Source organism: Streptomyces sp. NPDC001137 (assembly GCF_040298885.1).
Taxonomy (GTDB): Bacteria; Actinomycetota; Actinomycetes; order Streptomycetales; family Streptomycetaceae; genus Streptomyces.
This window is the reverse complement of the sequence record NZ_JBEPBA010000009.1, coordinates 1-55,290: the sequence shown is the minus strand read 5'-3', so window position 1 is coordinate 55,290 and position 55,290 is coordinate 1. Positions and strand designations below refer to the sequence as shown.

Sequence of the window (55,290 nt, the reverse complement as noted above, 5' to 3'; positions counted from 1 at the left end):
GGGTGTACGCGCTGGCCAGGGGATCGGTGCAGGACCGCCCGGTCGCGGTCGGCGGCAGCCAGGACGGGACGGTGCGGGTGTGGGACCTGGCCACCGGCCGCCCGCTCGGCGAACCCCTCACCGGCCATACCGACGGGGTGTGGGCAGTGGCGACCACGGTGGTGGACGGTCGCCCGGTCGCCGTCACCGGCGGCAACGAGGACGGAGAAGTGCGGGTGTGGGACCTGTCACCCGGCCGCCCGGGCGGTGAGCCCCCCACCGGACACACCGACGGGGTGTGGGCAGTGGCGACCGCGGTGGTGGACGGTCGCCCGGTCGCGATCAGCGGCAGCCGGGACGGGACGGTGCGGGTGTGGGACCTGGCCACCGGCCGACCCGCCGCCGAAGGCGTCATCGCCCACTCGCACCCGGCGGTGTCGGTGACCACCGCCGTGCTGGACGGCCGTCCGGTCATCGTCACCAGCAGCTGGGAGGGGGAGGTGCGGGTGTGGGACCTGTCGACGGGCCGACCCGTCGGGGAGCCCCTCGTCGGCCACACCGGCCCGGTGTGGTCGCTCGCGACCGGGGCCGTCGAGGGAACTCCGGTGATCGCCGCCGGCGGTTGGGACGGGACGGTGTGGGTGTGGGACCTGCCCACCGGCCGCCCGATCGGCGAACCCCTCACCGGCCACTACGGCCTGGTGAGTTCGGTGGCCACCGCGGTGGTGGAAGGCCGCGCGGTCGCGGTCACCGGCAGTTGGGACACCACGGTGCGGATCTGGGACCTGACCACCGGCCGCCCGATCGGCGAACCCCTCACCGGCCACTACGGCCTGGTGAAGGCAATGGGCGTGATGGTGGCGACCGCGGTGGTGGAAGGTCGCCCGCTCGCGGTCACCGGCAGTTGGGACACCACGGTGCGGATGTGGGACCTGTCCACCGGCGGCCCGATCGGCGAACCCCTCACCGGACACACCGACGAGGTGCGAGCGGTGGCGACGGGAGTGGTGGACGGCCGTCCGATCGCCGTCAGCGGCAGCCAGGACGGGATGGTGCACCTATGGGACCTGCCCTCCGGCCGGCCCGCCGGGCAGTTGGTGTTCCCCGGGCCGGTCCGTGCGGTGGAGGTCTCCCCGGACGGCCGACTGGTGGTGGGCTTCGGCTGGGAGGTCGCGGTCCTGGCCCCACCCCGCCCCTGAGGACGGTCCGGCAACGGCACGGGACTTGCCCGAGCTGCCGGACACGGCGGTCTGACGTTCCCCTTGCTGGCCACCACCGCTTGTTCGCGGCCACCAGCGCGGAGCTGGAGCAAGCGGCCGACGAGAACCGGGGTCGATCATCCCAGCCGCAGCCGCAGCGGAGCCCGCGCCATGGGCCGTCAGTGAGGCAGGTGAGGCGGGGCAGTGCCCGATACCTCGGGCTCCAGAAGACCCATCCGGAGCACGTCTTCTCCGCTGTTGCTTGGCTGGAAATCGCCCCCTGGTGACCGGAGTCAACCCCTGGTAGTTGAGAATTATTCAGTTACCAATGGTAATCCCTTGCGTTTACGCGACTCTTACCCGTAGACCTGGCTCCACGAATTGCCAGGGCTCTGGGGGGAGTTGGCAGATGCAGGGCACGATTGACGGGTTCCGCTATGGTGCGGTGACCCCGGTGGCGGCCTATCTGATGGCCTGCCTGGGAGGGGCGCTGGGACTGCGCTGCATCGTCCGCTCCCTGCTGAACGCGGAGTCCTGGAAGCCCGGTTGGCTGGCGCTCGGCGCCGCTTCGATCGGCTGCGGGATCTGGACGATGCACTTCATCGCCATGCTCGGATTCCAGGTCAAGGAGACGGGGATCCGTTACGACACCGGGCTCACTCTGCTCAGCCTGGCCGTGTCGATCGTCGTGGTCGGCATCGGCGTGTTCATCGTCGGCTACCGGGGCGCCGGCAAGGTCACGTTGGGTGTGGCGGGCATGGTCACCGGTATCGGCGTCGCCACGATGCACTACCTCGGCATGGCGGCGATGGAGGTCAACGGGGACATGCGGTACGACCCGCTCACGGTCGCCCTGTCCGTCGTCATCGCGATCGTCGCCGCGACCGCCGCACTGTGGGCGGCTGTCACCGTCCGCGGCTTCATGACGAGTCTCGGGGCCAGTCTGGTCATGGGGATTGCGGTGTCCGGCATGCACTACACGGCCATGGCCGCCGTCAGCGTCCATGTGCACGGCGACGGCGATCGGGCCTGGACGGGCGATTCACCCACCTCCTTACTGCTGCCCATGCTCCTGGGCCCGACCGTCTTCCTGCTGCTGGCCGGTGTGGTGGTCATGTTCGACCCGCTTCTGGTCCTCGGCGACGGCGAGTGGAACAAGTCGGCCCCAGCTCGACGAACCTCCGTGGCCGACCGGGCGGCAGAGCCCGCGCCGCAGCACAGCATCGCCCCGTTCGGCGGACGAGTGGCTCCCGCGCGGCCCCGGCAGGATCAGTACGGGGCAGTAACGCCGCCCGCGCCGCAGTGGGCACCGCCGCCCAGCCACGAGTGGTGAACTGCGGCTGGATGCCGCGGGCGTAGGGGACGGCGGTCCCAAGCCGGGTGCGCCGCGCGGCGCCCGCGGCGGCGGCTCGATGCGCACCGCACACCGAGTTCGGAAGACAAGTCGCCGAACACGTCGGCCCCTTGGCGGCTTCGGCGATCCGACTGCCGTAGCACCGCAGCGAGTTGCCGCGCGGCACCGCCCCCTCCGTGCGGGTCCCGACGGCCCCAGGCACGCCCCGGCCCGGCGCGCCGACTGCCCGCACCCTCTTCCCGTCCACCACCTGGTCGTTGTTACGGTTCACCGGTGTCTGACTCTTCACGCGATACCGCCCAGGGCGCCGGCTGGGGCACCACACAACGCGGCGACTACAAGCGGCTGATGCCGCAGCACGTCGAGAAGCTCTCGTGGCTCAATCCCAGGACGCTGTGGGCCGCCCGCAACGGCGTACTGGCCTCCTGGTTCGGGGACCCCACGGGCCGTACCCGCAGCAGATGGGTGGCACAGCGCGAGGCGGCCGGCGCGCCCGCCGACAAGGTGATCCGGCGCACCGAGGCGGACCGGTTCTCCTTCATGGTCATCGGCGACACCGGTGAGGGCGACGATCCCCAGTACGCGGTCCTACCAGGGTTTCTGAAGGTCGGTCAGGGCACGGACTTCGCCGTCATCGCCAGCGACGTCATCTACCCGGTGGGCAGCGCGGACGACTATGCCACGAAATTCTTCCGCCCCTACCAGGACTACCAGGCGCCGATCTACGCGATACCCGGCAACCACGACTGGTACGAGGACCTCGGCGCTTTCATGCGCGTCTTCTGCGCGGACGCCCCGCCCCTCGCCCCCGAGCCGGCCCCGCGCCCCCTGAGCCGGGCCTGGATGCGCTCGCTCCTGTGGCACCGGCCGCGCGTCGGCGACGGTCAACGCCTGGACGAGGCACGTCAGTTGCGCTCCGCGCAGGCCCAAGAGGCTGTCCAGCCGGGGCCGTACTGGGCCATCGATGCCGGCCCCGTGCGGATCATTGGCATCGACACCGGCCTGCTCGGCACGATCGACGCCGAGCAGGGCGCCTGGCTGCGCGAGGTCTCCAAGGGCCCCCGCCCCAAGATCCTCATCACCGGATCGCCCCTGTACGTCGACGGTGAGCACCACCCCTGCGCCATCGAGGGCGGCAACGGCACCGTCGACGACATCGTCCGCGATCCCGAGCACCACTATGTGGCGGCGATCGGCGGCGACATCCACAACTACCAGCGCTACCCGGTCCAGGTGGACGGCCGCACCATCCAGTACGTCGTCTCGGGAGGCGGCGGTGCGTTCATGCACGCCACGCACACCATCCCCCGCGTCGGCATCGCGGACGTCACCGAGAAGGACTTCCGCTGTTATCCGCTGCGCGGCGATTCCCTCGCCTTCTACAGCAGGCTCTACGGGCGGCGGCTGCACCTGCGCCGCTTCTTCACCCTCACCGAGGACGAGGCGATGGCCGTGATCGCCGAGCGGCTCGGCATCCCGCCGACCCGCACCCCGGGCGGAGCGGTACGCGTCACCCGCCGTATCCGCATCGTGGCCAGTCTGCTCGGTGCCGGCGGCCGCCCCGACCGCACGTCACGCTTCCGTCTGCCGGTGCGCAAGATCTACACGCAGTTGTTCTCGCCGGGTTCGGCGACGTACAGCCCGCCGTTCTTCAAGCAGTTCCTGCGCCTGGACGTCACCCCGGAGGCGATCCACCTGCGCTGCTACGCGGCCACCGGCAACCGTGCGCAGGAGATCGAACCGCCCGTCGAGGACGAGGTCACCATTCCTCTGGCCTGAGATGACCTGATCTTGACCCGAGTACGGGGAACAGTTCCCGCGCCCGCCTGGTTGGCACCGCCGTAATACTTGATACATCAAACAACCATGGAGGAGCCCGTGCCGCCGACCTCTCGCCCCCTGCGCAAGCTGGGTTTCCTGACCATCGGCCTGTTCGGCGAGGCGGATCCGCGCCGCGGCCACGAGTCCACGCTGGAGATCATCGAGCTGGGCGAGCGGCTCGGCTTCGACAGCGCGTGGCTGCGCCACCGGCACCTCCAGTACGGCATCTCGTCCCCGGTCGCCGTCATGGCGGCCGCCTCGCAGCGCACCAGCCGTATCGAGCTCGGCACGGCGGTCATCCCGCTCGGCTGGGAGAACCCGTTGCGGCTGGCCGAGGACCTGGCGACGGTCGACATCCTGTCCGGGGGCCGCATCAACCCGGGCGTCAGCGTCGGCCCGCCGATGCACTACGACCAGGTCAAGGAGGCGCTGTACCCGGACACGGCGGAGGCCGAGGACTTCTCCTACGAGCGGGTGCGGCGGCTGCTGGACTTCGTGCGCGGCAAGAGCGCCACGGACTTCAGCGGGGTCGAAGGGTTCGAGGTGTTCAGCGATCGGGTGCAGCCGCACTCCCCCGGCCTGGGCAGGCGGCTGTGGTACGGCGGCGGCAGCCTGAGTTCGGCGCGTTGGGCCGGGGAGCACGGCATGAACTTCCTGACCAGCAGTGTCGTAAAGGCCGAGGGAGCGGATGAGGGGTCGGACCTCGACTTCGCGGAGATCCAGCTGTCCCACATCCGCGCCTTCCGCGCCCATCACCCCGACGGCGACGAGGCCCGCGTCTCACAGGGCCTGGTCGTCATCCCCACCGACTCCGCCTCGCCCGAACAGCGCGCGAAGTACGAGGAGTTCGTCGTCAAGCGCACTCCTCGCACGACCTCGCCGCAGGGCCCGGCCCGACTGCTGTTCGCGCCGGACATCGTCGGCAGCTCCGAGGAGATCGCCGAACGCCTCCACGCCCATGCCGCGTTCCGCGAGGTGGACGAGGTGGCGTTCGCGCTGCCGTTCACCTTCGAGCACGAGGACTATGTGCAGATCCTCACCGACATGGCCACGAGGCTCGGGCCGGCGCTCGGCTGGCAGCCCGCCGCTTGAGCGCCTGCGTCACCAGCGGCCGGGTTCGGTCCCGACGAGCGGCTGCGAGGGCCGGCCGTCCACGCCGACCGGGACGTCGCCCGTGAGCATCACCCGGTGCATGATCCGGGGGAAGCCGAGGTGGGCGTTGTCGCTGGGAGCGAGGTGGATGGTGGCCCGGTTGTCCCAGAAGGCCACACTGCCCGGCTCCCAGCGGAAGCGCACCGTGTACTCGGGCCGCACCGCCTGCTCCAGCAGCATGTCCAGCAGCGCCCGGCTCTCCGGACGCGAGACGTCGGTGATCTGCTCGAGGTAGTAGCCGTTGACGAACAGCACCCGCTCCCCCGTCTCCGGGTGCACCCGCACCAGGGGGTGCACGGAGGCGACCTGATGGTCCAGCAGGTACCGCAGGTAGGCGTCGTCGCCGGGCCTCGGCTGGTAGCCGACGCCGAGCCGGTGCTCGGCCCGCAGCCCGTCCACGAACTCCCGCACCGGGCCGGACAGTCCGGCGTACGCGGCCGCCAGGTTCGACCACGTCGTGTCGCCTCCGTACGGCGGGACGGTCTCGGCGCGCAGGATCGTCGCGGCCGGCGGGTCGATGCGGGCACCGTGGTCGCAGTGCCAGCCACGCAGCAGGGTGTGCCGGCGGCGCTGCAGCCACTCCTCGTGCTCCATGCCGAACCTTCCGCCCAGCTCCAGCCGGTCGGCGGTGGTCTCCACCTCGGGAAAGTCCGGCGGCGAGGCGCTACCCCGCTTGCGCAGCACGACGGGTTCGCCGAACCTGCGCGCGAACCGCACGTGCCCGGCGTGGTCCAGCCGCTGCCCGCGGAAGAACACCACCTTCCAGCGCAGCACGGCCGCCCGGATCGCGGCGACCACGGCATCGTCCAGGTCACCGGCCAGATCGACGTCCGTGATCTCGGCCCCGATGTGCCCGGCCACCGGCTGCACCTCGATGCCCGCGGCCCGTCCGACGTCCGTCACCGTGTCCCGCTCATTCGCCATGCGCACTCCGCCGATCACCCTGACCGGCTCCGCTCGGCCGATCGCCGTATCCGATCTTCGCAGGGAATGCGCCGGACGTCCTGCGCCCTGCTCCCGCTCCTGAGCGCGCCCATGGGCGCTACCGAGACGCCACCCGCCCGCCCGTCGAGGCCGGCCCGCCCTCGACTGCCGGACGACGAGTGAAGCCTCCTGTCGATCAAGCCCATGAGGTACCTACGTGCTTCAGCGCCGTCCGCTGATGGACAGGGCCGCCGGGCGTGTACCAGCCCGCCTTCCCTGGCGGCGGCCCCCTGCGCCCTCTCCGCGGCGCGCACCGGGATCGCTGCCGAAACGCGGCCCGGCACGCCGCCCTGAGGCCGCTCCGACCTCAACTGCCGGGCGTGCGCCCCCCTTGTGGATCAGGCCCGTCCTGCACGTGCCGGCTTCGGCGTCGTCCGGCGGTGGACTGGGCCGCCGGGCGTGTACCAGCCCGCCTTCTTGCGTACCGCCGGCGAGGGGTCCTCGGTGTGGGCGCGTACCAGGGCGGCGAGGGCTTGCGGGGTGGTGTGCACCCACAGCCCGACGAGTTCGGTGGCCATGGCTCTGACGTGGGGGTCCGGGTCGTGGTGGAGGAGCTGGATCGCGCGGGGCTGGAGTACGGCGGGGTCGGGGCGGCAGGCGTCCGCGTCCGGCTTGCAGCGGTCGCAGGACAGGGCGTGGAGCGCCGCTACCCGCACCCGGGCGTCCGGGTCGTCGAGCATGGCGGTCAGGTCGTCCGTCGCCTCGGGCACCAGCAGTTGGTCCAGCAGCCTGCAGCATTCCTCCCGCACCCGCGGAAGCGGATGTCTCAGCCCTCGGCGGATGTCGGGCACGGCTTCCGCCCCGCGCCGCAGGAGTTCCCGAAAGGCGCCCGGCCGCCGCGGCTCACTGCCCAGTGCGTCGACGAGGGCGCCGGTGACGGTTTCGGCTGTCGGCATGTCGTCCACCTTCCTCCCTCGTCGAGTCTGCGCGTCCGGCCGCGGTGGCTCCAAAGGGTTTTCCGCGGGGCGGGAGGCCGCACTCACATACTGAACTCCCGTATGACGGTGTTCCGGAACACCGCCTTCCCGTCGATCGTGAACAGCGCCAGGCCGGTGTCGACCAGGTACGGGAACACCTCGCTGGAGTGCACGTACCGGCCGTCGTCGAGGTACATCTCCACGGACGTGCGGTCCACGAGGATGCGCAGCTTCACCGTGCCCGCGGAATGGCTGAACGGGGTGTGGCTCTCCTGCCACTTGCCGGAGGCGTCCGGGTTGACGGTGTTGCGGCGGTTGAGGAAGCCGTAGTCGTTGTAGATGCCGGCGTCGATGTGACGGCCGCCGTCGGGTGAGCGGCGCAACTGGAGTCCGGCGCCCGTGAGTCGGTCCCAGGTGATCTCGGTGGTGAGCTCGTAGGAGATGCCCTGGTAGTCGAGCACCTTGGTGCCGTCGACGGTCACGTCGCCCAGGTTCACCGTGCGGGAGACATACGCGTCGAGGGCGGCGACGGGCCGGGAGGCCAGGTAGTAGGTGCCGGCGGAGTCCCGCTTCAGGGTGAGCTCGCGGACGATCGAGTCGGTGCCGTTGAAGCCGTCGCAGTCGATGGTGGGTGTGGTGCCCGCGTAGTCCCAGTTGTTCAGCCAGCCGAGCGCGTAGCGTACGCCGGGGTCCTGGGTGCCGTTGGTGTTCCGCTTCTCGAAGGTGACGGCGCCGTACCAGTCCCAGCCGTGGTCGAGCCATTGCGGATCGGCGGCGTCGGCGGTGAAGGCGCTGCCGTCGAAGGCGCCCGTCCAGTACGCGTACGTGTTGGGCAGCCCCGAGCCCTTGCCGTTGGCGCTGACGCCCAGCACCCACTTCACCGTGCCGTCCTCGGCGGTGATGCGGAACAGGTCGGGACATTCCAGCGTGCCGATCCCGTCCCTGACGAATCCTCCGGCGTACGTCCAGGACTTGAGGTCGGCGGAGTGGTAGAAGCCCACCTTGGTGCCCTCGGCGAGGGCCATCACCCAGCGGTCGCGGTCCTTGTCGCGGATCACCTTGGGATCGCGGAAGTCGGCGACACCGGGGTTGGGCAGGACCGGGTCGGTGCCGTGGTGGGTGAAGGTGCGGCCACCGTCGGTGGAGTAGTACAGGAACTGCTCCTGGTGGTCGGTTCCGCCGCCGGGCGACATGGTGGCGATGACGATCACCGCGCCGGCGCCGAAGCCTGCCGTGTTGTCCGTGTCGACCACCGCCGAGCCCGACCAGACGTCGCCGTTGGGGGTGGTGTCCTTCGGCACGGCGACCCCGCGGTCGGTGAAGGAGACCAGGTCGGTGCTGGTGGCCAGGCGCCAGGCCGTGCCGACGGGGCCAGTGGGGTAGTCGGCGTTGTAGAGGTAGTAGTAGTGGTACTCGCCGTCGATCCAGACCGGGCGCTGGGGGTCGTTCTTCCAGGCGTCGGGGACCGTGAAGTGGTAGGCGGCGCGGTAGCTCGCGCAACCGGCTCTGGTCGTCTTGGGTTTGGCGGTGGCCCGTGCTGCGGGAAGCAGCGCGGCGGCTCCTCCGGCGGTGGTGCCGGTCAGCAGGGCCCTGCGGGACATCCCACGCATCATTCTGCGTTCCTCTCGTCGTCGAGTGGAGAACGGCGGCTCGTGTGGTGCAGGACTGTGCGGCCTAACTCGTTAAAGGTCAAGGGGTGCACGACTCTTGACAGGCCCGTTGCGGGCTTCCCATCATCTGGGCATCGACCCTGATCTAACACGAGTTAGGCATGTTGGATGACCGACTCGCACGTCACCCGCCGCAGCCTGCTGCGGTACGGGGCCTACGGAGCGGGGGCCGCCGCCCTGGCCGGCACCGCCGCGAGCTGGGACCGGCTCACCGGAGCCGACATCCCCGGCCGCGACGACGGCTCCCTCGTCGTCGCCACCCTCGGGCCCGCCTACGGCCCGGAGGCCATCCGCACCCTCACCGAGGGCTTCCGGAAAGTGCACCCCGACATCAAGCTGCGGATCAACGCCGTACAGGCCGTCGACTGGTCCGACTTCTTCGCGAAGATCCTCACCCAGATCGCGGCGGGCACCGCACCCGACCTCGTCTACGTCGCCACGGAGGGCGTGCAGCTGTTCGCGCAGCGCCTCGGGGTCCCGCTGGACCGCTGGGTGCAGCGGGACGCGGCCGAACTCAAGGAGTACTTCGCCGACGTCCACCCCTCGCTGGTGGAGTCGATGATGTACGAGGGGCACCTCTACCAGCTGCCCGTCGAGTTCAACGCGGCCGACATGTATCTGAACCGGCAGGTGCTCGAGCGGGCGGGCGCGGACTTCCCGGCGCCCGACTGGACCCGCGAGGACTTCACCGCCTTGCTGCGGGCCATGAAGAAGTCGAGCGGCTCGCAGTTCACGCCGTACTTCTGGACCAACCGGCTGTGGGGCGGCGTGGTGCCCTGGCTCTTCGCGGGCGGCACCAATCTGCTCACGGAGTCCAAGGCGCCGGGCGGCGCCTGGCTGTGGGACTCCTTCTATCCGGCCGCCCAGCGGCAGGGCCGCGGCGGCGGTTTCCGCTGGACGCGCCCGCAGGCCACCGCCGGACGCGTGGAGGAGGCGTACGACTACCTCGCCTCCCTCATCCAGGAGGGCCTGTGCACCCGCCCCGAGGGCGGCAACGGCCAGAACCTCGTCGGCGTGTTCTCCACCGGCCGGGTGGGTGTCACCCCGGCGGGCGGCTTCTGGGCCGGCGGACTGCACCTCGCCGGGATGCAGGCGGACGCCTTCGACGTGCAGTACTTCCCGCGCTGGCGCACCCAGCGCCACCAGTTCGGCGCGGCGGGCTATGCGCTGCTGCGGACCTCCAAGAAGCAGGACGAGGCCTGGGAGTTCATCAAGTACGCCGCCCGCCGGGACACCCTGATGCGGCTGTTCGACACCAACCAGACCACCCCTGCGCGCCGCTCGATGCTGACCGCCGCCCGCTACCGGGAGACCGGGCCGAAGCACTGGCAGGTCTTCTACGACACCCTCGACAAGTTCCCCGACACCGGGCCGATCCCCGCCCCGCCGCAGGTCGCCGAGGTGACCGAGGTGCTGCTCAAGCACACCGGCACCGCCCTTGCCTCCCCGCGCTCGGTGCGCCCCGCACTGCGCCGCATGCAGGGCGACCTGGAGAAGGCCATGGAGCGTGACACATGACGAACACCCAGGTTCCCGCCGTACGGCCGCGGGCCGCCACACCGGCCGTCGACGTGGCGCGCACCTCGCCCCTGCGCACCCGCGGCACCCGGCTGCTCGCCGCCCTCTTCCTCGCACCCACGATCGTCGGCATCGTCGTGTTCACGGTCGTACCGATCCTCGGCTCGGTGGTGCTGAGCCTGTTCCACTGGAACGTGATCGACTCGCCCAGCTTCGCGGGGGCGGCCAACTACCGTGAGGTCTTCACCGATTCCACCGTGCGGGTCTCCTTCTTCAACACGCTCGTGTTCATGGTCTTCGCGGTCGCCGCGCAGCTGCTGATCGCCCTCGCGCTGGCGCTGACCCTGAACGGGCGGATGCCGGTGTGGCTGCGTTCGGTGTTCCGCTCGGCGTTCTTCTTTCCGCTGGTGCTGTCCGCCGCGTCGATCTCCGTGGTGATGAAGTACCTGTTCAACCAGGACTTCGGGGTGGTGAACTGGCTGATCGGGCTGGTCGGGATCTCGCCGGTGCCCTGGCTGACCTCGGAGCACGCGGCGCTCGCGACCGTGATCATCGTCTATGTGTGGCAGCAGTTCGGCTTCTCGTTCCTGCTGTTCATCGGCGGTCTGAACAACATCCCCAAGGAGGTCCACGAGGCCGCCTCCCTGGACGGTGCGACCGGCCTGCGCAAGCACCTGCATGTGACGCTGCCGCTGCTGTCGCCGACGCTGCTGGTGGCGACCGTGGTCGGTGTCATCAACGCGCTGCAGGTCTTCGAGCAGCCGTATGTGCTGACCAACGGCGGGCCCGGCGACTCCACCCGCACCGTCGTGATGGTCATCTACGAGACCGCGTTCGAGCAGCTGCGCTTCGGCGAGGCGTCCGCGGTGGGCGTGCTGCTGTTCGTGCTGATCATGGCGGTGACCGCCCTGCAGTTCCGGCTCAGCCGGCGTTTCGTCCACTACCAGTGAGCCGGGTGACCTCCATGAGCCAAGCAAGCCTGTCCCTGAGCCGCGCCCGGTACTCCCTCGGGCCATGGGCACGGATCGCCGCCCTGGCGGTGTGCGCGCTGCTGACCCTCGGCCCGGTCATCTGGACCGTCTCCACCTCGCTGCGCACCCCGGCCCAGTCCTTCGACCTGCCTCCGAAGATCATCCCTACGCATCCGACGGGAGAGGCCTACCGAGGAGTGTTCGGCCAGATCGACGTGTGGCTGCTCGCCCTGAACTCGACGCTGGTGACCGCGCTGATCGCGGTCGGCCAGATGATCACGGCGGGGCTTGCCGGGTATGCGTTCGCACGCCTCGAATTCCGTTTCAAGAAGCCCCTGTTCGGGCTGGTCCTTGCGACGATGATGGTGCCGCTCCAGGTCACCATCGTGCCGGTGTTCCTGGTGCTGAAGTCGATGGGCCTGACCGACACCCTGCTCGGTCTGATCATTCCGGCCTTCCCGACCGCGTTCGGCACCTTCCTGATGCGCCAGTACTTCCTGGGCATGCCCAAGGACCTGGGCGAGGCGGCCATGCTGGACGGTGCCGGGCCCTGGCGGATCTTCCGCTCGGTGTATGCGCCGCTGGCCGCGCCCGGCCTCGCCATCGTCGGTGTGCTGGCCTTCAACTACCACTGGAACGAGTTCTTCCGGCCGCTGATCCTGGAGACCTCCGGGCAGAACTACACGCTGCCGCTGGGCCTGGTCTCCCTCCAGGGCAACCTGGGCACCGGCTCCATCTCGGTGGTCCTCGCCGGTGTCGTCCTCTCCATGCTCCCCGCCGTCGCCGTGTTCGTCGTCGGCCAGCGCCCTCTGCGTGAGGGCATCACGTCCGCAGGAGTCAATCGTTGAGCAACGACGCCCCGCGCTTCAGGGTCCGTCCGCCCGCCGGCTGGATCAACGACCCCAACGGGCCGTTCCGCCGACGGGACCGCTACCACCTCTTCTACCAGCACAACCCCGACGCACCCGTGCACACGAACGTCCACTGGGGTCATGCCTCCAGCGCCGACCTCGCGCACTGGGAGCACCATCCGGTCGCGCTCGCCCCGACACCCGGCGGCCCGGACGAGGCGGGCTGCTGGTCCGGCTGCGTGGTCGACGACGACGGTGTGCCGACCGCCGTGTACACCGGCGTCGACCGCCACCACACCGGCCTGGGCACCATCTGTCTGGCCCGGGCGGTCGTCCCGGACGACGAGACGCTGACCGACTGGAAACCGCTGCCGACACCCGTGGTGACCGGCCCGCCCGCCGGTCTGGACGTGGTGATGTTCCGTGATCCGTTCGTGTTCCGCCACGGCGGGCGGAGATGGGCGCTGGTTGGTGCGGGGCATGCGGACGGGACCCCGTCGGTGCTGCTGTACGACTGCGACGACCTGCTCCACTGGCGTTTCGCCGGGGTGCTCCTCGACGGCAACGACCCCGTCGCCGCGGACGTCTTCGGGGACAAGGCGGTCGGCTGGGAGTGCCCCCAGCTGTACGCGACGGCGAGCGGCGAGTGGGTGCTCGTGCTGTCGCTGTGGGACGGCGACCCTTGTTCCACCGGCTATCTGACGGGTCGTCTGCACCCGTACGGCGAGGAGGAGTTGCGGTTCGAGGCGCGGACCGGCGGACGGCTCGACCACGGGCGGGACTTCTACGCGCCTGCCGTGCTCCAGGAGCCGGACCGGGCCCTGATGTGGGGCTGGTCCTGGGAGTCCCGCGCGCACGGCGAGGTCGAGCGCGCCGGCTGGGCAGGGGTGCTCACCGCGCCGCGCGTCGTGGACGTCCATCCGGACGGCGCGCTGCGGGTCGTACCGGCGCCGGAGCTCCAACTCCTGCGCGCGGCCGAGCCGTTCGTCACCGCGCCCGCCCGGGTGGCCCTCCCTCAGTCGTACGACCTGACCGTCACCGCAGGCGGGCGGACCACCGTGGGTCTGCTGAGGTCGGCCGCGGGCGCGCGGCTCACGGTCCGGCTGGATCCGGACGAGGGCACCGTGACGCTGGATCGCAGCGACTGGCCGCGGACCCGGCCCGACGGGTCGGCACCGATCGTGGTGCGGGCGCCCGCCCGGCAGGTGCGGATGCTTGTCGACGGTTCACTGTTCGAGCTGTTCGTCGACGACCGGCTCACCGTCACCGAGCGGGTCTATCCGCGCCCCGGCGATGTGCGCGAGCTGGTCGTGGCGGGCAACGCGGAAGCCGTCACCGGATGGGAACTGGTCCCACCTACGCCCAAGTGACCACCGAGCGGGTCCACCCACGCCCCGGCAATGGGCGGACCCGGTCGTAGCGAGAAAAGCGGAAGCCATCACCGGATCGAAGCCGGCCCGAGCCCGAATGATCACCGGACGGGTCCCTCCTCGCCCCCGCGACGGGCCCGTCCCCATCGCAGCAGGGAACGCCGTCACCAGGTGGGAGCCGGCCCCACCGACGCCCACGTGACCACCGGACGGGCCCGCGCCCCCCGTGATGGGTCCAACCCCGTCACAGCAGGGAACGCCGTTACCGGATGAGCACCGGTCCCGCCTACGCCCACATGATTACCGCACAGCCCCGCGCCCCCCGTGATGGGCCCAACCCCGTCACAGCAGGGAGCCCCGTCACCGGATGGGCACCGGTCCACCGACGCCCGAGTGACCACCGGGCAGGTCTCTCCGCGCCCCGGCAATAGGCGGACCTGGTCGTGGCGGGGAAAGCGGAGGCCGCCACCGGGCGGGAGCAGGTCCGGCGCCCGAGCGACCGCCGGACGGGCCCGCCCGCGCCCCCGCGACGGGCCCGACCCCGTCACAGCAGGGACCGCCGTCACCAGGTGGGAGCCGGTCCCACCGACGCTCGAGTGATCACCGGGCAGGCCAGGCGCCGCACGCCGGCGGGGGGTGTCCTTCCGGTGTCGATGGCGTCCAGCAGCAGCCTGGCGGCCGCCTCGCCCATGGCCCGGTGGGGCAGCGCGACCGTGGTCAGGGGCGGGGTGAGGAAGGCGGCCATGTGCTCCTGGTCGTCGTAGCCGATCACCGAGAGGTCGCCGGGGACGGCGATGCCGAGGCGGGTCGCGGCGTGCAGGACGCCCGCCGCGACCCGGTCGTTGTAGCAGAAGACGCCGGTCGGGCGCCGGTCGGCCGGAGCGCCGTCGAGGATGCGCAGCGCGCCCTGGTATCCGCCGGAGATCTCGCCGCCGCTGCGCACGACCCACTCCTTGGGCACGGTGATCCCCTCGGCGCGCAGGGTGTCCCGGAAGCCGCGCAGCCGCTCGACCGACGCGATGTCGTCCGTGCCGCCGATCATGGCGACCTTGCGGTGGCCTTCCTCCAGCAGCAGCCGGGCCGCCGTGCGGCCCCCGGCGCGCTCGGCGGGGATGACGGCGGGCAGGGAGTCGTCCTCGGGCAGGCAGTTGGCGAGGACGGAGTGGGTGCGGTGCAGGCCCTCGGGGACGCGGACCCGGCGCAGCGACATGGCGGCGTAGATGATGCCGTCGACGCGGCGGTCGAGGAGTTCGGCGACGGCCGCGTCCTCCTTGTCCCGGTCGCCGCCGGAGTCGACGGTCAGGACGAGGTGTTCGCTGTCCCAGGCGGTCTCCATGGCGCCGCGCAGCAGCCGGCCCGCGAAGGGCGAGGAGGCGATCTCATCGGTGACCAGGCCGATCACGGCGGTCCGGCGGCGCCTCAGGCCGCGGGCGACGGGATCGGGCCGGTAGCCGAGCTGGGCGGCGGCCTGCCGGATGCGCTCCTGGGTGGCGGGTGAGAGGTTGCCTTCGGCACGGCCGTTGAACACGAAGGAGACGGCGGTGTGCGACACGCCGGCGAGCCGGGCGACGTCGCGTGACGTGGGCCGTCCGGTTCCCTCCGGGCCCTTGTCCTCGGTGCTGCCCATCCCGTGCGCTGCCTTCATCCCCCACCCGTCCGGTTGATCACAGCTCACCCTATCCGTGACGCTGGAGGTACGGCACAGTCGAGGGAAAGGTCCCACGGTGATCACCGTCCCCACGCACACGCTCAACGACGGCACGACTCTCCCCGCTCTCGGCCTGGGCACCTGGCCGATGTCCGACGCGGAGGCCGAACGGGCCGTCTCCGAGGCCCTCGGCCTGGGCTACCGCCTGGTCGACTCCGCCACCAACTACGGCAACGAGACCGGAGTCGGGCGGGGTGTCGCCCGCAGTGACGTCCCCCGGGAGGAGGTCGTGGTGACGACGAAGCTGCCGGGCCGGCACCACGGCTACGAGGAGACCCTGGCCTCCTTCGAGGAGTCCCGCAGCCGGCTGGGCATGGAGTACGTCGACCTGTACCTGATCCACTGGCCGCTCCCCCGGGTCGGAAAGTACGTCGACTCGTGGCGGGCCATGATCAAGCTGCGGGAGGAGGGCCTGGTCCGCTCCATCGGCGTCTCCAACTTCACCGTCGAGCACATCGAACGGCTGGAGAAGGAGACCGGGGTACTGCCGTCCGTCAACCAGATCGAACTGCACCCCTTCTTCCCGCAGGACGAGCTGCGCGCCTTCCACACGGCCAAGGGCATCCGCACCGAGAGCTGGACACCCCTCGGCCGCGGCGAGGGCCTGCTCGACGACCCCGTCATCGCCGGCATCGCGGAATCCTTCGGGGTGACACCCGCCCAGGTGGTCCTGCGCTGGCACACCCAGCTGGGCGCGGTGCCCATCCCGAAGTCCTCGAACCCCGAGCGGCAGCGGGCGAACCTCGACGTCTTCGGCTTCGAACTGGACCCCGCCCAGCTGGACGCGATCGCCGACCGGGCTCACCGGCGTCTCGGCGGGGATCCTGAGGTGCACGAGGAGTTCTGAGCCGTCCGCCGGGTACCCGGGGCCCACGAGGCAGGACGCATGAAAGGAGCCGGAGGTGGGTGAGCGGGACCGGCTGCGGGAGTATCGCGGCAAGCGTGACTTCGGGCGGACCAAGGAGCCGCAGGGGCGGTCTGCCGCCCCGGGTGCCGAGCCGCGGTTCGTGGTGCAGATCCATGACGCCAGCACCATGCACTTCGACTTCCGGCTGCAGGTCGGCGACGTACTGAAGTCGTGGTCGATCCCGAAGGGCCCCTCCGGCGATCCGCAGGACAAACGGCTCGCAGTGCCCACGGAGGACCATCCGCTGGAGTACGAGGAGTTCGAGGGCGTGATCCCGCGGGGCGAGTACGGCGGCGGCACCGTGATCGTGTGGGACCACGGCAGCTACGAGCCCCTCAGCCACGACAGCAAGGGGCGGCCCGTCGACTTCGGGGAGTCGCTCGAGCGCGGACATGCCCGCTTCCGCCTCAAGGGGTCGAAGCTGCACGGCGAGTACGCCCTCACCCGCTTCCGCGGCGGCAAGGACGGGGACACCGAGGAAGCCTGGCTGCTGGTGAAGGCGGGCGGCGGGGCCCACGGGCACGGGACGCCTGATCCGCGCCGGGCCCGCTCGGTCAGCAGTGGCCGGACGCTCGCCCAGGTCGCGGCGGCCGCCGAGGAGCAGTGAGCGAGGGTGTCCGGCCTGCTGGACTCGCTCCCGGACAAGGAACCGGAGCTGCTGCGCACGGGGCGGCCGGGCGCGGAGCTGGCCGCCCGGCCGATGCTCGCCACGCTCAGTGACCGGCGGGACTTCGACAGCGGCTGGATCTTCGAACGGAAGCTGGACGGCGTACGGCTGCTGGCGGTGCGGGACGGCGGTCGGGTCACGCTGCTGTCCCGCACGGGGCGCCGCCTCAACGACACGTACCCGGAGATCGTCGAGGCGCTGGCCGCCCAGTCCTGCACGGACTTCACCGTGGACGGGGAGGTCGTCGCCTTCACCCGGGGCCGCACCGACTTCGCCCGGCTCCAGCAGCGCATGGGCCTGACACGCCGGGCGGACATCGAGGCGAGCGGTGTCGCGGTGACGTACTACGTGTTCGACCTGCTGGGACTTGAGGGCGCGGACCTCACCCGGCTGCCGCTCAGGACCCGCAAGTCCCTGTTGCGCCGCGCCCTGACCTACCGCGCTCCCCTGCGGCTGACCTCCCACCGCAACGAGGGCGGCGCCGACCTGCTGGCCGCCTCCTGCGCCCGCGGCTGGGAAGGCCTGATCGCCAAGCGGGCCGACGGCGACTACCAGCCGCGCCGCTCCACCGACTGGCTGAAGCTCAAGTGCTCCCAGGGGCAGGAATTCGTCGTCGGCGGGTTCACCGAACCCGCGGGCAGCCGGGTCGGCCTGGGGGCCTTGCTCCTCGGCTACCAGGAACACGGGAAACTGCGGTACGCGGGCAAGGTCGGCACCGGCTTCGACCGCGCCACGCTGCTCTCGCTGCGGGAGCAACTGGACGAACTGCGCGCCGCCGACCCGCCGTTCGAGGGCCGGGTGCGTGAGGCGGGCGCCCGGTGGGTGCGGCCGGCACTGGTCGCGCAGATCGACTTCACCGAGTGGACGCGGGACGGGATGCTGCGGCATCCGCGGTTCCTCGGTCTGCGGGACGACAAGAAACCCGAGGACGTCGTGCGGGAGCGGCCGGGCACCTGAGAGAGCGCCCATGTGAGAGGGAGAGATGGCCAACTCAAGGAGTTCCGGGCCGGATTGTCTCGTTCCGGCCCCAACAAGCGGCCCGGGCCTTTATGTTCACGGCGGTACTCGATCTTCGCCTCGTCCCGGAAGGCCTTTCCGCATGCGCAACGCGCTCCGTACCACCGTCGTCGGCGCGGTCGTCGCCGGCACCGTCCTGACCTGCGGCACCGCCGGCGCCACTCCACCCGGACCGGGAGTGACCGCCAAGCTGATCAGCTCCACCACCGTCGGGAACACCGACTACGTCATACGGGAGATCACCGTCCCGCCCGGTCAGGGCACCGGCTGGCACTACCACGACGGCACGGTCTACGGCTTCGTCCGGCAGGGCACGCTGACCCACTACCACTCGGACTGCGCCGAGGACGGCGTGTACAGGACCGGGACCACCGTCCGCGAGCCGGGCGGTCCGGCCGACGTCCACTTCGGGCGCAACGAGGGCGACACCCCCCTCATCCTCGAGGTGCTGTACATCCTCCCGCACGGCGCGCCCTACTCGGAGGACGTGCCGAACCCGGGCTGCCCCTTCCAGTGATCAGACCGGGGGCAGCGTCTGTTCGGCCCAGATGGTCTTGCCCCGGCCCGTCTGGCGGCTGCCCCAGCGCTGGGTGAGCTGGGCGACCAGCAGCAGTCCGCGGCCGCCCTCGTCGAAGGCGTGCGCCCGGCGCAGATGCGGTGAGGTGGAACTGCCGTCGGAGACCTCGCAGATGAGGTTGCGGTCGCGGATCAGCCGCAGCTGGACGGGGGGCGCGCCGTACCGGATCGCGTTGGTGACCAGTTCGCTGACGACGAGTTCGGTGACGAAGGCGGCCTCGTCCAGGCCCCAGGCGGTCAGCTGCTCGGTGGCCGCCTGGCGGGCCGCGGCCACGCGTTCCGGATCGGGGGTGATGTCCCAGGTGGCGACCCGGTCCTCGCCCAGCGCCCGGGTGCGGGCCAGCAGCAGCGCCACGTCGTCACTGGGCTCCTCCGGCAGCACGGCCTTGAGGACCGTGTCGCACAGCGTGTCGAGGGTGTCGGCGCGGGCGGTCAGTGCGCGGCACAGTTCGGCCTGGGCGTGGTCGACGTCGCGGTCGCGGTCCTCGATCAGGCCGTCCGTGTACAGGGCGACGACGGAGCCCTCGGGCAGTTCCAGCTCCGTGGACTCGAAGGGCAGACCGCCGACGCCGAGCGGGGGTCCGGCCGTCATGGGGACGAGGCTCGCGGTGCCGTCGGGCAGCAGCAGCGCGGGCGGTGGATGGCCGGCCGCGGCGAGGTGGAGGCGGCGCGAGACAGGGTCGTAGACCGCGTAGAGGCAGGTGGCGCCGAGCTCCGCGACCTCGTCGCCGGTGTCGTCCGACGCCAGGTGCGTGACCAGGTCGTCCAGATGGGTGAGGAGTTCGTCGGGCGGCAGGTCCACGTCCGCGAGGGTGCGTACGGCGGTGCAGAGGCGGCCCATGGTGGCCGAGGATGCGATGCCGTGTCCCACCACGTCGCCGACGACCAGGGCGACACGGCTGCCGGAGAGCGGGATCACGTCGAACCAGTCACCGCCGATGCCGACCAGGGAGTCGGAAGGCAGATAACGGTGGGCCACCTCGACCGCCGCCTGTCCGGGCAGTCCTTTCGGCAGCAGGCTGTGCTGCAGGGCCAGTGCGGTGGTGCGTTCGCGGCAGAAGCGGCGGGCGTTGTCGATGCAGACGGCGGCGCGGCTGGCGAGTTCCTCGGCGAGTACGGCGTCGTCGCCGCCGTAGTTGTCCGGATTGGCGATGCGGACGGCGACCGCGACGCCCAGGGTGGTGCCGCGGGCGCGCAGCGGTACCGCGAGCATCGAGTGCACCCCTCTGCGGTGGGGGCTGCCCCCGGGGGCTCGCGCGTTGCGCTCGGCGACCCAGCGCATGAAATCCTGTTCGCCCGCGTGGCTGAGGACCGCTCGTCCCGCTCTCAGTGCCTTCGCGGGCGGCGAGAACGACGGGTAGAAGTCGGTGTCGCCGATACGCACGGCCGCCTCGGGTGTGCCCTCGGTGACCGAGCCGTGGGCGACGCGGCGCAGCACGACGTCCATCTCGCGCGGTGCGGGGTGCTCCTCCGCGCCGAGGACCCAGTCGAGCAGGTCGACGCTGGCGAAGTCGGCGTAGCGGGGCACCAGCAGTTCGATGAGCTCCTCGGCGGTGCGCACCACGTCCAGTGTCGTGCCGATGGAGGCCGCCGCCTCGTTCAGCAGCGCGAGCCGCTCCCGGGCCCAGTACTGCTCGGTGCTGTCGAAGGCGGCGATGCCGGTTCCGATGACATTGCCGTCGGCGTCCCGGACCGGCCACATCTCGGTGGTCCAGGCGTGCTCCCGGTTCGAGGACGGCGCGTGCGCGTAGCTCTCGTATCGGACCGGTCTGCCCGTCTCGATGACCTGCTCCAGATGCCGCAGAAATCCCCGGTTGTACCCGACGTCCTGAACGGTGTCCATGAAGTACCGGCCGAGCAGGGTCTCGGCGGGCACCCCCATCACCTGGCAGGAAGCGTCGTTGAGCCGCAGATAGCGCTGGTCGGCGTCGAACACGGACAACGACATGGAGGCCTGCTGGAAGGCCTGCCCCGCAAGCGTCGGCTCCGGCCTGGCAGGCTGCTCGGCGGTGACCACGTATCGGTCGGGTGAGTCGTCCCCGCCGGACAGGGCGCATGCGCGGAGGGCGAGAGGCACCGAGGAGCCGTCACGGTGCCGGAGGACGACGGTGCCGGTCATGGCATCCAAGGCGCCGGGCGACGGGTCCTCGGCGAGCAGATCCCGCACCGGCCGGCCCACGGCCTCCTCGGCCGGGTATCCGGTCAGCCTCCGGGCACCTTCGCTCCACCCGGTCACGATGCCCCGGGCATCGACGGTCGCCGCAGCGGGGGCGTGCTCCATAAGGTTCAGGATGGTTCTTTTGTCTCACCGCTTCAACCGAAACGGAGGGCCGGGCGGACCCTCCGTTTCACGGCGGTCACTTCGTCCGGTCGCGCAGGGCGGCGAGGGCCCGGTCGGCGTGGGTGTTCATCCGCAGCTCGCTGCGGACGATCTCCAGGACGGTGCGGTCCTCCGCTATGACGAAGGTGACCCGCTTGGTGGGGGCCAGGGTGAAGCCGCGCTTGACGCCGAACCGCTCGCGGATCGTGCCGTCCGCGTCGGACAGCAGCGGCATGCCGAGGTTGTGGCGGCCGGTGAACTCCTGCTGCTTCTCGACGGAGTCCCCGCTGATGCCCACGGGCCGGGCACCGGCGGCCGCGAACTCGGCGGCCAGGTCACGGAAGTGGCAGGCCTCCGCGGTGCAGCCCGCGGTGAGGGCGGCGGGGTAGAAGAACAGCACGACCGGTCCGTCGGCGAGCAGCTCGGACAGGGTGCGGGTGGTGCCGGTCTCGTCCGGCAGCTCGAAGTCGTCGATCTTGTCGCCGACGTTCACACGCTCGCTCACCTAGCGGCCCTCCCCGCTCTTCGCGACGCTGCGGGCCCACAGGACGAGGGGCACCTGCAGCGGCAGCCGTCCGATGGCCGCGGCCTTCTGCGGGGTGGGGCGGTGCCGCCAGTCGACGGCCATCTTCACGTTGGCGGGGAACACGCCGACGAAGAACGCGGCGGCGGCGAGGGCCGCGGGCTTGCGGGTGCGGGGCAGTGCGATGCCCGCCGCAAGGGCCAGTTCGGCGGCGCCGCTGGCGTACGTCCATGTCCTGGGCCTGCCCGGCAGGGCCTCGGGGATGGTCTCGTCGAACTTGCTCGGCGAGGCGAAGTGGGCGACACCCGCGGTGGCCAGCAGGCCGGCGAGCAGCAGGGGCGAGCGTTCGGACCGTGGCACGGTTCCTCCTCTGATGACCTGCTGCCGGATGTTACCCGAGGGTAGAAGGGGTGGTTCCGGCGGCCTGGTCCGGGCCCCGCGCGCGGCGGTTGTGGGTTCCCGGGGTGTAGCCGAACGAGCGGTGGAAGACGTCGATGAAGGCGCTGGCGGAGGACCAGCCGCAGTGGTGGGCGACGGTCGTGACGGGGTCGCCGTCGGTCAGCATGCGCAGCGCGTGGTAGAGGCGGGACTGGGTGCGCCACTGCGGGAAGGTCATGCCGAACTCACGGCGGAAGAGACGGCTGAGGGTGCGTTCGCCGGCAGGCCGCGGCGCGGTCCTCCGTACGAGCGCGGCCACCGGCAGCGACGACTGGGCTTCGTCCCTGCGGCTGTCCGGTGCGATCGTGTGCCGCTCGATCGTCTTCGTCGGGCTGAGTGCCTTCGTCTCGCTCTACGTCCGTCAACGGACGGGCGGCGGGGCGGCGGCCGGAACGGCGGCGCTGTTCGTGCTGTACGGGGGCGGGGCGCTCGGCACCGTGGCCGGGGGACGGCTCGCCGACCGGTTCGGGCGGGTCGCGGTGGTGCGCCGGTCATACGCGCTGACCGTCCTGGCCGTCGCGGGCCTGATCCTGGCACCCGGCCCGGTGATCTACCTGTTCGTGGCGCTCACCTCGGCCGGCCTGTACGTCCCCTTCGCGCTGCACATCACGCTCGGCCAGGACTTCCTGCCCCGACGGCCGGGCACGGCGAGCGGGGTCACCCTGGGGCTGACGGTGAGCGTCGGCGGGCTTGCCGCCCCTGTTCTGGGGGCGCTGGCCGACGCCACCTCACTGCGGGCCGCCCTGGTCCCGCTGATCGTGCTGCCCGCCCTGGGCCGGCTTCTGCTGTGCGGTCTGCGGGAGCCCGCTGCGGCGGTGGAACCGGTGACCGTACGGCGGCGCCCCCGCGCGGCCTCGGCGTGAGGTCGCCGTCGGATCAGGCGGTACCCGCCGGCGCGGTCGTCCGTTCCGCCTCCATCTCGACGCCGGCGGCGAGGAAGTCGTCGACCATGCGGTGGAAGAGGGTGGCCAGCTGCCGCAGTTCCTCCGGCTCCCAGTGGGACAGGGCCAGCTGCATGCCCCGCGAACCGGCGTCACGGATACGGTCGATGGCCTGCTGCCCGGCCTCGGTCAGCTCGATGCGCTGGGCGCGTCGGTCATCGGGGTCCGGGACGCGGGTGACATAGCCGGACTTCTGGAGCTGCTGCACGGTGCGGGTGACATGGGACGCCTCCACTCCCAGCCGGGCGGCCAGCTCCCCTGGGCGCAGCGGCTCCGAATCGGCGACCTGCCGCAGCAGCGCCACGGCCGCCCGGTCCAGCGGCACGCCGGCCAGGGCCATCAGCCGGTCGTGCTGGCGGGCGCGCGTGCTCAGGTAGGTGATGCGGGTGAGCGCCCGCTCGATCTCGATCACTTCGTCCGAGGCGGGGGTGTCGGGGATCTCGGGGAGCGGTGGTGTGGGCATGCGATCCACTTTACCATTTGTTGCGTAACTCAAGTAATCCACTGCGGGCGTTTGCCCTGCGTATGGCGGCCGCATGGCGCGGCTGCACTACGTCCCCGGGCCGTCGGGGCACTGGGTTCCCGTCCCCCGGACGTCGAGCCCCGGCCCGGTGACGGTCACCGGCTGCGGGTCGGCCCCCGGCGCGATGACGCGTTGTGCCGCGACGGCCGTGCAGATGAGCTGTGCCGCGGCGAGTTCGCCCGAGTCCCCGGGACCGGCGGACAGCCGGATGGTCACGTGGCCGTCGCGGGAGGTCACCGTCACCCGGGACATCAGGGACGCGTCGGGCGGCAGCACCGTGTACAGGCCTTTGGCCTGTTCCGCCCGGGTCGGCCCCTTCAACAGGACCCGTACGGCCTGCTCGACATCCACCGGCCCGGCAAGGCTGCGGTCCACGCCGCGCAGGGTGCGGCCGGCCACGAAGTAGACCTGCAGCGTCGGCGCGACCCCGCTCGCGGGTCCGCCCGCCTCCACCACGCCGGTCGTGGGAATGCCGCAGGAGGTGAGCGCCCCCAGCATCGGGAGCCACAGCAGGAAGGCGGTTCGGCGGCCGGCTCTCATGGCCTGCTCCCTCGTGCCGATGCATCGCCTTCGGCCCGCCCCTGCGACAACTGCTCGTTGTGCAGCGGGAGTTCGACGGTGAAGACGGCGCCGCCCTGCGGCCGGTTCGCGGCGCTCACACTGCCGCCGTGCACGCGGACGTTCTCGGCGGTGATCGCCAGGCCCAGGCCGCTGCCCTCGGTGCGGGTGCGGGCGGCGTCCGACTTGTAGAAGCGCTCGAAGACATGAGGCAGCACGGCGTCGGGGATGCCGGGTCCGCTGTCCAGTACCTCGATGACCGCCCGTCGCTCCGCCGCAAGCCGTCCTGCCCCGGTCAGCCGCAACAGCACGGGGCGGGCGCCGTGCCGCAGGGCATTGCCGACCAGGTTCGCCACGACGACGTCGAGGCGGCGTGGGTCGACGCGCCCCCGCAGCGCGTCGGGCGGCGGCAACTCGGTGTCCACCAGGTCGGTCCAGCCGCGGGCGGCGAGGGTGCGGCGCAGCGACTCGGCCAGGTCGATCTCGTCCAGGTGCAGCACTGCCGCGCCGGCGTCGAAGCGGGAGATCTCCATCAGATCGTCCACCAGACGGGCCAACTTCACGGTCTCCTCACTGATCAGCCGGACCGCGGTGGCGGTGTCCGGGTCGAGGCGGGCGGCGTCCTCGTCGAGGACGTCGGTGACCGCAGACATGGCGGCCAGCGGGGTCCGCAGCTCGTGCGAGACGTCCGCGGCGAACCGGCGGGCCCGGGCCTCCATGCCGCGCAGTTCGGCGACGGACGCCTCCAGGGCGGCGGCCGTCTCGTTGAATGTGTGTGACAGATCGGCGAGTTCGTCGGAGCCGTCGACGGCGAGCCGGGTGTCCAGCCGCCCCTCGGCGATGCTGCGGGTGGCGCCGCGCAGCGCCCGCACCGGCCTGAGCACCCCGCGCGCGGCGAGCAGGGCCAGCAGCACGGCCAGTGCCAGGGCGGGCACGGTGGCCCGTTCGATGGCGGTGACCAGGGCGTCGACGTACGCCTGTTCCTTGGTCTGCGCCACGATCAGGAAGACCTGGAGGCCCGAGTCGCCCACGCCTCCGGCGAAGGTGACCGACATGCCGACGACGAGTGCGGTGTGGTCGCCGCTCTTCACCCGCTGGAAGACGGTGGCCAGTCGGGTGTCCACCGCCTTGCGCAGGGCCGGTGTGAGTTCCTCGAACCGGTCGCCCGGGAAGGAGGTAGCGCTCAGATCGCGGTAGGTGGCCATGACGCGCCAGGTCCCTGAGGGGTCGGTGGCGGCCATGGCGGCCGCGAACCGCCGCAGTTCGGCCTTGTCCGGCGGTGCGACGACCTCGGGGGCGAGCCGGTTCGCCTGGGCGCGCAGCTGCGCGATCACCGTGTCCTGGCTCTGCTGGAGCAGGCCCGTGCGCGCCTCGCGGAAGCTCAGGGCGCCGGTGGTCGCCGCGGTGAGCGCGGCCACGAGCGCGAACGCGACGACCAAACGGGTGCGCAGACCACGCAGTTGGGGCAGCCTGAAGCGCTCCGCCAACGCGCGTCGGGCCTTCGGCGTGCGGGTCACAGGGAGGCGAACCGGTAGCCGAAGCCGCGCACCGTCTCGATGTAGCGGGGTTCGCCCATCTTGGCGCGCAGCCGCTTCACGCAGGCGTCCACCAAGCGCGCGTCGGCGTGGTAGCTGTGTTCCCAGACCGCTTCCAGGAGTTGCTGCCGGCTGAACACCTGGCCGGGTGAGGCGGACAGGGTCATCAGGAGCCGCAGTTCGGAGGCGGCGAGCGCCACCGGCGCGCCCCTCAGGGTGACCGAGAAGCCGGCCCGGTCTACGGTCAGGTCCCCGTAGCGGTCGAGTTTGGGTATGCCGCCGTCGCCGGGGGTGCCGGCCGCCCGGCGCAGCACGGCACGGATCCGCGCCTCCAGCACCCGGGCCTGCACGGGCTTGACGACGTAGTCGTCGGCTCCGGCCTCCAGCCCTACGACGATGTCCTCGTCGTCGCCCCGCGCGGTGGCCATGATGATCGGCAGCGTCTGGTCGAGGGCGCGCAGCGCACGGCACACGTCAAGGCCCGGCATTCCGGGCAGCATCAGGTCCAGCACCACGACATCGGGCCGGAAGGACCGCACCAGCTCCACCCCCTCCTCCCCCGTCACGGCCGTGGCGACCTCGTGCCCCTGACGGCGCAGGGCAAGGGCGACGCCCTCCCGCACGGCACGGTCGTCTTCGATCAGCAGAACTCGCGGCATGGGCTCAGTATCGGCACCTCCACCGACCGCCCGGGCTTCTGTTACCGGATGATCATATGTGCCCGCAGCCGACAGGGCGTTACCTTTTCGTTATCGCTCGCGCCAGGTCCGATCACATATCGATCACAACCTGAACGACCATGACCGCGCACAAAGCAACTCGCTCGCCCCGTCGCCGTCGTCGCAAAGGCGTCTCGCACGCCGCCGCTCGACGGTCGAGGACGAAGGTGTGGGGAGGCCTGGCCGCGCTGACCGTCCTGAGCGTCACCGGTTTCGCGGCCGTGGGCCGGACGTCCGCGGACGCCCACAACGACCGGCCCCGACCCACCGCACATGCGAAGCCCTCGCACTCACCGCGCCCCGTCACGACGCCGCCCAGCCCGTCCCACAGCGCTTCCACCCCGCCCGCCCCGAAGATCCCGGCCACCGGACCGGACACGTTCACCACCGCGGCGGGCACAAGCGCCAAGGCCGGGACCGGCAAGGCGCTGCGCTACCGGGTCGAGGTCGAGAAGAACCTCGACCTGTCCACCGCCTCCGTCGCCAAGGAGGTGGAGCGCATACTCGCCGACCCGCGCGGCTGGACCGCCGACGGCCACTCGGCGTTCCAGCGGGTCTCCGGCGGCACCACCACCGACTTCGTCGTACGGGTCGCAACGCCCGGGACCGTGGACAGGACGTGCGCCGAGGGAGGCCTGGACACCGAAGGCCGGTACAACTGCAGCGTCAACCACAAGGTGATGGTCAACCTCGAACGCTGGCTGCTCGCCACGCCCGTCTACGCCAAGGACGTGACCGCCTACCACGCGCTGATCATCAACCACGAGGTCGGCCACTTCCTCGGACACGGCCACGTCACCTGTCCCGGTGCGGGGCAGCCGGCCCCGGCGATGATGCAGCAGATCAAGGGCATGCACGGCTGTGTGCCCAATGTCTGGCCGTACGACGAGCGGGGACGCTACCTCACCGGCCCCGCCGCCCCGTGAAGGTCACACCCCCGACACGGTCGAGTCGAGCCGCACGGCCTCGCCCCAGGCCACTCCGGCCGCGATCGCCTGCCGCCACGGCCTGAGGGCCTTGGGCGGCATGCCCACCGCAAGCGCACCGCTCACCCGCTCGCCGGTGCGGTACGCGGCCACGAACCTGCCCTCGGCCAAGCCCCCGTCGACCACGGCGACTTCGTCGCGCCCGCGCGGACAGCCGTAAGCCTGGATCTTCATGTCGTACTGGTCGGACCAGAAGTACGGCACCGGGGCGAACGGCTTACGGGCGGCGGGGCGCAGTAGATTGAGGGCGGCGGCCATGGCTCACTGCCGTCCCACAACCGCACTTTCGTGAGCGGCGCCTGTTCCTACAGGTCCTTGAGGGCGGGTGGCGGGTCGAAGGGGGCAGTGGCTCACCCTCCCGGAACGGTTTGGTGACGTAGTCCTTCTCCCCCAGGCCGAGTTCGGGCTCAAGCCGGTCCAGGGAGTCGTACACGGTCAGGAACAGGACCGCCGGCCGGCGGGCGGCGCTCACGGCCGAGGCCCGCGAGGTCGGGCAGCGCGGCATCGAGGACCACGAGATCGAAGCGCTGCCCATGGCTCGCGCCAGCGCCTCCGCCCCGGTGGCGGCCAGGCTGATCCGGTAGCCCGCCAACTCCATGGTGGTCGACAGCAGTTCGACCAGGTCCGGTTCACCCGCGACGACCAGGACATGCCGTCCGGCGCCGCGGGCAAGCGCCGACCTCTCGCCGATGGCGCCGTGGGGGGACTAGGGAGGCATGTCACTCACCCTATCCCCTTTCCATTGCTTGACTCAAGTAATCTACCCGTCCGCAGGGCGCTTTGCGCGGCCTCCCCGCGAGGGCGCTCACCCGCAAGGGCCTGCGCGATCCGCACGCGCCAGATGCGCTCGTCCGCGAGTTCGTGCGCGTCTGACCTCGCACGCTTCCTCCGACAGGGGCGCCCGTGTCGCAGGACACGGACGGTCCTCGCCCGTCGTTCCCGGCGGGGATCACCCACCATGGCTTCCAGGACCCGACCGGAGAGACGCGATGAGCATCCCTTGGCAGCGACACATGGACGAGCATGCGCGCACCGTCGAGATCCGCGTGTCCGGCACGCACCGGCCGAGCGGTGGGCACGTCATCGCCCCTGGCAGGACCCTCCTGCGGGGCCCTGTTCCAGCAGCGGACCCGCCCCCGCACTGCGCTCATGGTGACCGCTCTCGGGGCGGCCGACGCCGGCACGCTGGGCCGTCCGCTCGGGCCGTTGCCGTCGGCACCGGTGATGGTCGCCCGCGTGCAAGTGGCGCCGGCCAACCTCGCCGAGCATGCCAGTCCGTCGGCGGCGCCCTCCGGGCCTGGACGGCGGCTTCGAGATCACCACCCCGGCCCTGCCCCCCGCCGCTCCCTGACGCCCAGAAACCCGTGACGCATGGAACGGGCACCATGAGACGACAAGAACGGACGCCATGACCATCCGCGTGCTGCTCGCCGACGACCAGGCCCTCCTGCGGGCCACGTTCCGGATCCTGATCGACTCCTGTGACGACATGGCGGTGGTCGCCGAGGCCACCGACGGCGCCGAGGCCGTCGCCCTCGCGCGCGTGCACCGCCCCGACCTCGTCCTGATGGACATCCGCATGCCCGGCACCGACGGCCTGGCCGCCACGTCCGCGATCTGCTCCGACCCCGAGCTGTCGGACACGCGCGTGCTGATCCTCACCACCTTCGAGATCGACGAGTACGTCGCCGAGGCGCTGCGGGCCGGCGCGAGCGGCTTCCTCGGCAAGGACGTGACCGCGGACGCGCTGCTCGACGGCATCCGGACCGTGGCCGCGGGCGACTCGCTGCTCTCCCCGCTCGCCACGCGCGCACTGATCACGCGTTTCCTGTCCGCCCCCGCAGGGGATGCGCGGCCGGCGGCGTCCGAGGACCTCGGCGCGCTCACCGCCCGCGAGCGGGAGGTGACGGCCTGGGTGGCGGAGGGCCACTCCAACGAGGAGATCGGCGAGAAACTCTTCGTCAGCCCGCTGACCGTACGCACCCATGTGCACCGCGCGATGACGAAGCTGGGCGCCCGCGACCGGGCCCAACTCGTCGTCATCGCCTACCAGTCGGGGCTCGTGCCGACATCGCCGGCTGCGGAGCGATGAGAACCGCGGGCCACGGCCTCAGCCTGCGGAGAGTTTGTCCAGCCACTGTTCCAGCAGAGCCGACTCCGCCGGTGTGAACACCGGGGACTGCGCGGCCCGCAGGCGGGCCGCGAGCGTCGCGGCAGCGACCGGGACGGCGTCCTGCTCTCCGGGCTCACCCGGGCCGGCCGGGCGGGTCAGAGAGTCGAGCACACTGTCACGCAGCCGTTCGGCGAACTGCGCGTCCGGATACTGCTCGGGCCTGGTCAGCATCGACAGGGCCGCGCCCACATTGGCGGACATGATCATCTGGGTGGCGAGCGCGGGCGGGACGGTGAGCCGGCCGGCGGCGGCGCAGCGTTCGAGGATCCCGTGCAGCAGGGCGTGCGCCTCCTGGGCCGCCGCGGGCGGGGCCGTCAGCTCGGGCGAGTACATCAGTCGGTAGTGGTTGGGGTGCTCCAGCGCGAAGCTCATGTGGTTGTCCCAGCCGCTCCTGAGGTCGGCGACCGGGTCGTCGCTGGGCCGCGCCGCCCGCTTGGAGGCGAGGTATTCCTCGAAGCCCCGGTCGACGACGGCGGCCAGCAGCCCGGCCTTGTCGCCGAACAGCCGGTACAGCATCGGAGCCCCCACCCCGGCCGCCTCGCACACCGCACGCGTGGAGACATCGGCGACCGGCGCTTTGGCCAGCAGGTCCGTGGCCGCTTCCAGGATTTTTTCCCTCGCATCCATGCGTCCACGGTACGGCATGCGTAGCACCGATACGAAATTGGGAATATCGTCGCTACGATCCTGTGTTATCGTCGATACGAAATCTTCGTAGCAGCGATACTCAGCGAAAAGGTGCAGCCATGACCACTCACTCCCCCACTGCCCGGCGTGTCGCGATCGTGACGGGCGGATCGCGCGGCATCGGCCGGCAGGTCGCCGAGCGGCTCGCCGCCGACGGGTTCGCGGTCGTCGTCGGATACGCGGGCAACAAGGACGCGGCCGACGACGTCGTACAGACCATCGAGGCCGCAGGCGGCTCGGCATACGCCGCCCGCGCGGACGTCGGTGACGAGGCGGCGGTCGCCGCCCTCTTCGACCTGGCGGAGGCCACATACGGCGGCATCGACACGGTCGTGCACGCGGCCGGACGGATGCCCCTGTCCCCCATCGCCGAACTCGACCTCGCTGAGCTCGACGCCCTTTACCACACCAACATCCGCGGCACGTTCGTCGTCGACCAGCAGGCCGCCCGCCGCCTGCGCCCCGGCGGAGCCCTCATCAACTTCTCCACCTCGGTGGTCGGCCTCGCCTTCCCCGGCTACGGCGCCTATGCCGCGAGCAAGGGGGCGGTCGAGGCGCTGACGCTGATACTCGCCCGGGAAATGCGCGGCCGTGACGTGACCGTGAACGCGGTGGCGCCCGGCCCGACCGCCACCGATCTCTTCCTCGATGGCAAGGACGAGGAGACGATCGCCCGTCTGGCCGCGCAGCCTCCGCTGGAACGCCTGGGGACGCCGCAGGACATCGCGGGCGTCGTGTCCTTCCTGGCCGGCCCCGAGGGCCGCTGGATCAACGGACAGGTGGTGCGGGCCAACGGCGGCATCATCTGATGCCCGCGCCGTCCTTCGAGAAGCCAAGAGTTCGAGAGTTCGAAAGGAACAGTCGTGACTGACAGCAAGGTCGTTCTCGTCACCGGCGCCTCCAGCGGTTTCGGCGCCCTCACCGTCCGCGCCCTGGCCGAGCGCGGACACACCGTCTACGCCGGCATGCGCGCCCTCGACAGCCGCAACGCTCAAGCCGCCGCCGACCTGGCCGCCCACGCGACCGCGCACGAAGTCGACCTGTACGCCGTGGAACTGGACGTGACACGGCAGGACAGCGCGGACGCGGCCGTCGCCCGCGTCGTCGACGAACAGGGCCGCCTCGACGTCCTGGTCCACAACGCCGGGCACATGGTGCTCGGCCCGGCCGAGGCCTTCACCCCCGAGCAGCTGGCGGACGTCTACGACACCAACGTGCTCGGCACCCAGCGCGTCAACCGGGCGGCCCTGCCCCGGCTGCGCGCGCAGGGGCAGGGACACCTCGTGTGGATTGGCTCCTCCAGCACCCGCGGCGGCTGCCCGCCCTTCCTCGCCCCGTACTTCGCGGCGAAGGCCGCCATGGACGCGCTCGCGGTGAGCTACGCCGCCGAGCTCATCCGGTTCGGGATCGACACCTCGATCGTCGTGCCGGGGGCCTTCACCTCGGGCACGAACCACTTCGCCCACGCCGGCTCACCGGCCGACGCCGACCGGGCCGCCGCCTACGACGTCCGCTACAAGGCGCTGATGGACGACGTGAACGTGCGGCTGGCCGGGCTGATACCGCCGGACGCGGACGTCGCCGAGGTGGCCGAGGCAGTCGTGCGGACCGTCGAACTGCCGCCCGGCAGGCGGCCGTTGCGGGTTCACGTGGATCCGAGCCGCGACGGCAGCGAGGTCGTCTCCGCCGTGGCCGACCGCGTCCGCGCCGAGTTCTTCCGCCGGGTGGGCCTCGACGACCTGCTGACGCCGGCGAGCAGCCTGTAGGCAGCGCCCATCACAGCCGCCCGCAGGCAGCGCCGTTCAGGGGAACCCGGCCGTCGGGGCGAATGGCGGCGGAGCACACCGTCGACAACTCACCCCGTGACGCTCCCCCTGATCCCGCCCATGCTCGCTACGCCCGGCTCGCTGCCGCCCGCCGCGCAGGACTCCCGCTGGGCCTACGAGACCAAGCAGGACGGCCAGCGCGTGGTGGCCTACCTCGAAGGGGACGGCGGCATCCTGCTGCGGGCGCGGTCCGGGGAGGACATCACCGGCGCGTATCCGGAGCTGCGGCCGCTGGGCGAGGCGCTCGGTGCGACGCCTGCCGTGCTCGACGGGGAGGTGCTGGCACTGGACGAACAGGGCCGCGCCGACTTCCAGTTGCTGCAACCCCGCATGCAGCTGGCGCACGCACCCGGCAAAGCGGCACGACAGGCGGCGAAGGCACCCGTGCACCTCGTCCTGTTCGACGTGATGCATCTGGACGGACGGGACCTCACCGCACTCCCCTATGCCCGACGCCGCGAGCGGTTGGAGCGGCTCGCTCTCCGCGGCCCGTTCTGGTCCACCCCGGCCGCCCTCGTCGGGCACGGCGAACAAGCCTTGCAGGCCACGCGTGAACACGGCCTGGAGGGCCTGGTCTGCAAGCGGCTGGACTCGCCGTACGAGCCCGGCGTGCGCTCCCGGTCCTGGATCAAGATCCGCAACATGCGCAGCGAGGACGTCGTGGTGGGCGGCTGGCTGCCCGGCAAGGGAAGGCTGTCGGGCCTGCCCGGAGCCGTCCTGGTGGGGCAGCGGGCCGCGGGGCGGCTGCGGTACGTCGGGAGTGTGGGCACCGGGTGGAGCGAGGCCGAGCGGTCGCAGCTCGCCGCGCTGCTGCGGGCCGCCGCGACCGACGTGTGCCCCTTCGACCCCGTGCCGTCGGTAGCGGGGGCCCGCTGGGTGGTGCCCCGGCTGGTCGGCGAGGTCCGCTACAGCACCCGCACCCGGGCGGGACTGCTGCGCCAACCGTCCTGGCTACGACTGAGACCCGACCTGGCGCCCGAGGACGCGGCGGCCGACATCCCCGACGACGCCGGCTGAACCCATCCACCTTGCACACGGGTCCGGGGTGAATCGACGGTAGATACGCCGTCACGCGGGATGCCCGGGGCTGATGTCCCGGGCGTCGTCGAGCCGGAGCAGGGGTCCTTCCGCGCGGCTGCCCCAGTCCTCGGGGGTGAGGACGAAGCCGACGTGGTCACCGCCGTCGACGCGCTGTTCCACGCTGCCGACGAACCAGGCGGCGGCCTCCTCCAGGAGGACCGCGCCGCCGTGTCCGCGCGTCCACGGCACGTGCGCGAACTTGTCGGTCCGATCACCCGTCCGGCCGCCGAACAGGGCTGCCAGCTCGTGCTGTTCACGGGTGAGCAGATGAACGGCCAGGCAGTCCGCGGCACGGGCCACGGCGTAGGTGTGATTGGCCCTGGAGATCCACACCACGAACCGCACCGGCCGGATGGAGCACTGGGAGGAGAAGGAGACCAGACAGCCCGACCGCTGCGCGCCCGCCGCGGCGGTGACGACACACATGTCGGGACTCAGGCGGCCCATGAACGCGTCGAGGTCCGTCATGTGTCCTCACTCCTCGCCTTCGGCAGCGCACCGCAAACCCGGTTCGGGATCACCGCGGCCCGACCGTCACAGCGGTGTGCCGGGGTCCTCGGGCCGGATGCGGCCACGCCAGCCGCCGGTGGCGCCGCCCTCGCGCTCCACGTAGTCCTTGAAGCGGTTCAGGTCACCCTTCACCCGCCGGTCGATCAGTCCCAGTGCGTCCGCGCTCTGCTCCGCGACCCCGCTGGGTTCGACCTCCATCACGAGCTCCACGCGGGTGTGCGTGTCGTCCAGTCGCTCGAACCGGACCGATCCCCTCTGCTGCGTGTCGCCGCCGACGGACCGCCAGGTGATCCGGTCGTCCGGCAGCTGGTCCACGATCTCGGTGTCGAACTCGCGTCGCACCCCGCCGATGCTGGTGGTCCAGTGGTTGTGCCGGTCGTCGAGCTGCCTGACCTCCTCGACGCCCTCCATGAACTTCGGGAACTCCTCGAACTGGGTCCACTGGTTGTACGCCATGTGCAGCGGAACCTGCACGTCCACTGCCTTCTTGACCGTGCCCATCGTTGCCTCCTTGCCTGCTCCTTGCCGGGGCCGGCCGCGCCGGGCGACCGGTCTCCTGCGCGTGTGCGTGGCACCGGGTACCCCGCAAAGGCGTCGGTCAGCCCATGCGGGGAACCCGGTGGGTCATGGCTGAGCACCCAGAACCCGAGGATGTCGTGCTGTCGACGCACGAACGGCTTGCCCTGCGGAACATCGAAGCGGAACTGAGCTGCGACCGGCGCCTCGCCCGAAGCATGCGCGGCCACGCGGGCCACCGGCTCCGGCTCGCCCGAAAGATACGCGGCCACCCCGCCTCCCGGCTCTGGCTCCCACTCTCGGTGGCCCTGCTGGCCTGCGCCTCCCTGTTCCTCGTCGTCATGGGGATCCGCACCGCGGACCCGGCCGTCATCTGCTGCTTCGCCGCCCTGTGGCCCTTCACCGTGTTGCAGGCCTTCCGGCTGCTGCGCCGTGCGACCAGGGGCGGAGGCCGCATCACCTCGTGGCGGTGATCCCCGCGCGTGTGTCCGGGGCAGCGCTGGGGGAACTCGGCGCTCATGACCGCTGAGACGGAAATCCACGGATCTTACTGGCTCGAGACGGCGCCCCCGGGTGAACCCGCTCCCCCGCCGTCCGGCGACATCGCCGTCGACGTCGCCGTGGTCGGCGGTGGCATCGCAGGCCTGAGTACGGCGTGGGAACTGGTCCAGCAGGGACGCGAGGTGGCCGTACTGGAGGCGGACCGCCTCGCCGCCGGGGTCACCGGCCACACGACCGCCAAACTGACCGCACTGCACACGCTCACCTACGACCACCTGCGCCGCACCCGCGGTCCCACGGGGGCACGGCTGTACGCGGACTCGCAGACCGCTGCGATCCGGCACGCCGCCGAGATCGTCGACGAGCTCGGCATCGACTGCGACTGGGAAGAGGCCGCGGCCTACACCTACGGCGAGCAGCCCCGGCTCCTGGGAAAGCTGAAGGCGGAGACGGAAGCGGCGCGGGAGGCGGGCCTGGCGGCCGAGTTGGTGACCGAGACCGAGCTGCCCTTCCAGGTCGCCGGTGCGGTCCGGGTGACGGAACAGGTCCAGTTCCATCCCCGCAAGTACCTGCTGGCCCTCGCCGACGACCTGCGCCGACGCGGAGGTGCCGTGTACGAGCGCACACGCGTCGTGGGCCTCACGGAGGGCGAGCCCTGCGTCCTGGAGACGGACGCGGGAGTTTCGGTGCGGGCGGACGAGGTCGTGATCGCCACCCACTACCCGGTCTTCGACCGTGCGCTGCTCTTCACCCGGCTCTCCCCGCGGCGCGAGCTGGTCGTGGCCGGGACCATCGACGAGGACCGGGCGCCGCGCGGCATGTACATCACGCCGGAGCAGAACACACGGTCCGTGCGCAGCGCGCCGTACCGTGACGGGAAACGCCTGCTGATCGTCACCGGCGAGCACTTCACTCCCGGCACCACCGATGTCGAGGCGGGATTCGCACGACTTTCCGCCTGGGCCGTAGGCCAGTTCCCGGGGCTCACGATCAGCTACCGGTGGGCCACGCAGGACAACGACGCCACCGACTCCGTGCCGCTCGTCGGGCCGCTCTGGCTGGGCAGCCGTCACACCTACGTCGCCACCGGGTTCGGTGGCTGGGGGCTGAGCGGCGGCATCATGGCGGGCCGTCTGCTCAGCGATCTCATCAATGGCCGCGAGGTCGCCTGGGCCGGCCTCTACGATCCCCGCCGTCTGATCCCGGTGGTCCGCGAGGGAGTGTCGTTCCTGAAGCATCAGGCGCAGGTGGCACGGCACTTCGTCGGCGACCGGCTGCCCGCGCTTAAGGGGCCCCCGACGGCGGACATCCCCCGGGGCGACGGTGCCGTGGTGCGGGTGGGAGGGCGGCAGTGCGCCGTGCACCGTGACGAGAAGGGTCAGCTGCACGCCGTCTCGGCCCGCTGCACCCACCTCGGCTGCCTCGTGGCGTTCAACCGCGCGGAACAGGCCTGGGAGTGCCCCTGCCACGGCTCCCGCTTCGCCCCGGACGGGCAGATCCTCCAGGGCCCGGCCGTACGGCCGCTGCAGCAGCGCGACATCTAGAGACGACCACCTGCGGTATGCACCGCGGCTACGCGGGCTCAGCCGACCGCTGCGCTTCCCGCACCGGAAGGTGGTAGACGTGAAACGCCCGCTGGATGACCGGCTGAGCCACGTTCCGCACCTGTACTCCGCCGCTGGTCATCCCGCGCTCGGTGCCGGCATGGGCGTGTCCGTGGACGGCGAGGTCGGCGCCCTCGGCGTCGATCGCCTCGGCCAGCAGATAGCTGCCGAGGAACGGGTAGATCTCCAGCGGCTCGCCCGCCAGGGTGTCCGGCACGGGTGAGAAATGTGTCAACGCGATCCGCACGTCGCACTCCGCCCGGGCAAGTTCCCGCAGGCCGGTCCGCAGGCCGTCCGCGCACCGGCGGGAGTAGCGGACGAACTCCTTCATGACGGGCTCGCCGAACTCTCCCGCGCACCTGCCCGCGAAGCCGCCCCCGAACCCTTTGGTCCCCGCGATCCCTACCCGGATGTCGCCACTGGTCACCACGGCGGATTGCCCTTCCAGGACCCGTACGCCGGAGTCCTCGAGGACGGCCGTCACCTCGTCCGGGCATCCGCCGTGATGGTCGTGGTTGCCGAGGACCGCGACGACCGGGACCGCCAAGTCCTCGACCTCCTTGGCGACGACCAGGGCCTCCTCCGGTGTGCCGTGGCGGGTGAGGTCGCCGGCCAGCAGCAGAAGATCCGCGCACTCGGGCAGCGTCTCGAACGCGGGGCGGAGCACTCCGTGGCTCTCCGGCCCGAGATGGATGTCCCCGACGGCTGCGACCCGGGTCATGCGAGGTCCTCCGCGTCGTCGGGCGGGGTGGTTCGCGCGGTGACGATGTCGCAGTGCAGCGGCACGTCCGGGAAGGCCTCACGGGCGATGCGCATGATGTCCTCACGGCACTGGGCCGAGGGGACTGTGCCGGTCAGCAGGACGGCCTCGCCGCGCAGTTCGGCCCGTACACCCAGTTCGCCGGGGAGACCGGCCGCGAAACGTTCGGTCAGGTGGGCGACCCGGTAGTCGAGGCCTGCCGGGGTGCCGGAGGACGGCTGGACGGCGTGCTCGCTCATGGCTGTTCCTTCGAGGATTCGGCTCGCTGCTCCGGCTCGGCCTCGATGACGTCCAGGCGCTCCAGGAGGAACAGGAAGGCTGCGGGCATGGGCTGGTCGCCGCAGGTTCGCCGGACCTCCTGCCAGTCGACCTTCTCCCGCAGCGAGCGGGCGACGGGGAGTACGGCCCCGAAGTCACAGTGGTGTTCCGAGAAGGCCTTGAGCAGACTCACCAGCATGTCCGTCGGCGACAGTACCGGCATGCGGACCGAGTCGACGGGCAACTCCTGGGCGCGTGAGAGCAGTTCCGGGGTGACGGGGTGGTCGGACAGTTCGAAGATGATGTCGACGCTCTGTCCGAGGCAGCTTGCCTTCAGCAGCCAGTCCTCCGGGGCGTGGTGGACGGTGAGACCGCCCTCGCGCAGGGTGGCCGCCACGGCGTCGGCGTCCTCGGGGAGGACACAGAAGTCGGCGTCGTGCTGCAGCCTTCCGCTGACGCCGTGGGCGTAGGCCGCCACGCTTCCGGCCAGGGCGAATCTGTGCTCCTTCTGCTTGAGGAGGGCGGCGACCTGTTTGGTCGCCTCCAGGATCGCCTGGGTACGGTCACGGGGCAGATCCGCGTCCCGCCCCGGGGCGGCCAGCGGCTCCCCCGGGGCGAGGTGCAGGCCGGTGGGGCCCGAGTCGTCGGCGCGGGCCGCGCCGTGCGCGTTGTGCACCATGGGCGCTCCCTTCGCGGTTCCCGGCGTCGGGGCAGGACACGAAACGGGTGTGCCCGCCCCCGCCCGTGTGTACCTCCGGGTACCCCCGGCCACCTGCGCGACACGGTGCGGACCCCGTGTCGGCAACGGTGTCAGCCGTCGCCCTCCCGGCCGGGCGCGGCCCCGTTGAGATGAACGATGAGCAGGGCCAGGTCGTCGGCGAGGTCGGAGGCGTGACGGATGAGGGTGTCGGCCATGGCCTCGGGGTCTTCGGGATCGGTGCGTGCAACGAGTGCGGCGAGCGTGCCGATGGCGTCGTCGAGGTCGACGCCGGGCCGTTCGACGAGCCCGTCCGTGTACAGGACGAGGACGCAGCCGGGATGCAGGGGGAACTCGGCGGCCTGGTAGTCGGCCTGTTCGTCGATGCCGAGGAGCAGTCCGGGGGGCGGGCTCAGGACCTCGGTGTGGCCGTCGGCGTGCCGCAGCAGGGCGGGCGGGTGGCCGGCACTGGCCAGGCACACGCTGTGGCGGCCCAGATCCAGGTGGGCATAGAGGCAGCTGGCGAACCGGCCGGGGTCCAGGCCGACGAGCAGCCGGTTGGTCCGGCCGAGCACGTCTCCCGGGGAGGCTCCGGCCGCCGCCTGGCTGTGCACGGCGGTGCGGACCTGTCCCATCAGGGCCGCCGCGTCGATGTCGTGTCCCTGGACGTCCCCGATCGCGGCGGCGGCCGTGGTGTCGTTCAGACGGATCAGGTCGTAGAAGTCACCACCCACCTCCACCCCGTGGCCGGCCGGCCGATAGCGGGCGGCGACCCGCAGCCCGGGCAGGGAGGGCAGGTGCCGGGGCAGCAGTGCGGCCTGGAGCTGATGGGCCACGGCGAACTGGGTGTCGTAGAGGCGGCCCCGTTCGAGGGCCTGGCCGACGAGACCGGCCAGCGCGGTGATCACCGCCCGCTCGGTGGGCGGGAAGTGCCGGGGGCGGTCGTAGGCGAGGACGAGCGAGCCGACGGCCCGGCCGGAGGCGATCAGGGGGAGAAACGCCCAGGAGGTCTTGTCGTCGAAGTGGACTGCTTCGGGATACGACCGCCTCAGCTCGTCGAAGCCGCGGAAGAAGTGCGGGCTGCCGGTCTCCATCACCCGCACGGCGGGCGTGTCGGCGTTGAGGGGCATGTGGTCGAAGCGTTCCATGAGTTCGGCGTCGTAGCCGCGGAAGCCGAGGATTCTCAGTCTGCCGCCCCGCGGCGCCATGACGGCCATGGCCGTGGCACCGAGGGCGGGCATGAGCTGGTCGGCGGCCTGGTCCACCACGTCCTGGACGCCGAGCGCCTCGGTGAGCGTGGCGGCCATGTGCATCAGGTGGTACAGGGAGCCGGCCCGGCTCGGACCGCGCGCGGCGGGCTCGGCCGTCCCGGCGGAGTGGGTGGGCGCACTGGGGGAACCAGCCGGGTTCGGCGCCAGTTCGTCGCGGGGGTCACCGCGGGTGATCCGCACGCTGATGCCGGAGGGGTCCGGGTAGAGCGCGAAGGACAGCCGGGTGTCCGGGGGGCGCACCGCGCTGAAGTTGGTGGGACGTTCACTCACGAGCGCCGACCGGTAGGAGTCCTCGATCTCGGGGACGTCCATCCACGGCAGCGCTTCCCAGGGCAGGGCGCCCAGCAGGGTGTCGGCGTCGGCGCCGAGCAGGTGGGTCGCCTCGGGCGTGACGAAGGTGAACCGGCCGGTGTCGTCGAGCGCGCACGCGCCACCCGGCAGCCTGGCGATGAACGCCGCCTGCTCGCTGCCCCCGGCTCGCAGAGCACGGGCTCGGGAAGGATGCGGCAGGATCCGAGGTTCGCCCGGCGGCGGCAGGGCCTTGTGGTCCGCCGCGTGGTGCAGCAGACGACCGAGTCGCCGGCAACCGGCCTCGATGACCGTGCGCTCCGCCCCGCTGAGCCGCGGCGGATGAGCGGCCGGCCACAGCAGTACCAGTCCGCCCACGACCGAGCCCCGGGCGGCGAGCGGAGCGGCCGCCAGAGTGAAGGCGTACGGCAGCACGAGTGAGGTGCGCGGGTAGCGGCGGGCCATGTCCTCCATGTCGCTGATCCACACCAGGCGACCGGCGCGCACGGCGTCCGCCACCGGGATGGAGTCCGCGAGGCCCACGCGGGTCCACGGAACGGCCATTTCACGGGGAGCCCCTGTCAATGCCACCAGCCACAGGGCGTCACCGTTGCGCGGCAGGACGTAGAGCAGGCCCCTGGACGCCCCGCAGTCCCGGACCACGTCCAGCAGCGCCGTGTCCACCGACTCGGGTGCGACATCCGCCGTAGCGTCGCTCTGGCTCACAGCACCTCCTGTCGAACATCCGACGAGTTCCCAGGTCGCCCCGCCCAAAGCAGGGTCGGCGGGCAGCGCTGCAGACCTTCGGGGCCACGCGGTCTGCTGGGGACGGGGCGTCCAATCATCCCGTTTTGGTGATATCCGATCAGCGCAGGGGGACTCGGACGTCATGACTTTCACCAATCCTGATCCCGAGGCCCGTCCACGCGAAGTGCGCATGGCGGCCATCTTCCCCGCCTTCGCCCTGGAGCTCATCCTTTGATCGCTCTCACGTTGCCGAGGAAGATGCGGGACGGAGCAAGAGCGGTACAACGCGCGTGGAGACAGCCGGGCAGGGAGCGGGATCTCGCCGCGCAGGCACTGAAGGCCGCCTTCGCCGCCTGGGCGTCCTGGGCGGTGGTGGGCTGGTGGCTGCACGCGCCCATGGCCTTCGTGGCGCCCTGGGTGGCGATCCTGCTCGTCGAGTCGACGGTCTACCAGTCCGTCGCCCATGCCCTGCAGCAACTGGCGGCGATCGCCTCGGGAACCGTCATGGCCACGGTGCTGGTTCTGCTCATGCACAACAGGATCGGCGCCATGGGACTCGTCCTCCCGCTGGTGGTGCTGCTCAGTTCGTGGTCACGGCTCGGACGGCAGGGGATATACACGGCCACCGGCGCCCTCTTCGTCCTCACCGACACACACGTCGGTCTTTCGGCGTGCGCGGCCCGGATCGGCGAGGCCGTGTTCGGAGCGGCCGTCGGCATCGCGGTCAACGCGCTGATCCGGCCGCCCGTCTATCTGCGCCATGCGCACGCAGCGATCCATGAGGCCGCGCAGGAGACGGGCAGGCTCCTCGAAACGGCGGGCGGCCGTCTGGTCGAGGGGCAGTGGGACGTCCACGAGACGGAAGCCTGGCATCGGCAAGCCTTGCACCTCCAGCACCTCGTGACGCGGTGCCGGACGGCGGTCGGCTGGAGCCGGGAGAGCCTGTGGGGCAACGTACGCCGCCGCGCCCATGCTTCGTCACGGCCGACCAAGGACTACGAGAACGCGACCGTGGTCCTGGACCACGCGGCCGTGCACACGACGGAACTCACCCGCACCCTGCTCGAGGCGGCCGCCCGGGACCGGCAGGCGCACTGGTCGCGGCTGCCCCTGATCCGCGCTTACGCGGACTTCCTGGCCCACGCGGCCCGGATCGTGCGGCTCTCCGCGGACGGCGGAGCCGGCCAGGGCCGGGAAGACACGCTGCGGCAGACGCTGCGGGAGATGCGCGCCGCGATGGACGGCCTGCGCCGGCAGCTGCCCGACCTGGTCCGGGGCGAGCCCGAGGAGGCCTCGGCCTACGGCGCTCTGCTCCTGCAGGCCCAGCGGCTGGCCGTGAACCTCGAGGCGTCGGCGCGGCAGGAGGCTCCCCCCGGGCACGTCTGAAGCCGCCTGCAGTTTTGTGCAGGGGGGCCAGGGAACTCGTCCGGCACGACATCGGGACCCGTGCGGTGCGGTGCGCACCTCAGCCACACGAGCTGAGGGCGTGTGAAGCCGCCCTGGTGACACCCGGCCGGTGTCGGTTCTCCCGGTGCCATCGGTTGGAGTACTGGTGGATCATGTCTGCTGACGGTGCTTGCGGTGACAGGGGACCGTCCGAGGCCGAGGAACGCGCGCGGGTCACCGAGACGCTCACGGCCGCGGCCAAGGGCCTCGGTCCCGACGACGTACCCCAGGCGCTGTGCAGCGCCTGTGTGGAACTGCTTCCCGTCACCGGCGCGTCCGTGTCGATCGCGAGCGGCCCGACGGTGCGGGCCACCTGGTGTGCCAGCGACCCGACGGCGGCCCGGCTGGCGGAGGCGCAGTACACGCTCGGGGACGGCCCTTGCCAGTCCGCGATCGAACGCGCCGCCGCCGTGCTGGCGGACGACCTGACCAGGGCGCCGGACGCCGGGCGGTGGCCGGTCTTCGCCCACGAGGCCGTCGAGCTGGGCGTGCGGGCGGTGTTCTCGCTGCCGCTCGGACTGGGCGGGGCGACGATCGGCACGCTCGACCTGTATCGCCACACGCCCGGCCCGTTGTCGGCGCGCGACCTGCGGATCGCACTGTGGGCGCGGGACGCCGTCACGTTCGCCCTCATGAACCTTCATGCCCGACACGACGCGGACGAACGAACGAGCGAAGAAGGAGTAGCGTCGTGGATGGAGGCTTCCGAGGCCGACCACAGTGAGGTCTACCAAGCGGTCGGCATGGTGATGGTGCAGCTGAATCTGGGCGCCGAACAGGCTCTGGACCGGATGCGCGCACGGGCGTTCGCCCAGGGCCGGACGGTGACCGAGGTGGCGCACGACATCCTCGTACGCACGCTCCGGCTCGGGTCCGAGGCCGAAGACGGCAGCGAGGACGCCCGCCGGCGGGACGCCGGGGACGGCCGACGAGAGGGCGATCGGTGATGAACCGGGAACAGCAGCTCGCCGAGGCGCTCGTCGGGCTGGCCGACTCCCTCGCCGACGACGTCGACCCCGTCGTGCTCCTCGATCGGCTGGTTCTCCACTGCCTGGACCTCGTGGGCGCCGACGCCGTCGGGGTCATGATCGCCGGACTGCGCGGGGAGCTGCGTCTGATGGCCGTCACCGACCAACGGGCGGCTCTCACGGAGTTCTTCCAGCTCCAGACCGACGAAGGCCCCTGTGTGGACTGCTACCGCAAGAGCGAGCGCATCGACGCCCCGGACCTCGGCGACAGCGCCCACCGCTGGCCGCATGTGGCCCCGTACGCCCGCGAACACGGCTTCCGGTCCGCGCATGCGCTGCCCATGCGCGTGCACCACCAGACGGTGGGGGCCCTGAACCTTCTGCTCACCACTCCCGGCGGACTGCCCGCGCTCGATCTGCACCTGGCTCAGGCGCTGGCCGATGTGACCACGGTCGCCCTCGTCAACTGGAGTCCGCACGCGCTGCGTCCCACCGACGTCAGCAGCAGTGTCCAAAGGGCGGTGGCCGCCAAGGCGACCGTCGACATCGCCACCGGCATGATCGCCGAGCACGGCGGCCTCTCCCTGCCCGACGCCCGCTCCGCCCTGGCAGCCTGGGCGACCCGCAACGGCCGCCGGCTCACCGACGTCGCCCACGGTCTCGTGCAGCGCACCGAGCCCTTGACGGACGTGCTGAGCGATCCTCCCTGACGATCGCGGCCGCCGTCACCTCTTCCCGGCTCGGCGTCTCAGCTCGTCCCTGCTCGGCGTCTCAGCGGGCCACGGCCGTCGCCCACAGCGCGGCCACGACCACGACGGCGGCTGCCGCCGTCATGACGCCGCGCAGCACCGGCGACCACCGCTCCACCACAGATGCGCCCTGCCCGCCGCCGTCGCGGGCCCGGACGGCGGACATGTGCCGCGGCGGCCGATGCGCTTCCTGATGCATGTGCCCCACTCCCTCGTTCCGGACGGCCGGGCGGGTTCCCGCCGCGGCGCCTTCCATGCCCGTGTCCCGCTAGGGCAGTGGTGTGCCTCCGGTCGCGTTGAGGATCTCGGCCGTGACGAAGCCGGCCTCCTGGGAGGCGAGGTAGACGTAGGCGGGGGCCAGTTCGGCGGGCTGGGCGGGGCGGCCCAGCGGGCTCTGCTTGCCGAACTCCACCGTGTCGGGCAGCGTCGCGGGAATCAGGGGCGTCCACACCGGGCCCGGCGCGACGGCGTTGACGCGGATGCCGCGCTCGGCGAGCATCTGTGCCAGCCCCTGCGTGAAGGTCACGATCGCGCCCTTGGTCGTCGCGTAGTCCAGCAGATGCGGACTGGGCTTGTAGGCCTGCACCGACGTGGAGTTGATGACACTGCCGCCCTTCGGGATGTGCGGCAGGGCGAACTTGGTCAGCCAGAACATGCCGTACACGTTGGTGCGCATGACCCGGTCGAACTGTTCGGTCGTGATCGCCTCGATGCCGTCGGGCTGCGACATCTGGTAGGCCGCGTTGTTCACCAGGACGTCGATGCGGCCGAACTCCGTGACGGCGCGCTCGATCAGCGCCCGGCAGTTGTCCTCCTCCCGGATGTCGCAGGCCACAGCCACCGCCTTGCGTCCGGCGTCCTCGACGAGCCGGGACGTCTCGCGTGCGTCGTCCGCCTCTTCCTCCAAGTAGGTGAAGAGGACGTCGGCGCCCTCGCGTGCGAAGGCCAGTGCGACCGCCCGCCCGATGCCGGAGTCGCCGCCGGTGACGACGGTCTTGCGGTCCTTCAGGCGGCCTGCGCCCCGATAGGTCTCCTCCCCGTGGTCGGGCGGCGGGTCCATGGGCCCGGTCCACCCCGGATGGGGCTGGTCCTGCGCCGGGAACTCGGGGCGCGGGTGCTGGGTCGTAGGGTCCTGCTGCGTGTGCTGGGAATCGGTCACGTCGGCCTCCTGACCTGGGGGGCGGCTCCGGACGGCCACCGGGTTCCCGCCGGGCCGCGGCCGAAAAGCCCGAGGTGGTCGAGATCGCCCGGGCGCCGTCGACGGACCCGGCGGGATCGCCCTACGCCGCTGCCGCCGGCCGGTCTCCCAGGGCGGTCCGCCCTGGGACGACACGGTGGAGGGGGCCAGGCCGTGTCGCGCGGCGAGCTCCGTGGTGGTGGCGGGAACCGCCAGGTCGGCCGGCACCGCGGCCTGCCGGTGCCCCAGGAGGCGGGCGAGGGCGGCGGGCGGGTGCGGGGCCGGGGTGCTGTGCTGCGGGTGGCGCCGGGCCGTACCGAGTCGGTGCCGGCGGCCAACTCGGCCGCGTTCAACGTGCGCGTGTCCGCGGGATCCCTGCTGGGTGGCGCTCTCCGGCCCGTCGTACGGGTGCGCGGCGCCTTTCCGGTCGGCGGGCCGCTCACCGCCGGGGCGCTCGCGTCGCTGATCCGGCCGCAGCCCCGGGACTCGCCGGCCGGTGTGCGCACGCCCGTCGTCCCTGCCGAGTGATTCGGATCCCCAATGGGGCGGTAGCGGTCAACGACCCTCTGGCGACGGTCTATCGTGGCCGCATGTCCGTCCCCGAAATGATCCGCATCGTCTCCCGTGACTCGCCCATGGCGCTGGCCCAAGTGGAGCGTGTGCGCACCGAGTTGGCGGTCCTGTATCCCGGTGTGCGCACCGAGGTCGTGCCGGTGAAGACGACCGGTGACAAGTGGATGGGTGTCCTGTCCCAGGTGGAGGGCAAGGGGGCGTTCACCAAGGAGGTGGACGCCGCGCTGCTCGCGGGTGAGGCCGATCTCGCCGTGCACTGCCTCAAGGACGTGCCCGCCGACCGGCCCCTTCCGGCCGGCACGACGTTCGCCGCGTTCCTGAAGCGGGACGACATCCGTGACGCCCTGGTGCACCCGGACGGCCTCACCCTGGACGAGCTGCCGGCCGGCACCCGCATCGGCACCTCCGCGGTGCGCCGGGTGGCCCAGCTGGCCGCCACCCACCCCCATCTGGAGTGTGTGCCGTTCCGCGGCAACGCCAACCGCCGGCTGGCGAAGCTGGCGGCCGGCGAGGCGGACGCGCTGCTGCTGGCGGCGGCCGGTCTCGAACGCATCGGACGCCAGGACGTGATCAGCGAGGTGCTGTCGCCGGACACGGTGATGCCGTCCATCGGCGCGGGCATCCTCGCCCTGCAGTGCCGTGAGGGCGACCGCGACCTCATCGACGCGGTCAGCGCGCTCGGCGACCCGCACACGCATCAGGAGGCGACCGCGGAGCGGATGTTCCTGCACGTCCTGCAGGGGCACTGCAACAGTCCGATCGCCGGGTACGCGCGCGTGGAGGCCAATGGCGAACTGTCGCTACGCGCCTGTGTGTTCACCCCGGACGGCAAGACCCGCCTGAACGCCCACGAGTGGGCCGGGCGGCTCGACCCGGCGACCCTGGGCACCTCGGTGGCCGTGGCGCTGCTGCGCCAGGGCGCCCGCGAGATCATCGACGGCATCCCGCACTGAGCGGGCCCCGGGCCGGGCGGGGGTCAGGCGGTGCCCTCTTCGGCCTGGTCCCGGAGGAAGTTGCTGACCTGGTGCGCCAGGCCGCCGTCCCGGCCCGTGCCCGGGTGGGCACCGACGGACTCCTCGTGCAGACCGATGCCGCCCGTCCACAGCCGGCGGTCGGTCCACTCCTCCTCGACCCGCAGCTGGATCTGCACGTCGACCTGGCTCAGGCAGGCGTCCGGGCCGGCCGCGTACAGCACGGCGGTGGCCCGGCGCAGCGGGTAGACGTCGAAGCCCTCGATGAACTGCGAGTTGCGCCAGTCGATGAACGCGGCCTCCCCGTCGGGGCCCAGGCGCACGTCGATCTGGCCGTCCTCGAGGTGGATGCCGAAGGAGCGGCTGCCGCGGTTCTCGACGGTGACCCGGAGGCTGAAGTACGTCAGCCCGGCCGCCGCGTCGTCCCGTCCGCGTGGGGGCTCGGCGGCTTCCAGACGGTGGACGCGGACACGCAGGCCGGCATGCTCGTCGTACTCCTGCCAGTCCCCGACCACGTTCGGCTCGTACACAATCCACCTCATCGACCTCAGAGAGCTGCTTCCTATCTGTGCGCTCAGGGCACTGTCAAATGAGCAGAATGGGCTGTGGCCAGCGCATTCACCCCCTTTGATCACTGATCAAGCCGTGCGCAGGAACAACGGTCGGAACACGCCCCACGTACGCGCACGTGTGCGTGGGGCACATCACGTTCCGCGGGCGTCTTCAGCGGGCCAGTCGGCCGAGGAGCGAGGAGGCCGCGGCGATGCCGAGCGCGGCGGCCACGAGCAGCACCGCGAAGTCGAGGGCCACGTGCGCATGCGTGCCGAGGAGGAGGCCGCGCAGGGCGTCCACCTGGTAGCTCAGCGGGTTGACCTTGCTGACGGCCTGGAGCCAGCCGGGCATGACGGACACCGGGTACAGGGCGTTGGAGCCGAAGAACAGCGGCATCGTGATGGCCTGCCCGAAGCCCATGAGGCGGTCGCGGTTGAGGACGATGCCGGCGATGCTCATCGACAGGCAGGAGAAGAACGCGGACCCCAGGACCACGATCGCGGCGACCCCGAGCAGCTTCAGCGGGTTCCAGGTCAGCGCCACTCCGAGCACCGCGGCGATGAGGATGACGACGACGGCTTGGATCAGGGACTTCACTCCGGCCGCGAACGCCTTGCCGGTGATCAGGGCCGAGCGCGGGGTGGGCGTGACCAGCAGCTTGTTGAGGATGCCGGCGTCGCGCTCCCAGATGATCTGGATGCCGTAGAAGATGGCGATGAACATCGCGGACTGGGCGATGATGCCGGGCGCCAGGTAGTCGACGTAGGGGATGCCGCCGGTGGGGATGGCCTTGATGCGGGTGAAGGTCTGACCGAAGATCAGCAGCCACAGGGCGGGCTGCACGGCGCGGGTGTACAGCTCCGTGCGGTCGTGGCGCAGCTTCTGCAGTTCGACGGCGCACATCGCGAACACGCGCGCGGGCAGCAGCCGCCAGCCCGCGCGGGGCCGGGGCGGTCGCAGCAACAGGTCGATGCCGGGTGCGCCGGTGGGGTCAGCCGACGCGGTGCGCGGTGCGGCGGGTGCTTCGGACATCGCGGAAACCTCCTGCCTGGTCGTCCAGTCCGCTGCCCGCGACGTCCCGGAAGACGTCCTCCAGGGTGGGCAGCGGGTCGGTGGCCGCAGCGCCCGCGGCGCGCCGGCGCTCTCCGAGCCCCTCCCTGAGCTCGTCCGGGGTGCCGAGGGCCCGGATGCGGCCGCGGTGCATCAGGGCGACCCGGTCGCAGTACTGGTCGGCCTCGTCCATGTAGTGGGTGGTCACCAGCACGGTCATGCCGGTGGCGGCGCGCACGGCGTTGATGTGGTCCCACACTCCGGTGCGGGCTATCGGGTCGAGACCGATGGTCGGCTCGTCGAGGATCAGCAGCCGTGGGGCGCTGACCAGTGCCTGCGCGAGTTCGAGGCGGCGGACCATGCCGCCGGAGTAGGTGCCGGCCAGCCGGTCGGCGGCGTCGGCGAGGCCGACGGCCGCCAGGGCCTGGCCGACGCGGTCGGCGCGTTCGGTGCGGGGCACGTCGAAGACGCGGGCGAACAGGGCGACGTTCTCGCGGCCGGTGAGTCCGGCGTCGGCGGACAGCTGCTGTGGCACGTATCCGAGCAGGCGCCGTACGGCCATGCGGTCCTTGGCCGCGTCGTGGCCGAAGACGTGGACCATTCCGGCGGGGACCGGCAGCAGGGTGGTGATGCAGCGGATCGCGGTCGTCTTTCCGGCGCCGTTGGGTCCGAGCAGGCCGAAGACCTCGCCCTCGGCCACCGACAGTTCGAGTCCGTCGACCGCGTTCGTCTCGCCGAAGGCGTAGGCGAGTCCGGTGCAGGTGACGGCCTCGGCCTGCCCGGTGTCGGCGTTCCGCGTCATGTCTGTTCGGCCTCCTCGTGCAGGGTGTCGGCCAGCCGGCGCAGGGCGGGGATCGCCGTGCGCAGTGCCTCCCGGTCCGTGTCGTCGAGGCGGGACAACCCGCCGCGTACGAGTTCCGCGCGCCGTTTGCGCCATTCGGCGAGCCGGGCCTCGGCCGCGGGCGTCGGCATCAGCCGGGCGGCGCGCCGGTCGGCGGGGTCGGTCTCGCGGACCAGATAGCCCTGCCGGGACAGCTGGTTGACCAGCGTCGAGACCGAATTGCCCGCCAGGTACAGCTCTTTGGCGGCGTCGGATATGCCGATGCCGGGCCGGGTGACGACCAGGCGCAGCAGCTCCACCTCGGCGCCGCGCAACTGCGGGGCGATCTGCGGGCGCAGGCGGCGCCGGACCAGCCGCTGGACCCCGATGAGGGCGTCGATCAGCTCGTCCGGGAAGGCTTCGGTTTCCATATCAGCAGATTATCTCTGTAGCAGAGGTAATGAACCCAAGGAACGGTCAAGCACCCAACATTCATCCAGAATGTCGCGTTTGTTTGTGATGTACAGAATCCGGGCATCAGTACCTAGTGCTTCGGACAGGAGGCACGTCCGTGGGAGCGGGTACGGCCCCGGATGTCTCCGCAGGTCCGAGCCGCATCTCCCATGGCGCCCGTCCCCCTATGCACCGCCTCAGGGAGGTGCGCACCATGCGTGTCGCCAGCGCCAGCACGAAACCCCATCCGCACGACGACGCACCCGACACCGCCGAGGCCTTCGCCCGGCTCGCGCGGCTGTCCGAAGGGCCGCAGCGCAGGCAGCTGCGGGACCAACTGGTCCAGGCCTGGCTACCGATGGCCGAGCGGATCGCCGTCCGGTTCAAAGGGCGCGGAGAGTCACTGGAGGACCTCTACCAGGTCGCGGCCCTCGGACTGGTCAAGGCGGTCGACCATTACGACCCCGCCCGCGGCCACGCCTTCGAGGCGTACGCGGTGCCGACCATCACCGGCGAGATCAAGCGGCACTTCCGCGACCACATGTGGACACTGCATGTGCCGCGCCGGGTCCAGGACCTGCGCAACAGGGTGCGGCAGGCCGCGAAGGAACTGTCCCAGACCACACCGGGGAGCAGACCCACCGTCGCCGAGATCGCCCGGCAGGCCCACCTGAGCGAGAGCGAGGTGCGCACCGGGATGGAAGCCCTGGAGTGCTTCACCGCGCTCTCGCTGGACGCGGAGATGCCCGGCACCGACGGATACGCCCTGACGGACGCGATCGGCGGCCCCGACCCGGCCTACGACGTCGTCGTCGACCGCGTGGCGGTCAGGCCGTGTCTGCAGGCGCTCCCGGAGCGCGAGCGCACCATCCTGTATCTCCGCTTCTTCGGAGGCATGACGCAAAGCCGCATCGCCCAGCAGCTCGGCATCTCCCAGATGCATGTCTCCCGGCTGCTCAGCGGCTGTTTCGACCAGCTCCGCGCGGAACTCCTCGCGGAGACCGGCTGAACGTTGCGCCGTTCGGCCCAACGCGGCCCCGTCGCCTCACCGCTCCGGTGGGGCCTCGGGGATCTGCGTGGGGCCGTAGCGGTCCAGGGCGTCCTCGAGTTCGGCCTTGATCTCCGGGGGCAGGTCGCCGTTGCGCCCCCAGATGAGAATGAGCTCGGCGACATTTCGGAGCTTGATGTTCGTGTGCTGTGAGACGTCCTTCAGCACCGCCCATCCCTGGTCCGGCGTCACCCGGCCCAGCGCGACCATCATCCCGATCGCCTGGTCCACGACGGCGTGCGAGACGATCGCTTCCTTCAGCTGATCGACTTCTTCCTGCAGCGCGAAGATGCGATCCGTCTCGTCGGCAGGTTCATGCGGTACCTGTGCCACTCCTCCATAGTGGCACTCACCCTGCCCGTCGCCACCGGCGGCAGCCGCCACGGCACCCGTTTCGACCCCCCTCACGGGGTACTCGGCAGGCGCATCGTGCGGTTCCGGTTGGACACTGGTACCAGACCGGTGGCCGCCGATCGACGAGACCAGGACGCAACTGCCATGAACCATGACACCCCACGCCCGCGCGGCGTGACGCGCATCGTCACCTCGGCCTCCGTGTTCGGGGCGCCGTGCTGGGTGAGCCTGACCAGCCGCGACGTCGACGCCACCGAGGACTTCTACGGAGCCGTGCTGGGCTGGGAGTGGCGCTCCGCCAAGCTGGGTGACCGCTTCCGGATGGCCATGGTGGACGGCACGCCCGTGGCCGGGATCGCCGCCGTCGCCGACATGTGGCAGATGGCGGTGGCGTGGACGCCGTACTTCGCCGTGCCCAGCGCGGACGAGGCCGCGGCACGGGCCCAGGAACGGGGCGGCACCGCCGCGGTCGGCCCGATCTCGTTCCCCCCGGGGCGGGCGGCCCTCCTGGCCGACCGGGACGGGGCGACCTTCGGGATCTGGGAGGGGGTGCTGATCGCCGACTGGGAGAAGTGGCGGCACGCGGCCCCCACCTTCATCAGACTGCACACACGCGACGCCTTCGACGCCGCGATCTTCTACGGCGAGGTACTGGACTGGGCCTCCGGGCGGCCCGGCAGCTGCGAGGTCCTGTACGAGGGCGGCGAGGTGGTGCTGCGCAGCCAGGGCGACATCGTGGCGCGCATCGAGTCGGGGGCCCTGGGGGCGGCGCCCGACCCCACCATCCGGCCCCACTGGCAGATCCACTTCGCGGTCGAGGACGTGGCGGCCTGTGTACGGGCCGCCGAGGTGCACGGCGGCAGCGTCCTGTCGAAGGGCAGCGACGAGGCCGTGCTGCGCGACGCCGACGGCGCGCAGTTCACGGTGACCTCGCGCCGCGAACGCTGAGGTGACGTCCCGCTGGGTCAGCCCGGCGCCTGTGGAAGTGCCACGTTGTGTCCTCGGTCGGCTTCTAGCGCCGTCGTGACTTGCCGCGCCCCGCGGCGGAGCCGCCAGTCGATACAGCCCCGCGCCCCTTCGCGGCACAGGGGGGTCTCGACAAGAGCACCAGGCTGCGGCGCTCGACGAGGAGCCCGGTGTTCGCCTTGTACTCCGACTCGTCCGGCGGCCCGTGCGGCTCGGCGGTGTCGATCAGCGTCGTCCAGCGTTCGCCGTACGTGACGTCCGGCAGCCGGAACTCCACCGGTTCCCAGTAGCTGTTCAGCAGGAGCAGGAACGAGTCGTCCACGACGGGACGGCCGCAGTCGTCGGGTTCGGCGATGGCGTCGCCGTTGAGGAACACGGCGACCGAGTGCGCGTCGGAGCGCTGCCAGTCCTCCTCCGTCATCTCCTGCGCGTCCGGCGCCAGCCACACCAGGTCCGGCAGCGGCCGGCGGGGGTGGGTCGCGGTCTCGCCGCGGAAGAAGCGGCGGCGGCGCAGCACCGGGTGGGCGGCGCGCAGCGCGATGACGTACCGCGTGAACTCGGCGAGGTCCCGCTGCTCCTCGGTCAGCTCCCAGTCGACCCAGGAGACTTCGTTGTCCTGGCAGTAGGCGTTGTTGTTGCCGTGCTGGGTGCGGCCGAGTTCGTCGCCGTGGCCGATCATCGGGATGCCCTGCGAGAGCAGCAGGGTGGCCAGGAAGTTGCGCTGCTGGCGGGCGCGCAGTTCCAGCACGCCCGGATCGTCGGTGTCGCCCTCGACGCCGCAGTTCCAGGACCGGTTGACGCTCTCCCCGTCCCGGTTGCCCTCCCCGTTGGCCTCGTTGTGCTTGTCGTTGTACGAGACCAGGTCGCGCAGGGTGAATCCGTCGTGCGCGGTGACGAAGTTGACGCTGGCCCGGGGGCGGCGCCGGCTGTGCGCGTAGAGGTCCGCGGAGCCGGTCAGCCGGGAGGCGAACTCGCCGAGCGTGTGCTCGCCACCGCGCCAGAAGTCCCGTACGGCGTCGCGGTACTTGCCGTTCCACTCCGACCACAGCGGCGGGAAGTTGCCCACCTGGTAGCCGCCCTCCCCCACGTCCCACGGCTCGGCGATCAGCTTGACGCGGCTGATCACCGGGTCCTGCTGGATCAGGTCGAAGAACGCCGACAGCCGGTCCACCTCGTGGAACTGCCGGGCCAGCGTGGCCGCGAGGTCGAAGCGGAAGCCGTCGACGTGCATGTCGGTGACCCAGTACCGCAGCGAGTCCATGATCAGCTGCAGTACGTAGGGGTGACGCATCAGCAGGCTGTTGCCGGTGCCGGTGGTGTCGTAGTAGTGGGCCCAGTCGCCGTCCACCAGACGGTAGTACGAGGCGTTGTCGATGCCGCGGAAGGAGAGCGTGGGGCCCTTCTCGTTGCCCTCGGCGGTGTGGTTGTAGACGACGTCGAGGATGACTTCGAGGCCGGCCGCGTGCAGCGCCTTCACCATCGACTTGAACTCGGTGACCTGTCCGCCGCGGGTGCCGTGGGCGGCATAGGCGTTGTGCGGGGCGAAGAAGCCGATCGTGTTGTAGCCCCAGTAGTTGGACAGGCCGCGGCCCTGCAGCACCCCGTCCTGGACGTACTGGTGCACCGGCATCAGCTCCACCGCCGTCACGCCCAGTTTCGTCAGGTGCTCGACGACCGCGGGGTGCGCGAGTCCGGCGTAGGTGCCGCGGAGTTCGGGCGGGACGTCGGGGTGGGTGCGGGTCAGGCCCCGTACATGCGCCTCGTAGATCACACTGTCGGCGTACGGCTGCCGCGGCGGGCGGTCCTCGCCCCAGTCGAAGGCCGGATCGGTGACCACGCCGAGCATGGTGTGCCCGGCGCTGTCCGACCGGGACCGGCCGTGCGGTGCGCGCTCGAAGAGGGAGGCGTGGTTGTCCACCTGCCCTTCGACCGCCCTGGTGTACGGGTCGAGCAGGAGTTTCGCCGGGTTGCAGCGATGGCCCAGCTGCGGATGCCAGGGGCCGTGCACCCGGTAGCCGTAGCGCTGTCCCGGCCCGACGTCCGGCAGGTAGCAGTGCCAGACGAAGCCGTCGACCTCGGTCACCGGGACGCGGTGCTCCCCGCCGTCGTCGACGAGGACGAGTTCGACGCGTTCGGCCACCTCGCTGAAGAGCGCGAAGTTGGTGCCTCTCCCGTCGTAGGAGGCACCCAATGGATAGGGGTGCCCGCTCCAGACGGGCACCCCTGGCTTGCGGCGGCGCTTCGCCGTCACCGGGCATCCTCCAGGATGCCGTCCGACTCGCGCACCTGCCCGGCCAGGGCCACGGCAGGCATCTCGCGGGGCACCTGGAGCACTTCGCGCAGACTCGGCGCGGGCGCCAGGGGCACCAGCGGCACCCGTTCGCCGGCCCTGGCCCGCTGCGAGAACCAGATGACCTTGCTGCCGGTGTCCGTGGCGCAGCAGCCCCAGCCGTCGCTCATGGCGGCGATCCACTGCAGACAGGAGCGCAGGTCCTGGTCCGGACGCAGGTCGCAGTCGTTCTCCCCCACGGCGGTGATCAGATGCTGTCCGTTCCACCACATCTCGACCGAGGTGTTCTTGTCCGTGGCGTGCTCGTCGATGGCCTGCAACAGCAGCTCGGCGCCGCTGCAGACGGGCTCGACCAGTGTCTCGAGGTCCCAGAGGCGGAGATGCGCGGCCAGGATGCGCCGTACCTGTCCGACCCGTTCGGGGCTGACTTCCACATCGAGGTGGTAGTAGCAGGGCACTGCGGTCTTCATCTTCGTGGCTCCTCACCCGCGAAGCTCCCGCTCCTTCTCGCCCCTGTGGGACGAGCCCCGAACGCGAAGCGTGAGCGTTGATCGCTTCTGAGTCACCTCAAGAGTGGGTGAACTAGACCATTCGTGCAACCGGAGCGCACAGCGGGGGCGATGGAGCCCACCAGGCATAGTTGAAGATCCAACAAGACGCTGAGTCGCCACCCGTGCACCATGTGTGAAGACCTCGAGACCCGTAACGGATCCGTGCGTGCCCACGCGCGGCCGCCCGACGGTCGGGAGACGTGCGATCGAGCCCCGGAGAAAGTGAAGAGCGTCATGCTGCTACCGGCCAAAGCCGAAGTGGCCCGGCAACTGAGGCGGTACCGGGCCTGGGAACGCGTCATGCTCGCGTCTCCCGCCGACCGCGCAGTGCGCGCCACCTTCGAGGACTCGGGCTACACCCTGTGCGTGCTGATGGGCAAGCGCTGCGCCCGCGAGGCCGCGGACGCCGCCGAGCGCTATCTGGGGTCCACCCTGGGCGCCTATCTCCGGGAGCAGAACGACCGGCCCCGACCGGGTGCGGCCGACCGGCGCGGCCCCCCGCAGGCGCAAGAGCATTTCGCCGCAGGGAGGTAGACCCCCCTGCGGCTCAACGCATATGTCGCAGTTTGTATCCCTCGACCGGGCCGAAGGCTCGGTCTCCAGCACGGCGGAGGTGAGACCCATGAGTTCGATTCCGGCCATCGGCCGCATCCCGGTGCGGGACGTCCATCCGGCGGTGGAGTGCGGAAGGCGCCCGGCCAAGGCGGTCGTCGGGGAGACGTTCCAGATCACCGCGACCGTGTTCCGCGAGGGCCATGACGCGGTCGCCGCCAACGTCGTCCTGACGGATCCGGAGGGCCAGCACGGCCCGTGGACGCCGATGCGCGAACTGGCCCCCGGCTCCGACCGCTGGGGCGCCGAGGTCACCCCCACCTCCGCGGGCCACTGGACGTATCGGGTGGAGGCCTGGAGCGATCCGGTGACCACGTGGCGGCGCACCGCCCGCATCAAGATTCCGGCGGGCATCGACACCGGGCTGGTGCTGGAGGAGGGCGGCGACCTGCATGAGAGGCTGGCCGCCGGCGTGCCCGAGGGCCCCGGGCGCGATGCGGTGCTGGCGGCGGCGGAGACGCTGCGCGACGACTCGCTGCCGGTCGCCACCCGTCTGGCGGCGGCGTTGACGCCGGAGGTGGACGCGGTGCTGGCCCGGCATCCGCTGCGGGAGTTCGTCACCGCCTCGCAGAGCCTGCCGCTGCTGGT

At 71.4% G+C, this 55,290-nt stretch carries 56 protein-coding genes and 2 pseudogenes (1 of these 58 only partly in view); 29 read left to right on the top strand and 29 right to left on the bottom strand.

Annotated features, from left to right (window positions below; translation table 11 throughout):
- The 4 genes from ABT254_RS19420 to ABT254_RS19405 all read left to right on the top strand — a co-directional run.
- On the top strand, positions 1-1,178 hold the 3' portion of the coding sequence (locus tag ABT254_RS19420) for a WD40 repeat domain-containing protein (RefSeq protein ID WP_351471282.1). The gene continues 655 nt to the left of window position 1, outside the view; 1,178 of the gene's 1,833 nt are visible here — the last part of the coding sequence; its start codon lies beyond the left edge, outside the window; its stop codon occupies positions 1,176-1,178.
- 409 nt (positions 1,179-1,587) lie between these two features.
- The gene (locus ABT254_RS19415; RefSeq protein ID WP_351471279.1) at positions 1,588-2,511 is read left to right on the top strand and encodes an MHYT domain-containing protein; all 924 of its coding nucleotides are present in this window, start codon (positions 1,588-1,590) and stop codon (positions 2,509-2,511) included.
- Between the two features lie 294 nt (positions 2,512-2,805).
- Entirely contained in the window at positions 2,806-4,311 is a 1,506-nt protein-coding gene (locus ABT254_RS19410; protein ID WP_351471276.1) for a metallophosphoesterase family protein, read from the top strand.
- 99 nt (positions 4,312-4,410) lie between these two features.
- Positions 4,411-5,445, top strand: a complete 1,035-nt coding sequence (locus tag ABT254_RS19405; RefSeq protein ID WP_351471273.1) for an LLM class flavin-dependent oxidoreductase — start codon at positions 4,411-4,413, stop codon at positions 5,443-5,445.
- Positions 5,446-5,454: 9 nt separating this feature from the next.
- On the opposite strand, the gene ABT254_RS19400 is transcribed toward ABT254_RS19405, so the two are convergent.
- The 3 genes from ABT254_RS19400 to ABT254_RS19390 all read right to left on the bottom strand — a co-directional run bounded on the left by ABT254_RS19400 (position 5,455) and on the right by ABT254_RS19390 (position 9,016).
- Positions 5,455-6,429 (bottom strand): TauD/TfdA dioxygenase family protein, encoded by a 975-nt coding sequence (locus ABT254_RS19400; RefSeq protein ID WP_351471270.1) that lies wholly within the window; start codon positions 6,427-6,429, stop codon positions 5,455-5,457.
- Between the two features lie 398 nt (positions 6,430-6,827).
- On the bottom strand, positions 6,828-7,385 hold the full coding sequence (locus tag ABT254_RS19395) for a HEAT repeat domain-containing protein (RefSeq protein ID WP_351471268.1): 558 nt from the start codon (positions 7,383-7,385) through the stop codon (positions 6,828-6,830).
- Between the two features lie 83 nt (positions 7,386-7,468).
- Positions 7,469-9,016: a glycoside hydrolase family 32 protein gene (locus ABT254_RS19390; protein WP_351471987.1), complete on the bottom strand. Its 1,548-nt coding sequence runs from the start codon at positions 9,014-9,016 to the stop codon at positions 7,469-7,471.
- A 168-nt stretch (positions 9,017-9,184) separates the two neighbouring features.
- Between ABT254_RS19390 and ABT254_RS19385 the strand changes: the two genes are divergently transcribed.
- From ABT254_RS19385 to ABT254_RS19370, 4 genes are read left to right on the top strand one after another with little or no spacing between them, the layout of a single operon-like run.
- On the top strand, positions 9,185-10,594 hold the full coding sequence (locus ABT254_RS19385) for an extracellular solute-binding protein (RefSeq protein ID WP_351471265.1): 1,410 nt from the start codon (positions 9,185-9,187) through the stop codon (positions 10,592-10,594).
- The gene (locus tag ABT254_RS19380) at positions 10,591-11,544 is read left to right on the top strand and encodes a carbohydrate ABC transporter permease (RefSeq protein WP_351471262.1); all 954 of its coding nucleotides are present in this window, start codon (positions 10,591-10,593) and stop codon (positions 11,542-11,544) included. Before ABT254_RS19385 ends, ABT254_RS19380 begins: the two co-directional genes overlap by 4 nt.
- A gap of 14 nt (positions 11,545-11,558) precedes the next feature.
- A complete protein-coding gene (locus tag ABT254_RS19375; RefSeq protein ID WP_351471259.1) occupies positions 11,559-12,413 on the top strand; it encodes a carbohydrate ABC transporter permease in 855 nt (284 codons plus the stop codon).
- Positions 12,410-13,786: a glycoside hydrolase family 32 protein gene (locus tag ABT254_RS19370; protein ID WP_351471256.1), complete on the top strand. Its 1,377-nt coding sequence runs from the start codon at positions 12,410-12,412 to the stop codon at positions 13,784-13,786. The genes ABT254_RS19375 and ABT254_RS19370 overlap by 4 nt, the downstream gene beginning before the upstream one ends.
- Positions 13,787-14,348: 562 nt before the next feature.
- On the opposite strand, the gene ABT254_RS19365 is transcribed toward ABT254_RS19370, so the two are convergent.
- Positions 14,349-15,413 carry a LacI family DNA-binding transcriptional regulator gene (locus ABT254_RS19365; protein WP_351471253.1) on the bottom strand — a complete coding sequence of 355 codons (1,065 nt, stop codon included), beginning with the start codon at positions 15,411-15,413 and terminating at the stop codon, positions 14,349-14,351.
- Positions 15,414-15,510: 97 nt separating this feature from the next.
- Here ABT254_RS19365 and ABT254_RS19360 point away from each other — a divergent pair, with 97 nt between their 5' ends.
- The 4 genes from ABT254_RS19360 (at position 15,511) to ABT254_RS19345 (ending at position 18,602) form a co-directional block, all read left to right on the top strand.
- On the top strand, positions 15,511-16,341 hold the full coding sequence (locus tag ABT254_RS19360) for an aldo/keto reductase (protein ID WP_351471250.1): 831 nt from the start codon (positions 15,511-15,513) through the stop codon (positions 16,339-16,341).
- Between the two features lie 55 nt (positions 16,342-16,396).
- Entirely contained in the window at positions 16,397-17,008 is a 612-nt protein-coding gene (locus ABT254_RS19355; RefSeq protein WP_351471247.1) for a DNA polymerase ligase N-terminal domain-containing protein, read from the top strand.
- Positions 17,009-17,014: 6 nt separating this feature from the next.
- Positions 17,015-18,025: a non-homologous end-joining DNA ligase gene (gene ligD / locus ABT254_RS19350; protein WP_351471244.1), complete on the top strand. Its 1,011-nt coding sequence runs from the start codon at positions 17,015-17,017 to the stop codon at positions 18,023-18,025.
- Between the two features lie 142 nt (positions 18,026-18,167).
- Positions 18,168-18,602 (top strand): cupin domain-containing protein, encoded by a 435-nt coding sequence (locus tag ABT254_RS19345; protein ID WP_351471241.1) that lies wholly within the window; start codon positions 18,168-18,170, stop codon positions 18,600-18,602.
- Here the strand turns inward: ABT254_RS19345 and ABT254_RS19340 are convergent, their stop codons facing one another.
- The 4 genes and pseudogenes from ABT254_RS19340 to ABT254_RS19325 form a co-directional block, all read right to left on the bottom strand.
- Complete coding sequence (locus tag ABT254_RS19340) at positions 18,603-20,942, bottom strand: SpoIIE family protein phosphatase (protein WP_351471239.1); 2,340 nt, start codon at positions 20,940-20,942, stop codon at positions 18,603-18,605.
- Positions 20,943-21,018: 76 nt separating this feature from the next.
- A complete protein-coding gene (locus tag ABT254_RS19335) occupies positions 21,019-21,486 on the bottom strand; it encodes a peroxiredoxin (RefSeq protein WP_351471237.1) in 468 nt (155 codons plus the stop codon).
- On the bottom strand, positions 21,487-21,864 hold the full coding sequence (locus ABT254_RS19330; RefSeq protein WP_351471234.1) for a DoxX family protein: 378 nt from the start codon (positions 21,862-21,864) through the stop codon (positions 21,487-21,489).
- 31 nt (positions 21,865-21,895) lie between these two features.
- Positions 21,896-22,165, bottom strand: a pseudogene (locus ABT254_RS19325) (helix-turn-helix transcriptional regulator); the annotation flags it as partial.
- Between ABT254_RS19325 and ABT254_RS19320 the strand changes: the two are divergent.
- Positions 22,152-22,805: pseudogene (locus ABT254_RS19320) on the top strand (MFS transporter); the annotation flags it as partial. The pseudogenes ABT254_RS19325 and ABT254_RS19320 sit on opposite strands and share 14 nt — an antisense overlap.
- 13 nt (positions 22,806-22,818) lie before the next feature.
- Here the strand turns inward: ABT254_RS19320 and ABT254_RS19315 are convergent.
- From ABT254_RS19315 to ABT254_RS19300, 4 genes are all read right to left on the bottom strand, one after another.
- Positions 22,819-23,346, bottom strand: a complete 528-nt coding sequence (locus ABT254_RS19315) for a MarR family winged helix-turn-helix transcriptional regulator (RefSeq protein ID WP_351471231.1) — start codon at positions 23,344-23,346, stop codon at positions 22,819-22,821.
- 87 nt (positions 23,347-23,433) lie between these two features.
- On the bottom strand, positions 23,434-23,946 hold the full coding sequence (locus tag ABT254_RS19310; RefSeq protein ID WP_351471229.1) for a GerMN domain-containing protein: 513 nt from the start codon (positions 23,944-23,946) through the stop codon (positions 23,434-23,436).
- A complete protein-coding gene (locus ABT254_RS19305; RefSeq protein WP_351471984.1) occupies positions 23,943-25,433 on the bottom strand; it encodes a sensor histidine kinase in 1,491 nt (496 codons plus the stop codon). Before ABT254_RS19305 ends, ABT254_RS19310 begins: the two co-directional genes overlap by 4 nt.
- 44 nt (positions 25,434-25,477) lie before the next feature.
- Entirely contained in the window at positions 25,478-26,158 is a 681-nt protein-coding gene (locus ABT254_RS19300; protein WP_351471226.1) for a response regulator transcription factor, read from the bottom strand.
- A gap of 140 nt (positions 26,159-26,298) precedes the next feature.
- On the opposite strand from ABT254_RS19300, the gene ABT254_RS19295 reads away from it, so the two are divergent.
- Positions 26,299-27,144, top strand: coding sequence for a DUF3152 domain-containing protein (locus tag ABT254_RS19295; protein WP_351471223.1), 846 nt, complete (start codon positions 26,299-26,301; stop codon positions 27,142-27,144).
- 3 nt (positions 27,145-27,147) lie between these two features.
- On the opposite strand, the gene ABT254_RS19290 is transcribed toward ABT254_RS19295, so the two are convergent.
- Positions 27,148-27,462 (bottom strand): oxidoreductase C-terminal domain-containing protein, encoded by a 315-nt coding sequence (locus tag ABT254_RS19290; RefSeq protein ID WP_351471221.1) that lies wholly within the window; start codon positions 27,460-27,462, stop codon positions 27,148-27,150.
- A 1,150-nt stretch (positions 27,463-28,612) separates the two neighbouring features.
- Here ABT254_RS19290 and ABT254_RS19285 point away from each other — a divergent pair.
- Entirely contained in the window at positions 28,613-29,296 is a 684-nt protein-coding gene (locus ABT254_RS19285) for a response regulator transcription factor (protein WP_351471218.1), read from the top strand.
- Positions 29,297-29,314: 18 nt separating this feature from the next.
- Here ABT254_RS19285 and ABT254_RS19280 read toward each other — a convergent pair whose 3' ends face one another.
- Positions 29,315-30,004, bottom strand: coding sequence for a TetR/AcrR family transcriptional regulator (locus ABT254_RS19280; RefSeq protein WP_351471215.1), 690 nt, complete (start codon positions 30,002-30,004; stop codon positions 29,315-29,317).
- A 119-nt stretch (positions 30,005-30,123) separates the two neighbouring features.
- Here ABT254_RS19280 and ABT254_RS19275 point away from each other — a divergent pair, with 119 nt between their 5' ends.
- The 3 genes from ABT254_RS19275 (at position 30,124) to ligD (ABT254_RS19265) (ending at position 32,907) form a co-directional block, all read left to right on the top strand.
- Entirely contained in the window at positions 30,124-30,873 is a 750-nt protein-coding gene (locus ABT254_RS19275) for an SDR family oxidoreductase (RefSeq protein WP_351471212.1), read from the top strand.
- 54 nt (positions 30,874-30,927) lie between these two features.
- On the top strand, positions 30,928-31,830 hold the full coding sequence (locus ABT254_RS19270) for an SDR family oxidoreductase (protein WP_351471209.1): 903 nt from the start codon (positions 30,928-30,930) through the stop codon (positions 31,828-31,830).
- Positions 31,831-31,926: 96 nt separating this feature from the next.
- A complete protein-coding gene (gene ligD / locus ABT254_RS19265; protein ID WP_351471206.1) occupies positions 31,927-32,907 on the top strand; it encodes a non-homologous end-joining DNA ligase in 981 nt (326 codons plus the stop codon).
- A 51-nt stretch (positions 32,908-32,958) separates the two neighbouring features.
- Here ligD (ABT254_RS19265) and ABT254_RS19260 read toward each other — a convergent pair whose 3' ends face one another.
- Positions 32,959-33,438: a flavin reductase family protein gene (locus ABT254_RS19260; protein ID WP_351471203.1), complete on the bottom strand. Its 480-nt coding sequence runs from the start codon at positions 33,436-33,438 to the stop codon at positions 32,959-32,961.
- A gap of 66 nt (positions 33,439-33,504) precedes the next feature.
- Positions 33,505-33,981, bottom strand: a complete 477-nt coding sequence (locus ABT254_RS19255) for an SRPBCC family protein (RefSeq protein WP_351471200.1) — start codon at positions 33,979-33,981, stop codon at positions 33,505-33,507.
- A gap of 125 nt (positions 33,982-34,106) precedes the next feature.
- On the opposite strand from ABT254_RS19255, the gene ABT254_RS19250 reads away from it, so the two are divergent.
- Together ABT254_RS19250 and ABT254_RS19245 are read left to right on the top strand one after the other, a co-directional pair.
- Entirely contained in the window at positions 34,107-34,469 is a 363-nt protein-coding gene (locus ABT254_RS19250; RefSeq protein ID WP_351471197.1) for a DUF3040 domain-containing protein, read from the top strand.
- 45 nt (positions 34,470-34,514) lie between these two features.
- The gene (locus ABT254_RS19245; RefSeq protein WP_351471194.1) at positions 34,515-36,041 is read left to right on the top strand and encodes an FAD-dependent oxidoreductase; all 1,527 of its coding nucleotides are present in this window, start codon (positions 34,515-34,517) and stop codon (positions 36,039-36,041) included.
- 28 nt (positions 36,042-36,069) lie between these two features.
- On the opposite strand, the gene ABT254_RS19240 is transcribed toward ABT254_RS19245, so the two are convergent.
- The 4 genes from ABT254_RS19240 to ABT254_RS19225 all read right to left on the bottom strand — a co-directional run bounded on the left by ABT254_RS19240 (position 36,070) and on the right by ABT254_RS19225 (position 40,101).
- Complete coding sequence (locus tag ABT254_RS19240) at positions 36,070-36,822, bottom strand: metallophosphoesterase family protein (protein ID WP_351471191.1); 753 nt, start codon at positions 36,820-36,822, stop codon at positions 36,070-36,072.
- Positions 36,819-37,100 (bottom strand): BON domain-containing protein, encoded by a 282-nt coding sequence (locus ABT254_RS19235; protein WP_351471188.1) that lies wholly within the window; start codon positions 37,098-37,100, stop codon positions 36,819-36,821. Before ABT254_RS19235 ends, ABT254_RS19240 begins: the two co-directional genes overlap by 4 nt.
- Entirely contained in the window at positions 37,097-37,798 is a 702-nt protein-coding gene (locus tag ABT254_RS19230; RefSeq protein WP_351471185.1) for a nucleotidyltransferase family protein, read from the bottom strand. Before ABT254_RS19230 ends, ABT254_RS19235 begins: the two co-directional genes overlap by 4 nt.
- Positions 37,799-37,929: 131 nt before the next feature.
- Positions 37,930-40,101, bottom strand: coding sequence for a SpoIIE family protein phosphatase (locus ABT254_RS19225; RefSeq protein ID WP_351471182.1), 2,172 nt, complete (start codon positions 40,099-40,101; stop codon positions 37,930-37,932).
- A gap of 279 nt (positions 40,102-40,380) precedes the next feature.
- Between ABT254_RS19225 and ABT254_RS19220 the strand changes: the two genes are divergently transcribed.
- From ABT254_RS19220 to ABT254_RS19210, 3 genes are all read left to right on the top strand, one after another.
- Positions 40,381-41,508: an FUSC family protein gene (locus ABT254_RS19220; protein ID WP_351471179.1), complete on the top strand. Its 1,128-nt coding sequence runs from the start codon at positions 40,381-40,383 to the stop codon at positions 41,506-41,508.
- A gap of 173 nt (positions 41,509-41,681) precedes the next feature.
- Complete coding sequence (locus tag ABT254_RS19215; protein WP_351471176.1) at positions 41,682-42,515, top strand: GAF and ANTAR domain-containing protein; 834 nt, start codon at positions 41,682-41,684, stop codon at positions 42,513-42,515.
- Positions 42,515-43,246, top strand: coding sequence for a GAF and ANTAR domain-containing protein (locus ABT254_RS19210; RefSeq protein ID WP_351471173.1), 732 nt, complete (start codon positions 42,515-42,517; stop codon positions 43,244-43,246). The genes ABT254_RS19215 and ABT254_RS19210 overlap by 1 nt, the downstream gene beginning before the upstream one ends.
- Before the next feature lie 61 nt (positions 43,247-43,307).
- Here the strand turns inward: ABT254_RS19210 and ABT254_RS19205 are convergent, their stop codons facing one another.
- A complete protein-coding gene (locus tag ABT254_RS19205) occupies positions 43,308-43,484 on the bottom strand; it encodes a hypothetical protein (protein WP_351471170.1) in 177 nt (58 codons plus the stop codon).
- 69 nt (positions 43,485-43,553) lie between these two features.
- Positions 43,554-44,444 (bottom strand): SDR family oxidoreductase, encoded by an 891-nt coding sequence (locus tag ABT254_RS19200; RefSeq protein WP_351471167.1) that lies wholly within the window; start codon positions 44,442-44,444, stop codon positions 43,554-43,556.
- A gap of 192 nt (positions 44,445-44,636) precedes the next feature.
- On the opposite strand from ABT254_RS19200, the gene ABT254_RS19195 reads away from it, so the two are divergent.
- Together ABT254_RS19195 and hemC are read left to right on the top strand one after the other, a co-directional pair.
- The gene (locus tag ABT254_RS19195) at positions 44,637-44,990 is read left to right on the top strand and encodes a hypothetical protein (RefSeq protein ID WP_351471165.1); all 354 of its coding nucleotides are present in this window, start codon (positions 44,637-44,639) and stop codon (positions 44,988-44,990) included.
- Positions 44,991-45,052: 62 nt separating this feature from the next.
- Positions 45,053-45,988 (top strand): hydroxymethylbilane synthase, encoded by a 936-nt coding sequence (gene hemC, locus ABT254_RS19190; RefSeq protein ID WP_351471162.1) that lies wholly within the window; start codon positions 45,053-45,055, stop codon positions 45,986-45,988.
- A gap of 23 nt (positions 45,989-46,011) precedes the next feature.
- Here hemC and ABT254_RS19185 read toward each other — a convergent pair whose 3' ends face one another.
- The 4 genes from ABT254_RS19185 to ABT254_RS19170 form a co-directional block, all read right to left on the bottom strand.
- On the bottom strand, positions 46,012-46,536 hold the full coding sequence (locus ABT254_RS19185; RefSeq protein WP_351471981.1) for a hypothetical protein: 525 nt from the start codon (positions 46,534-46,536) through the stop codon (positions 46,012-46,014).
- A gap of 193 nt (positions 46,537-46,729) precedes the next feature.
- The gene (locus ABT254_RS19180; RefSeq protein ID WP_351471159.1) at positions 46,730-47,590 is read right to left on the bottom strand and encodes an ABC transporter permease; all 861 of its coding nucleotides are present in this window, start codon (positions 47,588-47,590) and stop codon (positions 46,730-46,732) included.
- Positions 47,550-48,410: an ATP-binding cassette domain-containing protein gene (locus tag ABT254_RS19175; protein ID WP_351471156.1), complete on the bottom strand. Its 861-nt coding sequence runs from the start codon at positions 48,408-48,410 to the stop codon at positions 47,550-47,552. Before ABT254_RS19175 ends, ABT254_RS19180 begins: the two co-directional genes overlap by 41 nt.
- Positions 48,407-48,859 (bottom strand): MarR family winged helix-turn-helix transcriptional regulator, encoded by a 453-nt coding sequence (locus ABT254_RS19170; protein WP_351471153.1) that lies wholly within the window; start codon positions 48,857-48,859, stop codon positions 48,407-48,409. The genes ABT254_RS19175 and ABT254_RS19170 overlap by 4 nt, the downstream gene beginning before the upstream one ends.
- 236 nt (positions 48,860-49,095) lie before the next feature.
- Here ABT254_RS19170 and ABT254_RS19165 point away from each other — a divergent pair, with 236 nt between their 5' ends.
- Positions 49,096-49,890 carry a SigB/SigF/SigG family RNA polymerase sigma factor gene (locus tag ABT254_RS19165; protein WP_351471151.1) on the top strand — a complete coding sequence of 265 codons (795 nt, stop codon included), beginning with the start codon at positions 49,096-49,098 and terminating at the stop codon, positions 49,888-49,890.
- Positions 49,891-49,926: 36 nt separating this feature from the next.
- Here ABT254_RS19165 and ABT254_RS19160 read toward each other — a convergent pair whose 3' ends face one another.
- Positions 49,927-50,262: an ANTAR domain-containing protein gene (locus ABT254_RS19160; protein ID WP_351471978.1), complete on the bottom strand. Its 336-nt coding sequence runs from the start codon at positions 50,260-50,262 to the stop codon at positions 49,927-49,929.
- Between the two features lie 165 nt (positions 50,263-50,427).
- Here ABT254_RS19160 and ABT254_RS19155 point away from each other — a divergent pair, with 165 nt between their 5' ends.
- The gene (locus ABT254_RS19155) at positions 50,428-51,231 is read left to right on the top strand and encodes a VOC family protein (protein ID WP_351471148.1); all 804 of its coding nucleotides are present in this window, start codon (positions 50,428-50,430) and stop codon (positions 51,229-51,231) included.
- A 64-nt stretch (positions 51,232-51,295) separates the two neighbouring features.
- Here the strand turns inward: ABT254_RS19155 and glgX are convergent, their stop codons facing one another.
- A complete protein-coding gene (gene glgX / locus ABT254_RS19150) occupies positions 51,296-53,500 on the bottom strand; it encodes a glycogen debranching protein GlgX (RefSeq protein ID WP_351471145.1) in 2,205 nt (734 codons plus the stop codon).
- On the bottom strand, positions 53,497-54,009 hold the full coding sequence (locus tag ABT254_RS19145; RefSeq protein WP_351471142.1) for a pep a2: 513 nt from the start codon (positions 54,007-54,009) through the stop codon (positions 53,497-53,499). The genes glgX and ABT254_RS19145 overlap by 4 nt, the downstream gene beginning before the upstream one ends.
- A 315-nt stretch (positions 54,010-54,324) precedes the next feature.
- Between ABT254_RS19145 and ABT254_RS19140 the strand changes: the two genes are divergently transcribed.
- Together ABT254_RS19140 and ABT254_RS19135 are read left to right on the top strand one after the other, a co-directional pair.
- Positions 54,325-54,624 carry a DUF5133 domain-containing protein gene (locus ABT254_RS19140; protein WP_351471139.1) on the top strand — a complete coding sequence of 100 codons (300 nt, stop codon included), beginning with the start codon at positions 54,325-54,327 and terminating at the stop codon, positions 54,622-54,624.
- Positions 54,625-54,712: 88 nt separating this feature from the next.
- A partial coding sequence (locus ABT254_RS19135; protein WP_351471136.1) for a maltotransferase domain-containing protein occupies positions 54,713-55,290 on the top strand: 578 nt, incomplete at its 3' end.

Excerpts from the sequence above, each read along its gene's own strand:
- ABT254_RS19395 (WP_351471268.1), bottom strand. The coding sequence starts at position 7,385 with ATGCCGACAGCCGAAACCGTCACCGGCGCCCTCGTCGACGCACTGGGC.
- hemC (WP_351471162.1), top strand. The coding sequence starts at position 45,053 with ATGTCCGTCCCCGAAATGATCCGCATCGTCTCCCGTGACTCGCCCATG.
- ABT254_RS19165 (WP_351471151.1), top strand. The coding sequence starts at position 49,096 with ATGCGTGTCGCCAGCGCCAGCACGAAACCCCATCCGCACGACGACGCA.
- ABT254_RS19240 (WP_351471191.1), bottom strand. The coding sequence starts at position 36,822 with ATGACCCGGGTCGCAGCCGTCGGGGACATCCATCTCGGGCCGGAGAGC.
- ABT254_RS19145 (WP_351471142.1), bottom strand. The coding sequence starts at position 54,009 with ATGAAGACCGCAGTGCCCTGCTACTACCACCTCGATGTGGAAGTCAGC.
- ABT254_RS19365 (WP_351471253.1), bottom strand. The coding sequence starts at position 15,413 with ATGGGCAGCACCGAGGACAAGGGCCCGGAGGGAACCGGACGGCCCACG.
- ABT254_RS19255 (WP_351471200.1), bottom strand. The coding sequence starts at position 33,981 with ATGGGCACGGTCAAGAAGGCAGTGGACGTGCAGGTTCCGCTGCACATG.
- ABT254_RS19390 (WP_351471987.1), bottom strand. The coding sequence starts at position 9,016 with ATGCGTGGGATGTCCCGCAGGGCCCTGCTGACCGGCACCACCGCCGGA.
- ABT254_RS19155 (WP_351471148.1), top strand. The coding sequence starts at position 50,428 with ATGAACCATGACACCCCACGCCCGCGCGGCGTGACGCGCATCGTCACC.
- ABT254_RS19245 (WP_351471194.1), top strand. The coding sequence starts at position 34,515 with ATGACCGCTGAGACGGAAATCCACGGATCTTACTGGCTCGAGACGGCG.
- ABT254_RS19400 (WP_351471270.1), bottom strand. The coding sequence starts at position 6,429 with ATGGCGAATGAGCGGGACACGGTGACGGACGTCGGACGGGCCGCGGGC.
- ABT254_RS19345 (WP_351471241.1), top strand. The coding sequence starts at position 18,168 with ATGCGCAACGCGCTCCGTACCACCGTCGTCGGCGCGGTCGTCGCCGGC.
- ABT254_RS19170 (WP_351471153.1), bottom strand. The coding sequence starts at position 48,859 with ATGGAAACCGAAGCCTTCCCGGACGAGCTGATCGACGCCCTCATCGGG.
- ABT254_RS19290 (WP_351471221.1), bottom strand. The coding sequence starts at position 27,462 with ATGGCCGCCGCCCTCAATCTACTGCGCCCCGCCGCCCGTAAGCCGTTC.
- ABT254_RS19310 (WP_351471229.1), bottom strand. The coding sequence starts at position 23,946 with ATGAGAGCCGGCCGCCGAACCGCCTTCCTGCTGTGGCTCCCGATGCTG.
- ABT254_RS19140 (WP_351471139.1), top strand. The coding sequence starts at position 54,325 with ATGCTGCTACCGGCCAAAGCCGAAGTGGCCCGGCAACTGAGGCGGTAC.
- ABT254_RS19210 (WP_351471173.1), top strand. The coding sequence starts at position 42,515 with ATGAACCGGGAACAGCAGCTCGCCGAGGCGCTCGTCGGGCTGGCCGAC.
- ABT254_RS19175 (WP_351471156.1), bottom strand. The coding sequence starts at position 48,410 with ATGACGCGGAACGCCGACACCGGGCAGGCCGAGGCCGTCACCTGCACC.
- ABT254_RS19300 (WP_351471226.1), bottom strand. The coding sequence starts at position 26,158 with ATGCCGCGAGTTCTGCTGATCGAAGACGACCGTGCCGTGCGGGAGGGC.
- ABT254_RS19415 (WP_351471279.1), top strand. The coding sequence starts at position 1,588 with ATGCAGGGCACGATTGACGGGTTCCGCTATGGTGCGGTGACCCCGGTG.
- ABT254_RS19280 (WP_351471215.1), bottom strand. The coding sequence starts at position 30,004 with ATGGATGCGAGGGAAAAAATCCTGGAAGCGGCCACGGACCTGCTGGCC.
- ABT254_RS19385 (WP_351471265.1), top strand. The coding sequence starts at position 9,185 with ATGACCGACTCGCACGTCACCCGCCGCAGCCTGCTGCGGTACGGGGCC.
- ABT254_RS19295 (WP_351471223.1), top strand. The coding sequence starts at position 26,299 with ATGACCGCGCACAAAGCAACTCGCTCGCCCCGTCGCCGTCGTCGCAAA.
- ABT254_RS19220 (WP_351471179.1), top strand. The coding sequence starts at position 40,381 with ATGCGGGACGGAGCAAGAGCGGTACAACGCGCGTGGAGACAGCCGGGC.
- ABT254_RS19260 (WP_351471203.1), bottom strand. The coding sequence starts at position 33,438 with ATGACGGACCTCGACGCGTTCATGGGCCGCCTGAGTCCCGACATGTGT.
- ABT254_RS19215 (WP_351471176.1), top strand. The coding sequence starts at position 41,682 with ATGTCTGCTGACGGTGCTTGCGGTGACAGGGGACCGTCCGAGGCCGAG.
- ABT254_RS19315 (WP_351471231.1), bottom strand. The coding sequence starts at position 23,346 with ATGCCCACACCACCGCTCCCCGAGATCCCCGACACCCCCGCCTCGGAC.
- ABT254_RS19275 (WP_351471212.1), top strand. The coding sequence starts at position 30,124 with ATGACCACTCACTCCCCCACTGCCCGGCGTGTCGCGATCGTGACGGGC.
- ABT254_RS19235 (WP_351471188.1), bottom strand. The coding sequence starts at position 37,100 with ATGAGCGAGCACGCCGTCCAGCCGTCCTCCGGCACCCCGGCAGGCCTC.
- ABT254_RS19380 (WP_351471262.1), top strand. The coding sequence starts at position 10,591 with ATGACGAACACCCAGGTTCCCGCCGTACGGCCGCGGGCCGCCACACCG.
- ABT254_RS19230 (WP_351471185.1), bottom strand. The coding sequence starts at position 37,798 with ATGGTGCACAACGCGCACGGCGCGGCCCGCGCCGACGACTCGGGCCCC.
- ABT254_RS19375 (WP_351471259.1), top strand. The coding sequence starts at position 11,559 with ATGAGCCAAGCAAGCCTGTCCCTGAGCCGCGCCCGGTACTCCCTCGGG.
- ABT254_RS19180 (WP_351471159.1), bottom strand. The coding sequence starts at position 47,590 with ATGTCCGAAGCACCCGCCGCACCGCGCACCGCGTCGGCTGACCCCACC.
- ABT254_RS19250 (WP_351471197.1), top strand. The coding sequence starts at position 34,107 with ATGGCTGAGCACCCAGAACCCGAGGATGTCGTGCTGTCGACGCACGAA.
- ABT254_RS19205 (WP_351471170.1), bottom strand. The coding sequence starts at position 43,484 with ATGCATCAGGAAGCGCATCGGCCGCCGCGGCACATGTCCGCCGTCCGG.
- ABT254_RS19340 (WP_351471239.1), bottom strand. The coding sequence starts at position 20,942 with ATGGAGCACGCCCCCGCTGCGGCGACCGTCGATGCCCGGGGCATCGTG.
- ABT254_RS19285 (WP_351471218.1), top strand. The coding sequence starts at position 28,613 with ATGACCATCCGCGTGCTGCTCGCCGACGACCAGGCCCTCCTGCGGGCC.